Annotated in this window: 33 protein-coding genes (1 of these 33 only partly in view); 11 read left to right on the top strand and 22 right to left on the bottom strand. The window is 70.2% G+C overall.

Annotation, left to right across the window (positions count from 1 at the left end; all coding sequences use genetic code 11):
- From A6A06_RS42465 to A6A06_RS08275, 4 genes are all read right to left on the bottom strand, one after another.
- A partial coding sequence (locus A6A06_RS42465; RefSeq protein WP_206780361.1) for a hypothetical protein occupies positions 1–203 on the bottom strand: 203 nt, incomplete at its 3' end.
- A 221-nt stretch (positions 204–424) separates the two neighbouring features.
- Positions 425–622, bottom strand: coding sequence for a hypothetical protein (locus tag A6A06_RS08285; RefSeq protein WP_073760527.1), 198 nt, complete (start codon positions 620–622; stop codon positions 425–427).
- 330 nt (positions 623–952) lie between these two features.
- On the bottom strand, positions 953–2,167 hold the full coding sequence (locus A6A06_RS08280; RefSeq protein ID WP_073760526.1) for an McrC family protein: 1,215 nt from the start codon (positions 2,165–2,167) through the stop codon (positions 953–955).
- Positions 2,164–4,020 carry a DUF4357 domain-containing protein gene (locus A6A06_RS08275; RefSeq protein WP_073760525.1) on the bottom strand — a complete coding sequence of 619 codons (1,857 nt, stop codon included), beginning with the start codon at positions 4,018–4,020 and terminating at the stop codon, positions 2,164–2,166. The genes A6A06_RS08280 and A6A06_RS08275 overlap by 4 nt, the downstream gene beginning before the upstream one ends.
- A 439-nt stretch (positions 4,021–4,459) precedes the next feature.
- Between A6A06_RS08275 and A6A06_RS08270 the strand changes: the two genes are divergently transcribed.
- From A6A06_RS08270 to A6A06_RS08260, 3 genes are all read left to right on the top strand, one after another.
- On the top strand, positions 4,460–5,131 hold the full coding sequence (locus A6A06_RS08270; RefSeq protein ID WP_073760524.1) for a hypothetical protein: 672 nt from the start codon (positions 4,460–4,462) through the stop codon (positions 5,129–5,131).
- Between the two features lie 140 nt (positions 5,132–5,271).
- Positions 5,272–6,954: a DUF262 domain-containing protein gene (locus A6A06_RS08265; protein ID WP_079193880.1), complete on the top strand. Its 1,683-nt coding sequence runs from the start codon at positions 5,272–5,274 to the stop codon at positions 6,952–6,954.
- A gap of 340 nt (positions 6,955–7,294) precedes the next feature.
- Entirely contained in the window at positions 7,295–9,094 is a 1,800-nt protein-coding gene (locus A6A06_RS08260) for an alpha/beta hydrolase (protein WP_199930756.1), read from the top strand.
- 60 nt (positions 9,095–9,154) lie between these two features.
- Here A6A06_RS08260 and A6A06_RS08255 read toward each other — a convergent pair whose 3' ends face one another.
- From A6A06_RS08255 to A6A06_RS08230, 6 genes are all read right to left on the bottom strand, one after another.
- Entirely contained in the window at positions 9,155–9,826 is a 672-nt protein-coding gene (locus A6A06_RS08255) for a CPBP family intramembrane glutamic endopeptidase (RefSeq protein WP_079193879.1), read from the bottom strand.
- A gap of 438 nt (positions 9,827–10,264) precedes the next feature.
- Positions 10,265–10,876: a DUF6928 family protein gene (locus A6A06_RS41515; protein WP_073760521.1), complete on the bottom strand. Its 612-nt coding sequence runs from the start codon at positions 10,874–10,876 to the stop codon at positions 10,265–10,267.
- A 435-nt stretch (positions 10,877–11,311) separates the two neighbouring features.
- Complete coding sequence (locus A6A06_RS08245; RefSeq protein ID WP_199930755.1) at positions 11,312–14,095, bottom strand: pPIWI_RE module domain-containing protein; 2,784 nt, start codon at positions 14,093–14,095, stop codon at positions 11,312–11,314.
- Positions 14,096–14,127: 32 nt separating this feature from the next.
- Positions 14,128–17,637 carry a hypothetical protein gene (locus A6A06_RS08240; RefSeq protein ID WP_073760519.1) on the bottom strand — a complete coding sequence of 1,170 codons (3,510 nt, stop codon included), beginning with the start codon at positions 17,635–17,637 and terminating at the stop codon, positions 14,128–14,130.
- Positions 17,630–18,835 carry a hypothetical protein gene (locus tag A6A06_RS08235; protein ID WP_199930754.1) on the bottom strand — a complete coding sequence of 402 codons (1,206 nt, stop codon included), beginning with the start codon at positions 18,833–18,835 and terminating at the stop codon, positions 17,630–17,632. The genes A6A06_RS08240 and A6A06_RS08235 overlap by 8 nt, the downstream gene beginning before the upstream one ends.
- Positions 18,772–20,337, bottom strand: coding sequence for a PD-(D/E)XK nuclease family protein (locus A6A06_RS08230; protein WP_073760517.1), 1,566 nt, complete (start codon positions 20,335–20,337; stop codon positions 18,772–18,774). The genes A6A06_RS08235 and A6A06_RS08230 overlap by 64 nt, the downstream gene beginning before the upstream one ends.
- A gap of 49 nt (positions 20,338–20,386) precedes the next feature.
- On the opposite strand from A6A06_RS08230, the gene A6A06_RS08225 reads away from it, so the two are divergent.
- The gene (locus tag A6A06_RS08225) at positions 20,387–21,289 is read left to right on the top strand and encodes a serine/threonine protein kinase (RefSeq protein ID WP_199930753.1); all 903 of its coding nucleotides are present in this window, start codon (positions 20,387–20,389) and stop codon (positions 21,287–21,289) included.
- A gap of 30 nt (positions 21,290–21,319) precedes the next feature.
- Here the strand turns inward: A6A06_RS08225 and A6A06_RS08220 are convergent, their stop codons facing one another.
- Complete coding sequence (locus A6A06_RS08220; protein WP_073760515.1) at positions 21,320–24,070, bottom strand: AfsR/SARP family transcriptional regulator; 2,751 nt, start codon at positions 24,068–24,070, stop codon at positions 21,320–21,322.
- A 757-nt stretch (positions 24,071–24,827) separates the two neighbouring features.
- On the opposite strand from A6A06_RS08220, the gene A6A06_RS08215 reads away from it, so the two are divergent.
- Together A6A06_RS08215 and A6A06_RS08210 are read left to right on the top strand one after the other, a co-directional pair.
- A complete protein-coding gene (locus tag A6A06_RS08215; protein ID WP_073760514.1) occupies positions 24,828–25,571 on the top strand; it encodes a hypothetical protein in 744 nt (247 codons plus the stop codon).
- On the top strand, positions 25,568–25,843 hold the full coding sequence (locus A6A06_RS08210; protein WP_073760513.1) for a helix-turn-helix transcriptional regulator: 276 nt from the start codon (positions 25,568–25,570) through the stop codon (positions 25,841–25,843). The genes A6A06_RS08215 and A6A06_RS08210 overlap by 4 nt, the downstream gene beginning before the upstream one ends.
- A 241-nt stretch (positions 25,844–26,084) precedes the next feature.
- Here the strand turns inward: A6A06_RS08210 and A6A06_RS08205 are convergent, their stop codons facing one another.
- The 3 genes from A6A06_RS08205 to A6A06_RS08195 all read right to left on the bottom strand — a co-directional run bounded on the left by A6A06_RS08205 (position 26,085) and on the right by A6A06_RS08195 (position 29,941).
- On the bottom strand, positions 26,085–28,040 hold the full coding sequence (locus A6A06_RS08205) for an AfsR/SARP family transcriptional regulator (protein WP_073760512.1): 1,956 nt from the start codon (positions 28,038–28,040) through the stop codon (positions 26,085–26,087).
- A gap of 173 nt (positions 28,041–28,213) precedes the next feature.
- Complete coding sequence (locus tag A6A06_RS08200; protein WP_073760511.1) at positions 28,214–29,092, bottom strand: alpha/beta fold hydrolase; 879 nt, start codon at positions 29,090–29,092, stop codon at positions 28,214–28,216.
- A 114-nt stretch (positions 29,093–29,206) separates the two neighbouring features.
- Positions 29,207–29,941 carry an SDR family NAD(P)-dependent oxidoreductase gene (locus A6A06_RS08195; RefSeq protein ID WP_073760510.1) on the bottom strand — a complete coding sequence of 245 codons (735 nt, stop codon included), beginning with the start codon at positions 29,939–29,941 and terminating at the stop codon, positions 29,207–29,209.
- 273 nt (positions 29,942–30,214) lie between these two features.
- On the opposite strand from A6A06_RS08195, the gene A6A06_RS08190 reads away from it, so the two are divergent.
- Entirely contained in the window at positions 30,215–30,847 is a 633-nt protein-coding gene (locus A6A06_RS08190) for a TetR/AcrR family transcriptional regulator (protein WP_073760509.1), read from the top strand.
- 109 nt (positions 30,848–30,956) lie between these two features.
- On the opposite strand, the gene A6A06_RS08185 is transcribed toward A6A06_RS08190, so the two are convergent.
- On the bottom strand, positions 30,957–31,610 hold the full coding sequence (locus tag A6A06_RS08185; protein WP_073760508.1) for a response regulator: 654 nt from the start codon (positions 31,608–31,610) through the stop codon (positions 30,957–30,959).
- On the bottom strand, positions 31,607–33,109 hold the full coding sequence (locus A6A06_RS08180; protein WP_242440642.1) for a sensor histidine kinase: 1,503 nt from the start codon (positions 33,107–33,109) through the stop codon (positions 31,607–31,609). Before A6A06_RS08180 ends, A6A06_RS08185 begins: the two co-directional genes overlap by 4 nt.
- Before the next feature lie 240 nt (positions 33,110–33,349).
- Here A6A06_RS08180 and A6A06_RS08175 point away from each other — a divergent pair, with 240 nt between their 5' ends.
- Together A6A06_RS08175 and A6A06_RS08170 are read left to right on the top strand one after the other, a co-directional pair.
- Complete coding sequence (locus A6A06_RS08175) at positions 33,350–34,306, top strand: CPBP family intramembrane glutamic endopeptidase (protein WP_073760506.1); 957 nt, start codon at positions 33,350–33,352, stop codon at positions 34,304–34,306.
- Between the two features lie 162 nt (positions 34,307–34,468).
- A complete protein-coding gene (locus A6A06_RS08170; RefSeq protein ID WP_073760505.1) occupies positions 34,469–35,488 on the top strand; it encodes a S66 peptidase family protein in 1,020 nt (339 codons plus the stop codon).
- Between the two features lie 74 nt (positions 35,489–35,562).
- Here A6A06_RS08170 and A6A06_RS08165 read toward each other — a convergent pair whose 3' ends face one another.
- Entirely contained in the window at positions 35,563–36,069 is a 507-nt protein-coding gene (locus tag A6A06_RS08165) for an Lrp/AsnC family transcriptional regulator (protein WP_242440632.1), read from the bottom strand.
- 111 nt (positions 36,070–36,180) lie between these two features.
- Here A6A06_RS08165 and A6A06_RS08160 point away from each other — a divergent pair, with 111 nt between their 5' ends.
- Together A6A06_RS08160 and A6A06_RS08155 are read left to right on the top strand one after the other, a co-directional pair.
- A complete protein-coding gene (locus A6A06_RS08160) occupies positions 36,181–37,554 on the top strand; it encodes an APC family permease (RefSeq protein WP_073760504.1) in 1,374 nt (457 codons plus the stop codon).
- A gap of 40 nt (positions 37,555–37,594) precedes the next feature.
- Complete coding sequence (locus tag A6A06_RS08155) at positions 37,595–38,116, top strand: DinB family protein (protein ID WP_079193877.1); 522 nt, start codon at positions 37,595–37,597, stop codon at positions 38,114–38,116.
- Between the two features lie 126 nt (positions 38,117–38,242).
- Here A6A06_RS08155 and A6A06_RS08150 read toward each other — a convergent pair whose 3' ends face one another.
- From A6A06_RS08150 to A6A06_RS08130, 5 genes are all read right to left on the bottom strand, one after another.
- Complete coding sequence (locus tag A6A06_RS08150) at positions 38,243–39,361, bottom strand: zinc-binding dehydrogenase (RefSeq protein WP_073760503.1); 1,119 nt, start codon at positions 39,359–39,361, stop codon at positions 38,243–38,245.
- Positions 39,358–40,170, bottom strand: coding sequence for a phytanoyl-CoA dioxygenase family protein (locus A6A06_RS08145; protein ID WP_073760502.1), 813 nt, complete (start codon positions 40,168–40,170; stop codon positions 39,358–39,360). The genes A6A06_RS08150 and A6A06_RS08145 overlap by 4 nt, the downstream gene beginning before the upstream one ends.
- Before the next feature lie 59 nt (positions 40,171–40,229).
- Positions 40,230–40,970 carry an SDR family NAD(P)-dependent oxidoreductase gene (locus A6A06_RS08140; protein WP_073760501.1) on the bottom strand — a complete coding sequence of 247 codons (741 nt, stop codon included), beginning with the start codon at positions 40,968–40,970 and terminating at the stop codon, positions 40,230–40,232.
- Positions 40,971–41,058: 88 nt separating this feature from the next.
- On the bottom strand, positions 41,059–42,723 hold the full coding sequence (locus A6A06_RS08135) for an amidase (protein WP_073760500.1): 1,665 nt from the start codon (positions 42,721–42,723) through the stop codon (positions 41,059–41,061).
- A gap of 172 nt (positions 42,724–42,895) precedes the next feature.
- Positions 42,896–48,566: the 3' portion of a non-ribosomal peptide synthetase gene (locus tag A6A06_RS08130; protein ID WP_073760499.1), read on the bottom strand. 4,676 nt of this gene lie beyond the right edge of the window; 5,671 of the gene's 10,347 nt are visible here — the last part of the coding sequence; its start codon lies beyond the right edge, outside the window; it ends in the stop codon at positions 42,896–42,898.

Genomic DNA, 48,566 nt, shown 5'->3' with positions numbered 1-48,566 from the left:
CCCCCGCCATATCCCCCCTCATACACCCCCTCGTACACCCCGCCATACGCCCCGTCATACACCCCGCCATACGCCCCCTCACCGTCCGGAAACGCCGACTCCGGGCCGCCGACCACGGGGGGCCGTTCCTCCGTGTCCCACAGCGACGCCAGCTCGGGGCCGAGTTCCGACACGACGGCGGCGTCCCACCCGTCGTCGGCCATCGCCTGGCCCATGGGCCCGCCGTGCGGGTACGGGACGCCGCCGGCAAAGGCGACGGGCTCCTCCGTACTCTGACGCGGCAGCCGGTGACGGCCGGTACCGGGAGGCACGGGGACCCGCGGGTTGTCGTTCACAACAGCTCTCACAGGAATCGGTGGTGGCCGGTGGGAAAAGGGGCCGGCCGACGCGCCGCCCATCGGGGCGGCGGGCGCCGGAGGAGCCGTTACCGGCCGTCGTCCGAGATGCCGTCGAGGGCGGCCAGCAGCTGTTCCAGCAGGTCACCGGTGTATTCCAGCCGGACGCGCTGTCCGGGACGCAGCAGGTGGACGTCGGGCCGGACGTCGGGCGCGCTGCGGGGCACGGTCGAACTCAGCTGCCAGGTGCCGAGCTGCCGCGTGGGGGAAACGATCGTCTCAGTCATACGTCGTCAACGAATGCGCCTCACAGCGGGTGACTGCGGCATACGGGCGAATGAGAATTAAGATAACTAATTCCTCATAACGGTGCTTCAACGACAGAACCGGAAGCAGCCGCACCATCACGAGTCGACCAGAACACCCGCCACAGACCCGACTCATCCCCCCGCCCCACCAGGCCGCCGCACTGACCAGCAACAACACCATAAGGGGAGAGTCTCCAACAAAGAGCCACGACTCCCACCAAACCCGACACAAATACGGACACACAGCGGCCGCACGGCGGGCCGGGCCGCACAGCGGTCGGGTTCCGGCGTCACCGTTACAACATCGCGTCAAGCGCCCGCATGCCGTCGCGAGCCGGCCATCCGCTCGGCAAGGGCCCGGATCTCGGCGAGGAGAACCGCTGAAGGCGCGCCCATACTCACAGCGTGCTGATGCAACATCACACCGGATCGGCGCACATGATGGCCGGCGTGCGGTGCGCTCCCCTTCGCGTACACCAGATGCCCTTCCCGCAATCCGAGGGCTGTGCAGTACGCCAGCATCTGATAAAGATCAGCGTCGGGATATCCCTCCGGAGTGCCGACCTTGTACTTCGCGTCGGCCACGGCTGCGGGCACCCCTGATTCCCCGTACCAGACGAAGTCCGGCCTCATCCGCACGGCGGCTTCCTCGTCGAGATGAACGTTCTTCGCCTGAAGCACACCACGACCGCCGTACGGGGCGAGGGCATTGTTCAATGCGACGCATACGAAGTCCTCGAACACCTTGTTCATGTCGAAGAGAAAGCCGTTCATCCGGATTCCGCCCGGCAGATGCTCGGCCGAAGCGCCGTCCAGCACGATCCGTGCCAGCTGGAGGGCGCGATGGTACCGGGCGTTGAGGCGATTCGGCCGCCATTCGGGGATCGCCTGCCCCCGGACGAGCGGCGCGGCATCCGCCAGTCGTGCCCGCTGATGCATCAGGCGCGCCCTTACCGCACGAGGCACACCCGGCAGCCGCAACAGCCGCTCCACCGCGGCACGCAGAATGCGATTCTCGGCGATGTCCGTGGTGAACTCGTCGTACGCGACTTCGACGGGCAGGGCGGCACCGAAACGGCGCCGTATCTGTTCGGCTTCCTTGATCCGGCCCCGCACCACGAAGGCCGTCTGCTCGGTCGCCCGGTAGCCCTGGAGAAGGCCCCGCCGCAGCGCGCGGTCCGTCTGCCGCTCCACGGCGTGGGCGAGCGCGGGCAGCAGCTCTTCGTGCTCGTCGGCCTCCACCTCACCGTCCAGCCATCCGCGCGGATCGAGGCTGTACCCGAGGAGGAAGAACAGGCGCGCGATCGGCACCTTCGGCGTGACACGCAAGGTGACCGGTTCGTCTCCCGGTACGTCGACCACGACAGCCCCGACCTTGCTCCTTGCCCGCAGCCGCCACAGTCCCGGCTCATAGGGGTCCGGCGCGGCGTCCACGATCTTCGAGGCGGCAAGGGCCCGCCCGGCCCCGTCCGGCAGCGGCACCCGTCGGGCCGGGGCGTGTTCGACAAGGTCGACGGTGGTCACGGGGTATCGGTTCGTTCCTCGGCAGCAGCTGTTCCCGTGGCCTTGCGCGCGGCCACCGCAGCCCGCAGCGTCGCCAATCCGTACCGCCGCTCGACGTCCACTCCTTCTCCATAGTGATGTTCTTCCAGCAAGGGCAGGATCTTCGTCCGCCACGTACGCGCCAGCCCGCCCTCCCGGTACACGCCAGGCTTCATCAGGTACGACGGGCCGATCCGGAAGTCCACGTCGTCGATCCGGGCGTTGAGGGCTTCCAGCAGGTCGGCCGGCTCGGTGTCCTTGCCCTCACCCGTCAGCCAGCGCCGCAGCAGCCCGCTGGTCGGCTCGATCCGCGGCGAGAGTTCCACGAAGGCGAAGCGCCGCCGCATCGCCGCGTCCACGAGCGCGATGGACCGGTCGGCGGTGTTCATCGTGCCGATGACGAACAGATTCCGCGGCAGGGCGAAGTCCTCGTTCGAGTAGGTCAGCCGGACCGACTTGTTGCGGTATTCCAGCAGGAAGTACAACTCGCCGAAGACCTTGGCAAGATTGGCCCGATTGATCTCGTCGATGATCAGGAAGTGCGGGATGTGCCGGTTGCTCTCCCGGCTGGCCAGATCGGCGAGCTCCCGCAGCGGCCCGGCGGTCAGCCGGAAGGCGACCTCACGCGTTTGCGGATCTTCCTGAGGCCGGAAACCTTCGAAGAAATCCTCGTACGCATAGCTGGGATGGAACTGCACCAGCTTGACCCGTTCCGGCCCGCCTCCCAGGAATTCGGCCAGTTCCTGCGCGAGGTAGGTCTTGCCCGTGCCGGGCGGCCCGTAGAAGATCAGCTGACGCTCGTCCCAGAGCAGGTCGCGCACCTCCCGCAGCCATGAGAGGCGGTCGACATTGAGCCGCGTCCGCAATTTCTCGTCCGGCTCGGGAAATTCCAGTTCACGGCGTGCGGTGAGGACCGATGCCTCGATGCCGGATATCCCGGTGCTCTCCTCGGCCGCCCTCGCCAGCTCTTCGTCGCTGACTCCGAGGCCGTCGACGATGCCCTTGACCGCGGTCAGATCGACCACGTCGTCCCGGACGGAGAGTTTCTGCTGGAGTTCTTCGGGCAGTTCCTCGTACGCGTACCCCTCGCTCCCCCACTCCACGGGACGTCGCAGACCGCTTCGCCCGTCTTCCAGCGTGATCTGCTCGGCATCTCCGGTGATCTCACCGACGTACAGCCTGTTGTCGACGAGCGTGCACACGCTGTCGCCCGGCCTCATGCGGGACAGGAAAGCGTGGAAACCCTCGACGAGCTGGGCCTTTTCGCTGTAGGTGACCGCCGCCCCGTAGTCCTCGTCGACGAAGGTCCGCACCTGTTCCTTGCTGGCCCTCGGGGGCACCCCCTGCCGCAGCCGGTCCGCCGCGAGAATCACACGGCCTTCTTCCAGCCACACGCGTACCAGATCGAGACTGGTACCCCCGGAGTCACGGACCAGCCAGACGCGGCTGGGCCCCGGCCACGTCTGCTCCAGGAAGTCGGCAAGCGGCCGGCCGGCGGCGGTCTTCCACGCCAGCCAGCCGTTGGAACTGCGGCCCACAAGAATCTCCGCCGCCGCGGACGGCGAATTGCACTCGACGTCCCGGAGGACCTCCAGCCATCCCGGGCGGGTGGACGTCTTCGCGATGACACCTTCGGTGATCAGTCTCTCCCTCAGCCTGTGGGAGGACGGCATGCGCAGGGGGAACGACGGCACGACATCGGGCCGAGCCGGCGAACCGGCGAGCACCACCATCTTCTGGCTCCCGTTGGTGCCCTTCTCCGTGAGCAACCGCCCGCGCGCCACCGGCCCGCCGTACGGCAGGCTCAGCAGGAATTCCGGGTATGCCTCAGCCATCGGTCTCCTCGGGCGCTGCGTCGGTGTCATGGGTGTTGTGTTGCGAACGTTGTGTTGCGAACGTTGTGTCACGGGTGTTGTGCGGTACGAGGTCATGGTGCTGTGAGGTACGCGCTCGCCACACACTCTGCACGCGGTGACCGAGATGCCCAGCCTCCGAGCGTCAGAGAATCCGCTGCGACGCGAGCGGCATCGAGCACGATGCCGAAGAATCGTACGAGCCCCGCTGCCGCCCTCCGCATACGGCCCCGAGAAGGACCACAGCGCGGCCTTCGGGGAACGCGGTGACGGGCCGGGCCTCGCGGCCCGGTTGTTTTCAGCGGTTGTTTTCAGCCGAAGCGGCCCCGGATTTCCTTTCTGCGCGTACGCCACCGATGATCTACTCCATCGTCGGACGGCACGAGGGGCAGCGGTGGGTACGGGTGAAGAAACGTCGGCGGTGGTGATGGCGACCGCAAAGTCGGAGACGGAAGACCTGTCGACGATGCTGGGGATGACCGTCTCGCAGATCGTCCAGGCGGTGGGCGGTTTCGAAGGTGATACGGCCGCGATGGTGCGGGCTTCCGTGCGCACGGCCGAGCGGGTGTTCGCCACGCTCGACACGTGCGACGACGTGATCGACGAAGCGTCCGCCACCGGCCGGGAGGCAGCCGGCCGGCTACGTGAGCTCCTCGCTTCCGAGTCCGCAGCGGACGTCGCCACCGAGCTGGAGAAGCTGGAAGCGGTCGCCGCACACGTACGGCGCACCGGCGAAAGCCGCCGTCTGATGAACCGTGTGCTCGGCCGGGAGGATCAAGACACCCCCATGGCCGGCGCCGGTCGCCTCACCATGGGCACCCTGCCGGCGCGTCCCTCCTTCTTCGGTGAGAACGACAGTGCCGAGGATCTCTTCGCGATAGCGATGGACCGCGAGCAGCAGAAGCCCCGGCTGAAGCACGTACACGCACAGCGGATCGACCATGTCGCCACGCATCTCGTCGCCGTCGTGACACAGGCCGCCGCAACGGGCTTCGCCGATGAGCGAGCCGCTTCCGAGTCCCTCGATGAAGCGCGTCTCGCATTCGACTTGTGGCAGACCTGCCTCGCCGAACGAGATCAGGACCTGGTGTGACGAACCAATGAAGAACCCGTCGCCGCCATGGTGACCGGCCCCTCCGGATCCCTGTCGTCGAGAACGAGAAACCCCTGAAGGCCCCTCATTTCCGGCCAAGTTGGCTCAGCAGGCGCCTTGCGCGACCGGGAGATCGTACGGTGGCGGCAGATCATCGGGGAGGGATCTTGCGGGCGGACACAGTTGACCTTCGGCGTATCTTCGGCAGGGACATCCGGTACACGGTGCCACTGTTCCAACGCCCCTATGTGTGGAACAGGGACGAGAACTGGTCCGCACTGTGGGAGGACATCCGCCGGACCGTGGAACGGGCCGAACAGGCGGCGCAGAGCGACGAGTCGGTGGCGCCGCACTTTCTCGGTGCGGTGGTGTTCAACGAGACCTCCTACCTGTCGTCGAACCTGGAAACCCGGGAGGTCATCGACGGCCAGCAGCGTCTGACCACACTGCAGCTCCTCCTCCTCGCTGCCCGCCGTTCGGCGACGGCGCTTGAGCACGAAAGGTCAGCGCGGCTGCTGGGCAAGTTCCTGGAGAACGACGAGGACCTCTTCGACAGTGACCAGGACCCCGATCACCGCTACAAGGTCTGGCCCACCAACGCCGACCGTGACGAGTTCCGGTCCGTGATGCTCGGCGAAGGGAACGGCGGGCGCCTCACGCAAGCCGTCGACTACTTCCAGCAGGAGATCGCGGCCTGGACCGCCGACACGGCCGAGCCCGGTCAGCGTCTCGAAGCGCTGGTGCAGACCATGCGGGAGCACCTGCGACTGGTCATCATCGACCTGGAGAAACACGACGACCCGCAGGTCGTCTTCGAAACGCTCAACAGCCGCGGGACGCCGCTGGAGCACGCCGACCTGATCAAGAACCTCCTCTTCCGCAGGGCCGAACACGCCGGCGCGGACGTCGGCCGGCTCTACGAGGAGCTGTGGGCACCTTTCGACCAGGACGAATGGCGGACCGAGCAGACCACGGGCCGCATCACCCGCAGCCGCCTGGACGTCTTCCTGACCCACTGGCTCACGATGCGCACCCGGAGGGACTTCACCACCTCGACCCTGTTCAAGGAGTTCGACCGGTGGCTGAAAACGACGGCCGCCCCGACCGAGGACGTCTTCTCCGAACTCGCCCGGTACGCCGAGATCTACGACAACATCGATCAGCACCCCTCACACGGGGTGGAAGGCCGCTTCCTCTACCGGATGCGCATCCTGCAAACCTCCACTCCGCTCCCCCTGCTGCTCTTCCTCTACGGCCTCGACGACACGGTGCTGCCGCGTGAGCGCCGCCTGCGCGCCATCCGCGCGATCGACAGCTACCTGGTCCGCCGGACGATCCTCAGCCTCGGTAACCGCGACTACAACAACGTCTTCCGGGAGCTCGTCGCCGCCGCCTCACTGAAGCCCGGGCAAGCCGACGAGGCGATCATCACGGCGCTCGCAGCCATGCACGGCCCCCACCGCCACTGGCCGACCGACACGGAGTTCCGCGCGGCGCTGGAGCACGAACCGCTCTATGTCCGTCTCTATCGCAGCCGGCTGCGCATCGTGCTGGAAGCGCTGGAGGACGCATTGCGCACCGACCACACCGAGCAGCTCACCGCCCCTGACGGTGACGAGCACCTGGGGGCGAAACTGACGATCGAACACGTCATGCCCCAGAGCTGGCGGGAACACTGGCCGGCGCCTGCCGACGACCCGAGCGACGGTGCCGACCGTGACGAACTCGTCCACACCCTCGGCAACCTCACCCTGCTCACCCAGGGGACGCGGGCCAGTGCAGCGTCGGGGTCGCCAGCGTCTGTCTCGGTCTGCACAGCCTGACGCTGAGCAAGGCAGCGGCCCCCTCTTCGCGGCTCTGCGCACGGCTGCCCCTTTTGGCCCGTCCGGCTATGGCTCCCCCCGCGCGGGCGCCCTACTGTCAACGGCAGACGGATCCAGGACCGCGGCCGTGAAGATCCGTACGTCGGTCGCCTGCCTCTAAATGAACCCCCGCACGCTCATCCGCACCGCAATTCCCGCTCGGAGCACTGCCGCCGACCAGCGCGGCCGTGCCGTTCCGGCGGGACGGCGAGAGGAAGGGGAGGACAGGTTCCTGCGCTGACCTCAGTGGTGGCACCGGTTGGGGTGCCGTCCTGGTGGGGCCATTCGGACGGAGGTAGCCATGGCGGGAGACATATCAGGATCACCGGACACCCCACCCCCGCACGCGGACACCACGAACACCTCGAACGCCGCGGACACCACGAACACCTCGAACACCTCGAACACCTCGGATATTGCGGACACCGCAGCAGCGGCCGAGGGTTCCGGTCCGTCGCCGAAGCCCCGTAAGCGCCGGAAGCTGTGGTCCGTCACGCTCCCCGGGAGCTGGGGCGCGCTCCTGTTCGCCTGCCTCTCCTTCACCCCGTCGCTGCTCCCCCGCGGCGGCATCCTGCAGGGCTTGATCTGTGGCATCAACGCAGCCCTCGGCTACGCGGCCGGTGTGCTCGCCGCGAGGATGTGGCGCGCCTTCGCCGACCGGGAACCGCGGCCCCCGCAGCGCAGGTCATGGCCCGCCTTCTTCCTCAGCGCCGTCATCCTGTTCGGCCTGTTCTTCGGCTTCGGGCAGTACTGGCAGTACCAGATCCGCCGGCTGATGGGAGTGAAGGACTACGACGTCCCCCTCGCCGTCGCCTCCCCCCTCATCGCCGCACTGGTTTTCTGCCTCCTGCTGCTGACCGCGCGTGGCGTCCGCGGCCTGTACCGCCGGCTCGTGCGCCTGCTCAAGCACTGGATCGGGCCGCGTGCCGCGTCCGCCGTCGGCTGGACCGCAGTTGCCGCCCTCGTCTGGGCGATCGTCACCGGAGTCCTGCTCGACGGCTTGGTCGGCCTCGCCAACCAGACCTTCTCGCTGCGGGACACCACGACCGAGGAAGGGGCGCAGCGGCCCACGACGACCCTGCGTTCGGGCGGGCCGGGCTCGCTCGTACCGTGGGACTCGCTGGGCCTGCAGGGGCGCAACTTCACCGGCACCGGCCCGTCGGCGGCTGCCATCGAGAAGTTCACCGGCCGCCCGGCGCAGGAACCGGTCCGGTCCTACGCCGGGCTGGCGTCATCCGGCAACGCGGAGTCCCGTGCCGCCAAAGCGGTCGCCGACCTGACCCGTCAAGGCGGCTTTGAGCGCAAGAACCTGCTCGTGGTGACGACGACCGGAAGCGGCTGGGTCGACCCGGCCGCGGTGGACACCTTCGAGTACCTCAGCGGCGGTGATTCCGCCACCATCGCGACCCAGTACTCCTACCTCCCCTCGTGGCTCTCCTACCTGGTCGATCAGAGCAAGGCCCGCGAGGCGGGCCGTGCTCTCTTCGACGCCGTGTACGACACGTGGTCGAAACTGCCGTCCGACCGGCGGCCCCGGCTGTTCGTCAGCGGGGAGAGCCTGGGCTCGTTCGGCGGCGAGACCGCTTTCAGCGGCGAGTACGACCTGCGCAACCGCACCGCGGGCACGCTGTTCGCCGGGCCGCCGGCCTTCAATACGCTGTTTCGGGAGTTCAGCGACCGCCGTGACGCCGGCAGCCCCGAGGTGCAGCCCGTCTACAAGGACGGGCGGACCGTGCGGTTCGCCAACAGTCCGGCCGCACAGATCCCGCCGTCGGACCGGCCCTGGAACGGCAGCCGCGTCCTGTACCTCATGCACCCGTCCGACCCGATCGTCTGGTGGAGCCCGCACCTGGTCTACCGCGAACCGGACTGGATCGGCCAGCACCCGGGCAAGGACGTGCTCGAATCCATGGTGTGGCTGCCGTTCGTGACCTTCTGGCAGGTCACCGCGGACCTTCCGTTCTCCACCGACGTCCCCAGCGGCCACGGCCACACCTACACCACCGAGTACGTGGACGCGTGGAACGCCGTGATGCGGCCCCCGGACGTCACCACGCAGGACCTCGGCCGCCTCAAAGACGCCATCACCGCCGAGAAGTGACCACGTACGCACCCTGCAGAAGTGGTACGGGCACGCACGCCTGCCCCCTGACCCGCCCGGTCACCGCAGCAGGAAGCCGGCCAGGTAACCGAACGCGTTGACCGCCCAATGCAGACCCATGGGCGCCAACAGGCTTCCGCTACGGCGGCGCAGCTCGCACAAGAGCACACCCGCCGCCCCGGTGAACAGCACCGCCGCCACCACGGCGACCGCCGCACCGAGCGCGGAACGCCCGAACAGCGGCGTCAGGGCGGGCTTGTCCGTCGCCAACCCCAGCGACGGCAGGACATGCCACAACCCGAACAGCACACTCGACACGGCCGTCGCCCACACCACGCCCCCGGCCCGGCGCACCAGGCCGTACAGCACACCCCGGAAGGCGACCTCCTCCAGCAGCACCGTCCCCACCGGCACCGTCACCAGGACACGCAACGCCACCTGGCCGCCGGTCAGCCCGCCGTACCGCTCATCCGCGAACAGACCCCGCGTGACCGGCAGCAGCGCCACCGCCGCATACCCCACGCCCACCAGCCCGATCAGCACCAACGCCCACCGCGCGCCCCGCTTCAGCGCCGCAGCATCGAGCCCCGCATCCGCCCAGGTGCCCCCGGCCCAAAACAGCACCCCCGCCAGCAACACACTGACCACAACAGCGGTCAGCACCCCGAACGACGGCGCCCACCGGCCGTTGACCAGATTGGCAAGCACCAGCACCACCACAGTGACACCCACAGCCGCACCGGTGCCCAACGACCGCGACGCCCGCGACGCCCGCGTGGCACCGCCAGACGAACCGTTTCCCTTTCGCCCCACGACACGCCCCCTGAGGAGACAGCCAACCGAGCACCACTGACGGGGTATCGGTCGCCTCACTCATCCTGCACCTGGCAACCGCCGCAGTCCACGGCCACCGGGCGAGCCGAGCGGCCGCCCAGAGCCACCTCGGCCAAATCCTCCGAACAGCGAGTCGGCACAAGGGTTCCGGCCAGCGGAGCAACACAACTGACGCCCCATCAGCACGAGCCCGTCACTCCGATGCGACTACCTCGCTCCGCTTGTAAAACGGCAGAAGCCCTGCCTTTCGGCAGGGCTTCTGCGGCGAGCTGCGGCAGTCAGTCGACACAGGAATCCGCATTCACCGTAAGCCACCAATCGGTAGCCGCATGCAGGCTACCGACTGATGCTGAAAGCCGGGATCTCGATGTCTTCGGGGTTGACGCACGAGGGGTCTTCGTACCCTTCGAGGATGAACCCGAAGAGTTCCCGCAGCGCTTCATTCCCGAAGTCTACGGGATGGAAGGGGAGAGCATATTCTGACTCTCCAGCGGAATGCTCCCCATTCCAGAAGGGCAGCTCGAACGGGAGATACTCGCCCAGATTTTCCGTGATTCCGGAGTCCGGGCTCAAACTCACCGAACGCACCAGCTCGCCGCCCGAACATACGGCGAAGGATGCCCAGTCGTCCGCACTGTGCATGAATACACCGTAGGCGGTTCGACCACCTGCACGACGCACGATATCTTCAGTCAGCTGACTGGGGTTCGGCTTTGCGAAGTTGCGAGAACAGATGACTTCGAGGCCTGAATAAGATGCCGCGCATACGGTCCCAGGGTCGGGCCAGGCCGCCAGGGACAGGGGAAGAATCTCCGATTCGCAGGCCGTCGCCCCGAGAACTCCCTCAGCCAGCAGCTTCGATTCACGCTGGTCAATCTTCAGATCGCGCCGGAACACCCCTCGCGAGTCTTCCTCCACGAACGCCACAATGACCGCTTTCGATCCCATCCGTTTTCCTTCTTTTTCTCTGGCGCGCTGAATTAAGCTGCTTTCCGCACAGTCCGCACTGCCACAGGGCGATCTCTACGCCCATTTTACCCCTGGCCCAGGCAGCACTGAACTCCCCAGGAATTCCGAGACGGCCGTACCGCTATACGCCACCTGACGACGGGCACAGTTCCTGTAGATCTCACCCCTGCCCGCGGGTACGGGATCCGAATTACGGATATGCCATCGCGGACCCGGCCCGCACCATGAGCGGTGAGGTGCGAACAGCACCGCTGTCACGCCTTCCGCCTCCTGACCGACCGGAAGGCACGCATGACGTGGTCGTCTCCGCCCTTGCGGGGCCGGCAGTAGCCGGCCCCGCAAGGGGTTTCTGCCGCCGCGTCGTCCCCGTCCCCTATGACAAACAGCAAATGACGTTGGCCTCAACAGCCTCGCTCATGGAGCGGATGACGTGCCCCTCTCCTCCTTCGTTCCGGCCACCGGAAGCACGTATTGACCGGCAAGGCGCGCCAGGTGCAGCGGCAGGGGCCGGGCGAGCGGCGGGTAGTCATCGTGGTAGCGCAGCTGGTGCGTGAGCGTCGCCCACTCCGCCGGGCGGTCGGGCAGGTCCCCTGCACGCCCCGAGTCCGCCAGCGCCTTCTCCGACAGGCAGCCGAGCACGGTGATCTCCAGCTGTCCGGGGTTCCAGGCGGTCTTCCCGGGTGCTGTCCGGCCCTGTGCCGTGGGCGCCAGCTTCATGAGTCCCTTCGGCAGTTTCGCCACCGTGTGCGGGGTCGAGGCCGTACTCGCGAAGACACGGCTTTCCGTCTCCGCCGTCCCCCACACTCCCTCGGCGAAGCCGACCCTGCCCTTGGTGTCGTGGGCGTACCACTCCGCCACTTCCTCCCGCGCGTTGGCGTCCCGTACGAGCACCACCCGCAAGTCGTCGCCGTACAGCGTGTGGCGCTGGGCGGGTTCGGTGCCGAAGCCGAGCATGTCGCGGACCAGTTCGCCGTTGCGCAGGCCGGGCCAGCACTGGCGCAGATTGCCCGCGTCCGCCAGCAGGAGCGTCGGGCGGTCGCGGAGCTGGAAGAGCAGCGCGCGGATCTGCCGCTCGGTCTCCCGCTGCCTGTGCTGCTCCACGCCCGGGCGGGCAGCGGGCCGGTGCCCTCCCCGGGCGGCCGCGCCATCATCAGAGCCTCCCGTCCCAGCCCTCTCCACCGCCACCGGTTCCACTGTCTGGGAGAGCAGCAGCAACAGCTTCGGGTAGGGCACCCATTCGGCGCGCTCGGCATCCCACCCCTCGATGACGCCCGGCCCGTCTCCGGGGCGGACCCGCACCGCGACCAGCCGGCGGGCGGGGCACCGCGTGGGTCCCTTCCTGGTGTGGCGTACAAGCCAGAGCGCCACGTACTGAAGATCGCCGGGAACTCCTGCTCCCACCCGGTGGGCGGGCGGGCTGATCGCGCCGAGCTGCCGGAAGGCGTCCAGCCAGGTCCACCTGGCCCGGTGCTCCAGGCCGCTGTCGGTGTCGTCGGGCAGGTTGACGAACTGGCTCAGCAGGCCCTGCCGCGCCCAGGCGATGCGCAGCGCGTGCTTGGGGTCGGAGTCGGGGACGGCGGCGAAGCGCTCCTTGCCGGCGATCTCCGCGAGCACGACTCCGGCCCCGGCGGGACGCGCGGCCGTCCGGTCCGCCACGAGCCGGCAGCGCCCTTCGACGGCTTCGGCCAGCCGGACGGCCCTGGGGCGTTTGCGCTCCCGGGAGACCGGCAGTGCGTCGGCCAGGGGCCCCGCGGGCCGGGCTCGTACACGGATCTCGATCCCCTCGGCCCGCCACTGCCAGGTGTCGTCGTCGGCCGGGCCCGCTTTCTCCCCGGGAGGGAAGCCGATGAGCTTGGGCAGTTCCGCGAGCAGTGCGGCACGGGTTTCCGGGGACTGCCAGAAGATGTCGATCTCCAGAGGGCGGCCGTTCAGTGCGCGCGTCAGCGCCGCCCGCCGCTGCAGGGCCAGCTGCGCGTCCCGGACGCCCGGACCACGGCCGGCACCCGAACGGGGCAACAGCGAGGGAGTATTGCTCCTGGTTACTCGCGTGAGATCGGGGACGCGGGTCAGCATGGGGCGCAGCCCTTCCTCGACCCAGGCGTCCAGATCCGCCCGCTCCCGTGGCATCAGCCCGGGTCCGACCTTGTGCGGGCCGATCGATGGGTGGTGGACGATGCCGGCGGCCACGTCCCCGGATCCGTTGATCCAGCGTTCCGGGTGGGTGAAGAGCGCAGTCGGCTGCGGGTAGTTGCGCACGATGTCCAGTTCGGGCACGAGCGGTGCGGGGCTGTGACGGCGCCAGGCCAGTTCGTTCAGCCGCCGGTCGTAGCCGAGGGTGTTCACCATCAGCCGGTGGCTCCGGTCCGGTCCTCCCGGCCACGGCAGCGGAGCATCGAGCAGGACGGTCGTGCCGCCGAGCTGGTGGGGGCGTACGTCAAGCCGGGTGGCCCACCGGCGTACCCGGGTGGACACGTGAACGCGGAACCGTGGGGCGAACGGCACCGTGTGGACCGTGATGTCGAGGCAGGCCGAGTAGTACCAGGTCTGCTCGCGGCGCTCGTACCGCTGGGGCGGCCAGGAGACGAGCCGCGCACCGTTGCCCGAGCTCTCGACGCGGAAGTGGAGTGTGGTGCCCCCGGTGCGGAACGTCCGGGCGGCCAGCCGGAAGGCGACCCATTCGGGCAGCAGGCCGTAGAGCCGTGCGGCGGGTTCGGCGGTTCCGCCTGCCGAAGTCACGGTCTCGGCGAGGTCGACCGGTTCGGCCTCCCAATGCGGCAGCTGGATCGCCTCGGCCGGGTCGCCGGAGCGGAGCCTCTCCTCCAGATCGGCGCCTTCGATGTCGTCCTCCTCCCGGTACATGCCCGCCGCCCAGGTGCCGATCACCGGGGCCAGCACCTCCGGCGGGACGGCTTCTCGCGCGTAGAGCCATGGCAGGCGGCCGTCCGTGCCGGCGTTGCGGCCGGTCGCGATGACACCGGGGGCCATCGCCTGGAGCAGGGAGTTGAGCCTGCGTACAGGGAGCCGGTCGGGGCGGCCGGAGCCCTTGTCGGTACGGCCGGAGCCCTTGTCGGCCTCGGCGTGCATCCTGGTCAGTTCGGTGTGCAACTCCTCGCCGAGGCGCAGCACCCTCATCTCCTGCCGCCACGGTCCATGGAGCGGGTCGGGCTCGTAAGCCGCGACACGAATGGTGCGATACACGAAATTGCCTCCTGAAAGCCGGGATTCGGCGCTTACGGGTGGGCCGGGGCGGGAGCAGGGGCGAGCAGACGGGTGAGCATGCGCCGGAGCGGTTCGTACAGGGCGCGGGCGATGAACTGCTCCTCTGCGCTCTTCGTGCCGCCGTCGAAGTACGGGTCCAGGACGGCGAGCACGCTGTGCAGCAGGCTGGACTCGGGGGTGTCGGTTCGCGGTGGTACGGCCCCGAGGTTCGGGGCGAAGGCGGCGTCGACGAAGACCACCCGGGCCGGTACGCCGCCGCGCACCAGCCGTCCGATCACCTGCCACATCAGGACCAGCATGTCCCAGGTGACCTGCTCCCGTACCTCGTCGTCGAGGCGGCTCCACGCCATCGAGCGGGCGAGCACCTGGTACCAGCGCGATCGGGCGAGGCGGCGGACCTCGTCGGCACCTTCCTCGACGGTGGCCTGTCCCCGTACCCAGGTGTCGAAGTCACCGCCGGTGATGGCGCGGACGATCCAGTCGTTGACGGCGTGTACGGCCAGGGACAGGTCTTCGGGGTGCGGATTGGGCCGTGCCAGGAAGTAGACCGTGCCGATGGCCGCCTCGTCGTAGTCGTTGAGGATGTTGTGGCCCCGCTCCACGGCCAGCAGGGGCGCCACGAGAATGTCCGCCTCCAGGTCCTTGAGGTGCTCGACGTCGCCCCGGCGCAGTGACCGGGCGCGGTAGGCGGACGGCGCCTCGTCCTCCGGGTCGATTTCCTCGTCGTCCGAGACCAGGCACAGCACGCTGTCGCGCCAGCGGGAGTTGAGGTTGTGCAGGGTGTCGGCCACTATGCGCGCCTCGGCGTAGCTGCCGACCAGCAGGAGGATCTGGTCGCGTCCCGAGGGAAGGGAGAGGAACTCGCGCTGCAGTGGGCCGCCTTCGGGGGCGTCGTACTCCCCCGCGCCGAGGTGGGTGGCGATGCGGCGCAGCTTCTCGGGGCGGTCGTCCGGGTGGGTTCCCGACAGGCGCAGCTTCTCGTCGCCGTCGTCGATGAACTCGAAGCGCATCAGGCTCTCGTCCGCGATACGTTCGGTCACCGCGGCCGGAGGTTCGATGATCACACCGACCGGGACGCAGACGTGGTAGCGGCTGGACGCGCCCGCCCAGCTGCTGCCGGACATGAGCAGCAGATGGGCGCCGGGCCTGCCGTCGACGGAGGCGAGGTGGGGCATGGCGCGCAGCAGCTCACGTCCGACGCCGCTGCAGCGGAAGAAGGTCAGCTCGCCGCTTCGGACGCCGCCCTCGTCCTCGCCCGGGACCCGGAACTGGAAGCCGAGTACGTTGCCCATCGGGGCCTCGGGCACCATCGGGCCGTAGTCGAGCGGCCTTCGGTACATCGTGTTGTAGCCCAGGCTGAGGGCGGCCTCGACGCGGGGCCACATGGCGTTGATCATGGCGAGCCGGGGTTCCAGGGCGCTGAGCAGCAGCGTGAACTCGAAGCGTTCGGCGAGCTTGTGCCGCCACTGCTCGGGGGTCTGGGGCGGTGGCTTGGGCTTCCGGCGGCGCCCGCGCTTGTTGTGCCGTTCCTCCTCCTCGCGCTGCCACTCTTCGTACGTCTCCTTGTACTCCTGTTTTCGGGCGGCCATGTACTGCGGGTCGATGTGGAAGACCTCGTCCATGACCTCGGCCAGATGGCGCCGGGTGTTCTCCGGGTTGCCGGTGTGGAGCAGTTCGTTGAGGACGGCGGTGAGCCGGCTGAAGTCCTCCTCCGTCCTGCGGCGGCGGTCGCCGAAGGGGTTGTCGCGGAAGGCGTCGAAAAGCTTGCCGAGGGCCTGCCTGGGGGCGTGGTTCCGGTGTTCCGGTCCGCTGCCGTCGGGGAGTTCGTAGCGTTCGTCGAGCAGTCCGAGCTGGAGCGTCCAGGCGCTGAAGTAGCCCGTCCGCACCCAGTCGCGCAGCTCGTATCCGGCGACGAGCATCGCGTACAGCCGGTCGGTGGCCGATCCGGCGGTGTTGAGGGCGGCGGCGAAGGTCTCCACGTCCCGTTCGGAGAGCTGGGTGCGTCCGCTCGCCGCGAGTTCACGGATCTTGTGCCGGCTCAGCTGGTCGATGAGGCCCTTGTCCTCGTCGCTGGCGAGGACGACGGCGGGTGCGAAGGTCTGGTCGAGCTGCATCTGCACGCGGTCCGCCTCGTCGACGATCACGAGGTCGCTGCGGCGGCAGGCGAGTTCGAGGTAGCGGATGCGCTCGCCGTTCTGGGGGCGGGGCGGCGCGGCGTCGATCAGTCCGGCCGGCGTGGCGACCCAGATCAGGGCGCCGACCAGGGCGCGGGCCCCGTGGTGCCGGGGGCAGGCGGACCAGTACGGGCAGGCCGTCGACCTCTTCTGCCATTCGGAGGCTCGTCCGCCGCCCTTGTAGCGCCGGGGGTCCGACGGTGGCCGGAGCCGGGAGCAGGGCGCCTCGCCGAAGGCAAGCGGCTCGGTGGACGAAGTGGCACCCTGCCGCTTGACGTTGAGCACGCAGGAGGTCCCGAGGTAGGCGAAGGCAGGGTCGTCGTGGGCGAGCAGCCGGTGCTCGCCCCGGCCCGCCAGGCGGCGGTGCAGCCGCTGAGCGTGCCGCTCCCGGCCGGAGGAGCCGAGCACGGGCGCGGCGGCGTCGTCGGTGTAGAGGTTGTAGAGCCGGACGAGCTTCAGCACCTCCGCGACGTCGGTGACCACGATGGTGGTGCGCTTGCCGAGCTTGGCGAGATGGACGGCGATGATGTCGCGCAGTGTGCTCTTGCCCGCGCCGACGATGCCGAGCAGGTGCTGGATCCCGTCGACCGTGAACGTGAAGTCCTCGTCCTTGCCGGCCTTGCGGAACGTACCGTTCTGCTTGGTGGACAGGTCGAAGGCCCGCAGCCGCTCCAGCCAGCGCGGCGGCCTTCCCTCGCCGGTGCGGGCGTGCGTGGCGTCCATCTCCGCCGCGGTGCGCTCCAGGCTCTTCCTGGTGAAGGCCAGGGGCTCTCCGCCGCCGACCGGTTCCAGGTCCATGTCGTGGGTGTCGAGGGGGGTGTGGGGGACGGGCGGCAGGTCGACGACGGCCATGGTGCGGCTGACGGGGAAGGCGTGCGGGCCCTGGCCCGCGACCGGCATGCGTTTGCCCGCCAGCGGCGGCGCGGCACGCAGCAGTTGCTCGTAGACGGGGAAGCGGTCGCCGGCGACGGAGAGTTCGCGGCGGATGGCGGGCGACTCGTTATCCGGTACGTCGTATCCGCGCACCCTGGGGTCGAACAGCTGGTAACTCTCCAGTGCCTCTTCCCAAGCACGGCTCCTGCGCAGGGTCCACAGCGAGTACCGGGCGACGCGCAGCGTCTGCGCGGCGTTCGGTGGCAGCGGCGTTCCGTACGCCTCGGCGAACCCGTATCCGCTGAACAGCACCCAGGCGCTGCCCGCGGGGCTGCCCGGCATCAGCTTCTGCTGAAGGTAGAGGCCGAGTTCCACCTGGCAGAGGGATTCCAGGGCGGGCTGAGGGACGGACGGCCCCAGGAACGCCTTGAGTGCGCTGAGCACGTCGGTCAGGGGTGAGGTGATGCTACGCATCGTCCTTCTCCTCTCTCCGGGCCCGCCCCAGGTCGGGCACGAGGTCCACGGGTGTGGTGAGCACCAGCCGGTCCCGCAGGAGCGCGGGAAGGGCTTCGGCGAAGGCCTCCCGGTAGCCGTCCCGCCCGGCGAGCGCGTCAGGGACCACGACGAAGGTGCGGTCCGCGAGGTGGGCGCTGTCGGTGAGATGTGCGGCAAGGAGGGCCGGCTGCAGGCGGTCGTACACCTGGATGTCCACGATTGCGGGGCCGGTGTCCCTCAGCCGGTAGGCGGACAGAGGCCCCGACAGGGCCTCGTGGTCGATCCCGGCGCGGCCCAGTGCGTCCCGGGCGGCCTCTTCGGTCCGGTACGGCAGTACGAGGAACGCCCGCAGCGAACGCCGCAGGATCCACGCCTGGTCCGGATCGCGGATCAGTTCCGGAGGGGCGGCACGCGGGCATTCCTCACCCTCGCACCAGATATCGGCATCGGTGGCGGACGGCCCGGGTACCGGCACGGTCCCGCCCCGGGGCAACGCGGGGAGCCCGCACGAGGGGCAGCGCAGGAAGACGCCGTCGACGAGCAGGGATTCGGGCAGCGGCCCGTAGAGGTCCTTGACCCGGTTCCAGATGGTCTTGCTCCAGCCGAGCCCGAAGCGGTCCCGCTGCTGGACCACCGGGTGGCGGGCCAGGAACCTCCGGCACTGCCGGTAGCGCTCACCCGCTCCGCACCGCGCTTCCAGGTCGCCCAGAAGCGCGCGGGCATGCGCCGCCACGCCCCCGTCCGGACCGTGGGAGGCGACTTCGAGGCACGACCTGGTCGGCATCCGGCCGATCGGGTGCACCAGCGTCGTGCCCGGGGTGACCAGGGAGCCGGGAACCGCGAAGAGCGGATCGCCGGCCGGCTTGGTCCGGCACCACTCCCACAGCTCCGGAAGGCTCCTCGGCGGTGTCTCCCCGACGTCGAGGCAGTGCATCACCGTGCGGTCCAGCGCACGCTGGGCGAGGCCGGGATAGGGCAGGGCGAACGAGCGGAGCCCCTGGACCTCGGCGAGGGCCGCCACCATGCGGGCGAGCTCGCGGAAGAGTTCGCTGCCCACGTCCTCGGGCGTCTCCCCGGTGTCCGGCCGGCCGGCCCGGCGGGCCGCCCCCGCCCTCATGCCGCGGCCTCGGTGGCGGGCGACGCCGAGCACCAGCGGGCCACTTCGCACCGCTCGCATGAGCGTCCGGGTACGGCCGCGTAGTGGTCGTCCCCGTGCCAGTCGGCCACCATCGCCCGCAGAACCCCCTCCGCCGCGGTCCGGTTGGCTGAGGCGAAAGGGTCGATGATCTCCAGGTCGGCACCGCCGGGGCGCAGCACCTCCAGCTCGACCCGGGCACGGGACGGAGCGCCGCCCAGGTCACCGCGGGAGATCAGCACGACCGCCAGGGCAAGTTGGGGGTAGATCTCCAGCAGGGAGCGGTGGGACCGCCGGTCGGTGGCAGAGGTCTTGGTCTCACGCCACACCCATGAGCCGGCGTCCCGGTAGAGCAGGTCGGGTGCGGCGATCACCACGACGTCGGCGGCGGTGTCGTGCCGCACCACCCTGGGTTCGGTCCGCACATCCGTCCCGTCCCCGACGCACCGCAGCGGGCAGACCGCGGCGTGCCGCCGCAACAGGAGGGCGCCGAGCGTGCGTTCGTGGTCGGGCAGATCGAATCCGTCCGGCACCCAGTCCTCGGGGATCTCGACCGTGCACGGTCGTGGCGATCCGTGGGCGTGCCGGTCGGCGAGGTAGGCGTGCAGGGCCCGGCCGCGCTCGGCCGTCACCTCGCGCTCGACGGAGTCCGCAGCGGGCAGGTGCAGCCGGCGCATGTGGTCGCGGGCCGGGCAGGCCCGGTAGTTGCGTCCGTTGGTCACCGACCAGGTGCGCCGGGGCCGGTCCGGCGCCTCGATGCCCAGCAGTCCCGGCGCCGCACGCAGGGCCGGGCAGACCGACAGGTAGGGGCATCCGCAGCAGGCGGAACCGGGGCGGTACTCCCGTCCGTCCAGCACGCGGGCCAGGGCGTCGGGGCCGTGCTCGCGGTACCGGGCGAGCGCCTGCTCCCGACTGCCGGCGAAGAGCTCTCGCGTACGGCCGTCGAGCAGCGCGAACTCCACGATCCGTACGTGCTCGGGCGGCGGCCCGGGGGTGCCCTCGGCCAGCACCAGGGCGACGGCGGCGGTGAACCCGTCGGGCGGCACGTCCCGGTTCAGGCGGTGCACGGGCAGACGGAGTTCACGGTAGGCACCGTCGGCGGAGGCCAGGCAGCGGCCCCACACGGTGAAGCGGTACTCCTGGGCGTTCCGCGGGTCGGGGCCGGACGGCCGGTAGCGGTACGTCCACGGCTCGGGGACCTCGCTCAGGGGGCGTTCCGGGTCGGCGGGGAAGGCCGCTTCGTACGCCTTCACGCCGTGGTCCGACCAGGTCCTCAGACCGTCGTGCGGGGGTGCGGTACGTGTCCGGAGCGGGCTGCCGGAGGGCCGGGAGCGGGCGTCGCAGGCGGCCATGAAAGGGCCGAGCGCGAAATGCTCCAACCGCTCGCGGCGGCGCGGTACGGGGTCGGCGGTGTGGTAGCCGCGGGCCTTGAGGGCGTCGGCGGCGGGGCACCGGAATTCTCCTCCCTTGAACATCCCGGCGGATACCGTGATGACTCCGGAGGTGCGGGTCGCCCCGTCGGGGGGCAGCCATGACTGTGACATTTCCTGCTCCATTTCTGTCCATTTCTGTACGGAGGGAAGAAGGGTGGCCATGAGGGAGATCGAAGAGATCGGCGATGTGAACAAGAGCTACGAAGTGCTGGACATGGTCGGTGACGGGGGTCAGGGTGACCTTTTCCTGGGCCGTGACCGCAGGAGCGGGGAGAGAGTGGCGCTGAAGCTCCAGAAGGCCCGGAATCTCGGCCCAAGAAGCATCTTTTCCGAGGCTGGAGAAGAGCTTCTCGAAGAGGGTTCTCGGATGAGGAAACTGACGGGAGTTCAGGCAATTCCCGAAATAATTGCAACCGGAACGCATCAAGGACGCCGGTGCCTGGTCATGGAATTCATCGAGGGACGCCAACTGCATGACGTCCTGTCGGACGCCCTGCCCGTCAGACGTCCTGAGGTCATCGCGTCCATCATCGGCCAACTGTGCGAAATCCTGCGGGACGTACACGACCAGAAACTGGTGCACTGCGACCTCAAGCCCGAGAACGTCATCGTGCAGCCGGACGGCCGTCTCCGCCTCATTGACATGGGCCTAGCGATCACGGTCGGGGAGGGGACGTCCGACAGCCGGGGTACGCGCGGCTGGGCCTCCCCCGAACAGTCCGACGCGTGCCCTTCGGGTCTGACACAACGGGCGGACATCTTCGGCCTCGGCTGCATGCTGCTGGAAATGACCGTCATGCGGCTGCCCTACGGCGGCCTGGAGGAATTGGCGGAACCGGGTGGCCCGGTGCTGCCTGACGAAAAGCTCGCCGCGCTCCCCCCGGAGTTCGCCTCCCTCGCACTGTCAATGGTCCGACGAGAGGCGAAGGAGCGCCCTGCAGATGTCCGCGAGGTGTTCGACCAGCTCCGCCCGTACCTGCCCCGGCTGGGCTCGCGGCGGCCGCCGAAGCGGCTGCGTCCCGACCCGACCGAGTACTACCGCACGTATCCGCCCCGGCTGTGACGGTGGTCCGGCAATCGCCGGCCGGGCGGGTTATCTCAGCCCTTCCAGTCGCTCCCGGACCTCACGTACGCCTTCGCCGCCCATCAGCTCGCGCAGCACGATGACTCTCTCCAACTCCCTTACCGCATCCTCGGATTCACCGGCGGACACCAGGACGTCCGCGAAGAGCAGCCGCGCCTTGTCCTCGTTGGGCCAGTTGTCTTGTTCGCGGTAGATGTCGCAGGCCTGCCGGTACAGGGTGACGGCCTCGTCCCGCTCGGAGCGGGCCAGGTGCACCTTGGCCAGGGTGAACAGCACGTCGGCCAGGCCACTGCGCTCCGTTGTGCGCTCCACCGCGCGAAGGGCGTCGGCACACCGACGGAGCGCCCGCTCGTGGTCGCCCCGGTCGAGGTGGAGCGCACCGAGAGCGTTCAGGGCGGCAGCCTCCCCCACCGTGTCGAACACCTCCCGGCACAACTCCAGTGCCTGGCACAGTGCTTCCTCCGCCCCCGCCCGGTCGCCCTGCTTGCGCAGGGTGAGCCCGAGCCGGTGCAGCGACCGGGCCAGACTCAGCCGGCCTTCCTCGCTGTGGTCCTCCTCGCTGAGCCGGACGGCCCGGCGCAGGTAGCCCACGGCCGAGTCGTACTTGCCGGACCGCCACTGCGTCCCTGCCAGCATTCGGTGAACCATGGCGCAATCGGCCGGGGCGGCGGCGGATTCCGCCGCGTCGGCGGCGTGCCGGAGGTTCTTCTCGGCGTCGTCGAGGAGGCGACGGTGCCACTGATAGGTGCCCAGGGCCATGGGAAGCAGCCATGCGTACCGTTCGATGCCCTGGTCGATGGCTAATCGGATGCATCGCTGCACAGTGGCGTACTCCGCGTCCAGGAACGCAGTCGCCTGCGCCGGATCCGCGGGGTCCGTGACCGTGACCATGTCCGGCTCGCCGATGGGCAGGGCGCGCTCGTGGTCGAGCACCCGGTCGCAGGCGCGGACGTTGTGCAGTTGATGTTCCATCACCTGCCGTACGGTCGCCCGCTCGATGTCAGTCACCTCCTCGCCCGGTTCCGGCCGTACGCACCGGCGGGCGAAGACCCGCACGAGGTCGTGCAGCACGTAACGGTCGCCCCGGTGTTCCACCAGGTTCGCCGTCACCAGCTCCGCCAAGGCCCGTTCGGTGCGCGCGCCTTCGCCCGCCACCCTCCCGAGGTCCATCACCGCCTCCCAGGAAGCGCTGGGTCCAGGGTGGACGGCGAGCTGCCACAACAGCAGCCGGGCTTCTTCACCGAGCACGCGTACGGAGCAGTTCAGCGCGGCACCGACCGACAGTTCATGCTCTGGCAGGTGCAAGGTCTCCAGCCTCGCCCGCTCCTCCTCCATCTCCCGCGCCAGGGCGCGGATCGTGCGCAGCGGGCGCACACCGCTGTCCAGGAGCCGGGCCACCACGGTGAGGGCCAGCGGCAGTCGGCCGCAGTGGCGGACCAGATCGCTGAAGGCCTGGGCGTGGATCGCCCGGTCCTTGGCCGACACCTTCTCCTGAAGCACCTCCAGCGCGTCCGCTTCTTGCAGCGGTTCCATTTTGCGAAACAGCACCTTTCTCTCGGACTGAAGGCGCAAGAGGTCGTTGCGGCTGGTGATGATCACGGCACAGGTGCCGTCTCCGGGGAGCAGCGGCAGCACCTGCTGGGCGTTGAGCGCGTCGTCGAGGACGATGAGTGCCGAGCGGTGGGCCAGTGCCGACCGCAGCGCATTGCTCTTGCTCTCCGGCCCGGTCACCGTGGTGTAGGGCGGCAGCGCGGCCAGGAAACCGCCCAGGACCTCGTCCGGTTCGGCGGGCCGCACGTCTTCGTGGGCGAACCCGTTCAGTCCGGCGTAGAGCACCCCGTCGGGGAACCGCTCCCGCAGCCGACGGGCGAGGTGGTGGGCCACCGTGCTCTTGCCGACACCCGCCATGCCGCTGATGAGGACCAGCGCCAGGTTGCCGGCGTCCTGTTCCTCGCACACGGCCTCGACGAGGTTGCAGATCAGTTCGTCCTGCCCGACCGGCCTGCGGCTGCTGCCGGGCAACTGCTTGGGTACGGGCGGCAGGAGCGTCCCGCCTGGCCGGCGGGCGACTCCCCTGACCAGGTCGATGGCACTCTGCAAGTTGGCGTCCGGATCACCGTTGCGCTCCGACCACACCTTGATGAGCTGTTCACGTCGGTGCTCCGGCAGGTCGTCGTGGGCGAGCAGGTAGTACCGGAAGACCTGGGACAGTTCCGGTGCGCGCTCGAACCATTTTCCCGTCTCCTCCCGGAGCCATTTCTCCTCCCTGGACCTCCAGGCGGCTTCCATCCGGGCGTACACGGCGGCCATCAGCTCGGCCCGCAACCCCTCCCGGCGCAGTTGGAAGCCGCGCTCGGTCAGCCCGCGCAGGGGTTCGCCGCCGTCCCACTCCTCCAGGGCCGCATCGAGTTGTTCGAACTGCTCCGGAGGGTTCAGCCCTGCGGCTCTCGCCACCCGGTCCCGGAAGCGGAGCAGGTCGACGGCGCCCTCCGGCACGCGAAGCGTGCAGTAACCGGACTTGCCGCCGTGGGGCACGACCTCCTGGCCCAGTTGCTTCCGCAGGTCGGAGACGGCACGGTTCACCCGCCCGTCGACCTTCTCGTCGCTCTCCCAGAGGACTTCGGCGATCTCTTTCCTGGTGCACCGGCAGCCGGGTGATGTCACCAGAAGTGCGAACAGTGCGCCCGCCTTCGAACCTCCGAAGACCTCTCCGCCGCCGTCCCCTTCGGCTCTGACCGGGCCCAGCACGTGCCCCTCCATCGCCCTTCCCTTCTCCGCGCCGAAAGCAGTGGTCCGGCCCCTTCGACGGTGCCCCTTCATCCGTGCGCTGCGGTGTGCCGCTTCACACGCGCTTGCTCCTTCACGCCCCCAGGGCTCAGTTTTCCCTCAGTTTCCGCTCCGCGGCCTCCTCCCGTCCCCGGGCACGATGGCACCAGCCGCTCGCAGAAGCGCGAGACGGCAGCTTGGTCACCCGTCGACCCATCAGGAAGGAATCGCAGCGCCTATGAACAACCGTCAGCGAAACCGTCGGGCGAGCCGTCTGCGCCAGTCGCCCGACTGGCCGCCGAGTCGCCGCCGCCGGGCAGTCGGCCGGACCGTGGGCACCACGCCGGCGACACCGCCCACCGAGGCGCCGGACGCCTCGTCCTCCGAGACCGCCTGAGCTCGACAGCTCGTGGGTGCCCGTCCCGGGCGGGCACCCACCCCTCCCAGCCCCATTCCTCTCGGCCCCACCCCTCCGAACTCCTCCGACCGGCGAGCCCGCGGCCTTTCCGCACCTGTCACACGCTCGCGGTCGAAGGCAGCAATTACCGGTCAACAAGACCAACACCGCATACGTACGCATACGTACGCATCAAATTGGGGCACCTGGGGCTACTTCCCGTTCCATCCATATCTGGGGTGATGTGACCACCCCGCAGTACTCCAGCCCGTCCAGCACCTCGACACCTCCGGCACCTTCGGCACCCTCAGTTCAGAGAGAGGATATTTCACGATGTATCCACCATCCAGCAGTATGTTCGCCTCGGTGAGGCGGCACTTCGACGAACCCCGGATCGGCGACGCGGTCCTTGTGCTCGTTCCTACGGATACCGAGGGGCGGGAGCCGGTCCGGCTGACCGCCGCCGAGACGCACGAGACCTTGTACGGGCCGGGCTCCGACCCGCAGTTCGCCACCGCGGTCTGGAAGGAGGTGATCCGCACCGCGCTGAGCGACGTCACTCCACACGGCACCGGGAAGCTCCTGATGATCTGGCTGGCCCTGCCCAGGCTGACCGGGACGGTCCACCGCGTCAGCACACGCCTGCGTGCCGATCGGTCGGACGTGGAGGCCGAGATGGTCCTGGCCCTGCTGGAGGAGCTGGCAGCCCCGGACGCCGCGAGCCGCCTCTCCGACTCCTCCCTGATCCACGCGGCGCGCACCAGGGCGTGGCGCTTCGCCCGCGACGGCCTGCGGGAGCGCCCCTCCACCCAGGTCGAGCGCATCACCCAGGACCGCGCGCTCACCACGTCCGACGGGGAGGCGGACGCTTCCGCCGAGAAGGGCTTGGACGTACGGGTCGACCGTCCGGACGGCCCGGACGGGCTGCACGCCCCGCTGCGCTTCCGGGTGCGCCCGGAGCATCTGCGCAGGGGAGCCGTCCCCGACACCGACCACAGGGCGGGGGACCGCTCGACGCGTCACGGTCCCTGCAAGAAGCGACGGTCCGGGCGCCGCGTGGGCACCCGGCCGGTCCGCCCTGCGGGGAGGCGAGCATGAGGAACCTGGTAGATGGCCGACTCAGTTTCACCGAGATGTTCGACCTGCCCGTCGCAGTGGACCTGCGGACGGCGGCCCGAGCGCTCGGGATCGCCTCGACGACCGCGTACCGGCTGATCCGCGAGGACGAGTTCCCCTGCCCCGTCCTCCGCGTCGGACGCAGGTACAAGGTTCCGACCAACGAGCTGATGCTCGCCCTGGGGATTGAGGACCGCCCGCTGTACAGCGTGGCCTTGGAACCGGACGCTGACGGCCCTGGGACCGGCTTCTGAGCAGGAAGAAGAGGAGGGGGCCTCGTGTCCCCACCACCGTGCGGCCCCGTGGTATCAGCCACGGGGCCGCACGGCCCTGACCACGCACCACCCGGGCTCCGTACGCGGGAGGGGACCTCTCCGTATGCCCACCGGGGAACGCAGTCAAGGCAGCCGTAGCCCCAGCCCCGGAGATACGCAATGAGTCGAGAACGAGCACTCCACGGAGTATGAGCAGCAGGCCGACATGCATGACACAACGTCAGGAGTGGCGTTGTCGGGTGCAAGCCTCGGCCTCGGTGAGATAGTGCTCCACCGGCCCGAGGGTGAGCATGCCGCTGGCTGCGCCCGCGTGTTCGGTTTGCGCGGTGCGCAGGGCCGTTGCTGCGCGGGTTGCGGTCTCGGGTTGGTTCAGGATGGCTGCGGCGTGCGCGGTGAGGGACCAGAGTGCTTCCTGCATATGGTCGCCGGGCGGTTCGGGTGCTGCGGAGAGGGCGTCGCGCGCTTCCTCGGCCTGGTCCTGTGCCAGCAGGATCAGCGGCGCCGCCCAGGGCAGGTACGGCCCCCAGTCGAGGGTGGGGTCGGTGGGCGCGGGACGGTGGTGCAGCAGTCGGAGGCCGAGCAGGGCGAGCGGGAGCAGGCCGCGGTGGAGCCCCGGCATACCGGCTGCGGCCAGGTCGTTGTCGGCGGCGCGGTAGGCGGCAGCGGCCATTGCGGCGGTCGGGCCGCCGGGTTCGGCGCTGCGGGCAGCGGTGACGCGGGCCCGGAACCATGCGGTGAGGACGGGGACGAGCGGGGATTCGTGGGTGGTGGCGAGCGTCTCCGCTGCCTCGGCGTGCTCGGTGGCCGTCGTGAGGTCACCGAACGCCGATGCGGCCTGCAGGCGTACGAGGTGGCCCAGGATTTCGAACGCCGGCAGCGCCTGATGGCTGGACAGTGTGAGGATTTCGGCGCCGATCGCGTCGCGCTGCGCGGCAAGGCCCGGACGCGTGAAGGACTGCAGGAACACGCCGTTGAGCGCGAAGGCGAGCAGGGCGGGGTCCTTCAGGTCTCGTGCCAAGGCCTCGGCGGCGCGTGCGGCCGTGTGTGCGTTTTCGAGGGCGGTGCCGGTGGCGTCGGCGCTGCGGCTCTCGTTGGCGATGGTGGCGAGGAGCCGGGCGCGCAGGTCGGCGGGACCGTCGGGGCCGACTTGGAGCAGGGTGCGTTCGGCCGCGGCGACGACGGCACGCGACTGGGCGGGGTCGTCGGCGCGGCTCCAGATCGCGGGAACGTCGTAGGCGCTGATGACGCGCGCGGTCAGCGTGACGTCTCCCGTACGTTCGGCGGCAGCGATGGCGGCCAGCCGGTCGCGGCGTGAGACGACGAGCGCGTCGCCGCCGGCCAGTGCGAGGGTGCGGGCCACTTCCACGGTCGTACGTGGGCCCAGCCTGGTCCGCTTGGCGTTCGGACTGCTCGGGGCCTGCTCTCCGGGCGGTTCCAGGTCGGGCGATCTGTTGAGGATGTCGGTCTCCAGGCGCTGCATCTGCGGGCTGGGGTCCAGTCCCAGCTGTTCCACGAGCATCGTGCGAGCCCTGCGCAGGGTGTCCAGGGCCTCGGCCTGGCGCCCGTCGCGGTGGAGCGCCCGTGCCAGCAGACCCCAGGCCGGCTCGCGCCAGGGGTGCTCGGCGACGTGTCCGCCCAGTTCGGCGACCAGGCCGGTGCTTTCCCCGGACGTGAGCAGGGCCTCCGCCCTCAGCTCCACGCTCTGCAGCCGCAGTTCCTCCAGCTGAAGGCGTTGCTGCCGGACCCACGGAGAGTCGGGAAGGTCGGCGTAGGCCGGACCGTCCCACAAGGCGAGCGTCTCGCCGAGGCCCGCCGCCTTGTCGGGAGAGCGGCGGGCTGCGGCCAGGGCGTCCCGGAAGCGGTGGACGTCCACGGCTTCACGCGGCAGCCGCAGCAGGTACCCGGTCCCCTGGGTGACCAGCACCCGTGCCGGTGTGCGCGGTGGCCGGTCCGGTTCGATGGCCCGGCGTAGCGCGGCGACGAAGGTACGCAGTGCGCCCACGGCGCCGGCCGGCGGGTCGGCCCACAGGTCGTCGACCAGGGTGTCGGTGGTGACCATGCGGCCCTGGGCGGCGACGAGGCGCCCCAGAACCTCCCGGTGGCGCGGTCCGCCGAGGTGGATCGGACGGCCGTTGTCGTGCCATGCCTGTACGGCGCCGAGCACAGCGATCCGCATGCTGTTCTTCCCTTCCGGATCACACACTAGGTCGTCGCGTGCTCAGCGGCGAAGCCGGGCGGCGGCTGCCTCGTACCAGGTCGCAGCAGCCGAGCCGTCGCACACGGCGCCGTACGCGAGCGCCGCCGTACGCGAGCGGCGCCGTACGCGAGCGGCGCCGTAGCTCGGCGGTGTCAGCGGGCCAGCAGGTCACGGATGGCCGCCGCGACCTCGTCGGGAGCCTCCTCCGCCATGAAGTGACCCGCCTGGGTGAGACGGTGATCCAGGTCAGGTGCCCAAGCCCGCCACACCTGCGAGGCGTCGTAGCCGAGCTGCGAGCCCCAGTCCTGCTGCATCACGGTGACGGGCATCGCGAACTGCGAGCCGGCGTCGAAGTCCGCCTGGTCCTGGGCCACGTCGATGCCGGCCGAAGCACGGTAGTCGGCGACGATCGAGTCCACCGCACCACTGCTCGCCCGCAGGTACTCGGCGCGCACATCGTCCGGAATCGCCGCCGGGTCCTTGGCCCAGGCGTCGAGGAACGAGCCGAAGAACGCATCCGCGCTGTTGGAGATCATCGTCTCCGGCAGGCCGGCGGGCTGCGCCATGAGGAACAGGTGGTAGCCGACCGCCGCGGAGCGGCCCCGCAGCACGTTCCACATGTCCAGCGTCGGCACGACGTCCAGGATGCCCAGGTGCGTGATGTTCTCCGGGTGGTCCAGGCCCGCCCGGAAGGCGACGAGGGCGCCACGGTCGTGGCCGACCAGGGCGAACTGCTCGTGGCCCAGTTGTGCGGCGACCGAGACGATGTCGGCGGCCATGGTCCGCTTGGAGTAGACGTCCTCGTCGGTGGCCTGCGGTTTGTCGCTCGCACCGTAGCCACGCAGGTCAGGGACGATCACCGTGTGACCGGTGGCCAGCTTCCGGGCGACGTGCCGCCACATCAGGTGGGTCTCGGGAAAGCCGTGCAGCAGTACGACCGGGCTGCCGCTGCCACCCACCGCGACGTTCAGCTGTACGTCATTCGTGCCCGGCAGCCGGGTGTACTCGAAGTCAGGAATCTCAAGTGCCATGGCAGGTACCTGTGCCTCTTGCTCTCGCTCGCTGTTGCTGTCAATCGCTGTCAATCCGGTGACTGACGAGAACCACGGTGCATGACGCGAATGAGCAGCGAATGAGCAGCGGAGCTACGCCGCAGCTTGCGGAGGCAGCGACTCGGGGTGGAATTGCTCGACGCGGTCCCGTTCGGTGTACATGTTCCAGTAGTGCTCGGCGAGGTCGTCGGGGTCGACGACCGGGTGGCTCGGCCCGTCGGCAGCCTCGAAGGCGGCCTGGGCCTTGGCGGTGACCTCGCTGCGGGCGATCAGGGCCGCGACGGTCAGGGCACCGGCGTAGATGCCCTTGTCTGCCAGTTCGGCGTTGAGGGAGTACAGGTAGTTGCGGGTGGCGGCCATGACCGGCCCCAGGCCGCTGAGGTGGGGCATCGGCCGCGCCGCCGAGTAGCCCTGGGCCAGCAGGAAGGCGCCGTCGCCGCGCTCGGTCCACTCCGGCAGCAGGGCCCGGACCACCTCGACCGGGGTGAGCAGCAGCAGCGGGACCAGGCCCTGCAGCGTGGCCGCGTCCAGTTCGGCGGCCGGGGTGAAGCCCTGGTCGCCGCTGATCGGCCCGTATGCCGCCACGTCGATCCGGCCGAAGCGGTCACGGATCGCGCCGACGAGGGCGGGTACCTCGGCGGGCCGGGAGAGATCGGCGGTGAAGGCGACCGCCTCGACGCCTTCACCGGCGAGTTCTTCGGCGAGTGCGTCCAGCGGGGCCTTGCGGCGGGCCACCAGGGCCACACGGAAGCCCTCGCGCCCGAAGCGGCGGGCCACGGACGCCCCCAGGCCGGTGCCGGCACCGAAGACGGCGATCACTTTGGACATGGTCTGCTCCTTGCTACGGTGAATTTCTTGACCGCCCGGTCAACTTATGCCCGAACGATAGCACCTAACTTGACCTTGGGGTCAAGTTAGGTGCTGGACCGGAGGTCGCGGCACCACCACCCGTCCGGTGACCGGACGATGCACCTACGGGTGGGACCATGGACGCCTCAATGCCGGGCTCCAGGCCTCAGGCCCCGGGGGCCAGAAGCCAAACGCCAACGCCAAACGCCAGACACCAACCCCCAAACCCCAGACCCCAGGAGGAACCACCGGATGCGGGCCGACGCGCAAAGGAATGCGGAGAAGCTGCGGGCGGCCGCCGCGGAGCTCTTCCAGGAGCGCGGCCTCGACGTGCCTCTGAAGGAGATCGCGCGCCGGGCCGGCGTGAGCCACGGCACGCTCTACAACCTCTTCGGCTCCCGCGAGGCGCTCATCGACGAGGTGGTGACCGACCTGGCCTCGGGCCGTCTGGGCAAGGTCGCCGAGCACGCACTGTCCTTCGAGGACGCCTGGGACGGATTCGCGTTCTACGTCGAGAAGGTCTGCGAACTGCAGAGCACCGACCCCGCGGTCGCCGACGTCGTCAGCGGCCGCTACCCGCGTGCCGAGCAACTGATGGCCGTCTGCGACCGGACACTGGACGCCACCACACGCATCGTCGAACGCGCCTGCCGGGCCGGAACGCTCCGCCCCGACTTCACCGCCGAGGACCTTCTGCTCGTCTTCGGCACCCACGCGCTGCTGGCTCGCGCCACCACGGACGCGGCGCCCGACGCCTGGCGCCGCCACGTGGCCTTCCTGCTGGACGGGCTCCGCGCGGAAGCGGCCCGAGGTCCGCTTCCCGCCGCCCCGCTGACCCCACCCCAGATGTTCGACCTGATGGGCGGGCTGACCGGCACGCCGTAGGCGCCGCGCCGCCACGCCCCCGCGCCCTTCATGACGAAGGTCCCGTACACGTAGCCGCCCATGCGGCCATTCCTCTGGGTGAGAGCGGGAGCCGGTTAGCTACGGGACCCTACGGGACCATGCCGTGCTGATAGGCCCAGATGACGGCCTGCACGCGGTCCCGGACGCCGATCTTGTTCATGGCACGTCCGAGGTGGGATTTCACCGTGCTGGTTTCGACCACCATCTCGTCGGCGATCTCCGCGTTGGACAGTCCCCGGGCCAGGAGCCGGAGAACCTCGGTCTCGCGGCCGGTGAGCGCGTGGCCGGGCGGGCGCGGTACGTCACTCGCGGGCGTACGGCGGCGGGCGAACTCGGTGATGACCCGCCGGGTGACGGCCTGGTCGAGGAGACCCTGGCCCCCGGCGAGGCGTCGGACGGCATCGACGAGGTCGTCGGGGGCGGCGTCCTTCAGAAGGAAGCCGCCGGCTCCGGCTTCGAGCGCGCCGAACACGTAGTCGTCCAGGTCGAAGGTGGTCACCACGAGCACCGACGGCGGGTGCGGCCCGGCCGAGACGATCGCGCGGGTGGCCTCGATCCCATCGCCGCCGGGCATCCGCACGTCCATGCACACGACGTCCGGTACGAGCCGGTGCGCCATGTCCACCGCGGCGGGACCGTTGGTGGCCTCGCCGACCACCTCGATACCGTCCGCGTGTTCCAGGATGTAACGGAAACCGGCCCGTACCATCAGCTGGTCGTCGGCCAGCAACACCTTGATCACGACTTTCCCTTCGCGCCGCTGCCATCCGCTGTGCCGATCCGCAGCGCAAGCCGGACTCTCCAGCCGCCGGAGCCGGTCGGTCCCGCGTCGAACACCGCGCCGATGAGGTCCGCCCGCTCCCCCATCCCGGCCAGGCCGAATCCGCTGTGCTCCCGCCGCGCCCGGGGGCGCGGCGACACCGCGTCGTTGACCACCGACAGGACCGTCTCGGCGGGCCGGTGATCGACAGTGATCCGGGTGAAAGCACCCGGCGCGTGGTCACGGACGTTGGACAGCGCTTCCTGCGCCACCCGGTAGAACGTGACGTCGGCGACCGGAGGCAACTCCCGGACACCTCCGGCGCGCACGAGTTCGACGGGGGTGCCCAGCTCCCGGACGGTGGTCACGAGGTGGTCCAGCACCGCCAGTCCCGGAACCGGAGCTCTGGCGTCGGCACCGGTCTCACCGATCCCACCAGTTCCACCGATCCCACCAGTCCCACCGGCCCCGCCGATCCCACCGTCGTCCCCGAGCCTGGATCCACGCAGCACCCCGACGACGAGCCGCAGATCGTCCAGCGTCTCCCGGCCCTGGCTCCGGATCCAGGTCGCGGTCTGTCTGGCTGCGGCGGGGTCGTTGTCGATCATCCGCTCCAGCACGGCGGCCTGGATCACCAGGCCGGACAGGTGGTGCGCCGCTATGTCGTGCAGTTCGCGCGCCATCCGGGCACGTTCCCGGCCGACGGCCTCCGCCTGCCGTGACCGCTGATTCTCCGCCGCCTCCCGCTCGCGCAGCCGGGCCAGCGCCGTATAGCGCCGCTGAACCGCGAACTGGGCGCCGACCATGGCCGCGACGCCGTAGACGAGCGCGGCGGCGACGGCTTGCTCACCGACGAGCGGAAGCATCGCGCCCCATCGGTCGGCGAATTCGGGGCCGGCCACCGCGTCGGCGCCGAAGAGGAAGTGGACCGCGACGTATCCGGCGGTCTCGGCGAGCACACCCGCGGCGACCAGGACAGCCGCGGCGCCGGGCGGAAGAAGGCTGCCGACGGTGTAGGCGGCGATGAGCTGGGGCGGGGTACGGATCGCGTCCCAGGGGTCCAGCAGAAGCATCACCAGCAGTTGGAACGCGACCACCGTATACAGGCAGGCGGCCGGACGGCGGCGCCGGAAGCACAGTGCGAGGGCCTGCACGACCAGCAGCGCGGTGATCGCGCCGGCATGCCGGCCGACCATGTCTCCCGGCTGCTCGGGGCCGGTCAGTGACAGCGCGAACAGTCCCCAGGAGCCGCAGGCCGCCAGTACGGCCAGCGCGCAGTCGCGGCGGAACGTGCCGTGCAGACCGAGTGAGGTGAGCACGCGATTGCCCAGCCGAGCCATCCCGAGCAGGCGGCCGGCCCCACCCTGCGGCGCCCCACCCTGCGGCGCCCCACCCCGTGGCGCCCCACCCCGTGGCGCCCCACCAGCTTCGGCACCCTGCTCGCCGACCGGTACGGCGCGGTCGGCGGCCTTCAGCAACATCACGTTGCGCATGCTACGGGGCGAATGACACCCCCTGGCCGGTCAGGGTGCTCGGCTCCCCCGAAGGCCGGGGACTCGTCTCCACCGAAGGTCGGAGGTTGGCCGCCAAAGGTCGAAGCCTCGGCCAAAAGCCGGAGCCCGAACTGTCGACCTGCGCGCGATGCGCCGGACCCCGGCCACCGAGCAGGCTGACGACGTCACAGCGAAGGCAGCACCCCAAGGAACGAGGAACGCCGGATCATGCACGACCAGACGGTTCACCCGGCCGAACCGGAACCCAAACCCGAACCCAAACCCGAACCCGAACCCGAATCCGAGCGGAATGGCCAGGAGCGCCGACGCGCCGCCCTCGGCGGGCTGAGAACGTTCTTCGTACTCCTCGTCATCTTCACCGGCATTCCGCACGCGTTCGCCATCGCCACCGGTCGGCAGATGCCCTGGCTTCTGCTGGGAATGTTCGCGCCGGCCGCCGCCTCGATCGTCACCCGGCTGGTGCGACGGGAGGGCTTCCACGACATCGCCTGGCGGCTGCGGCCGGTCTCCGCGCGACGGGCGATCGTCCTCGGTGCGGTGTACCCCTGTGCCATCTCGGTGATCACGTACGTCATCGGCTGGTCGACGCACCTGGTGAACCTGGTCGAGTCCCCCGCCCTGCTCGGAATCGACCTGCCCGGTCCCCCGGCGGCGCAGGTGACGCTCGCGGTCCTGCTGGTGTGGGTGCTGGGCGGGCTCTACGGACTGCTGTCCGCGCTCGGTGAGGAACTGGGCTGGCGCGGCTATATGCTGACGCGGCTGGTGAAGGCCGAGGTGCCCCGCCCGGTCCTGGTCACCGGCGTCATCTGGGCACTGTGGCACATGCCGATCATCCTCGGCGGTGTGTACCTGGCCGACAGCGGCGGCTCGACACTCGTGATCGCGCTGCTGTTCGCGCTGTCGATCCTGTTGCAGAACCAGATGATCTGTCACCTGCGCCTGTCCTCGGGCAGCGTGTGGCCCTGCGTCGCCTACCACGCCGTATGGAACGCCGTGATTCAGGGCGCACTCGCTCCGGCCACCACCGGCTCCCACGCCTGGTACCTCGTCGGGGAGCAAGGCATCATCCTGCTCACGGTCAACCTCGCCGGTCTCGCCCTGCTGATCGGGTCCCGGCTGGCACCACGCGGGCGGCCTGCCGTGCTCCACGCCGACCACTCCTGAGCGGACGCGGTCGGCGCCCAGTAGAGCTCCTCCATGCTGCCCTCGGTGCACTGCCGCCGGGCGACGATGCTTACTGGCCTCCATCGACGGAGACTGCCTTCTGGTGATCACTCAGCCGGTAAATGTGTCGCGTGTTGTTGCGGGTGTCGGGATACTGCGTCGATGATCTGCGCTGCACCGCTTCGACCGCTTCGGCCTCGGGCCCTGGCGCCGGGAGATCTCGTCGTCATCGCATCACTGTCCGGCCCGCTCGATATCGATCGCGTGCCGGACCTCGAACGGTCGGTGGCCGTGCTGGAGCGGATGGGATTCCGCGTGCGCCGGGCACCGCTGCTGGAAGCGGGGCGACACCATTGGTGGAGCGCCGCCCCGCCGGCGGAGATCGCCGAGGAGTTCAATGCTCTTCTGCGTGATCCCGAGGTGCGCGCGATCATCGCGCATGACGGCGGCCAGACGGTGCTCGGCTACCTCGACCTGATCGACGTCGACGCGATCACCGCCGATCCCAAGCCGATCCTCGGCTACAGCGACATCTCGCTGCTGCATCTGGTGCTCCACGCGCGCACGGGTCTGGTTGGGTTCCATGCCGACTTGGCCACGCCCGGCCTCGGCGGGGCGTGGCAGGCTGCGCCCGCAGCGCGTAGAGCGGAACTGGAGAGGCTCTACACGGCGCTGCTGACCGGTACGGAGGCGATCGGCGCGTTGCCCGTCAGCCCGTCGTGGGAGTGCTGGCGTGCGGGTCGTACCGAGGGCCGGCTGATCGGCGGGGTGCTCAATCGCATCGTGCTGGCGCAGGCGACGCGTTTCGCGCTGCCGCTCGAACGGTTCGACGGCGCCGTGCTGTTCTGGGACGAGATGGGCGGCCAAGCAGCGCATGTGTGGAGCTATCTCCAGGTACTGCGGCATCGCGGCATCCTCGATCGGATCTCCGGCATGGTCGTGGGTGTTCCGCGCGAGATCGGCGGACTCGGGGCCCACGGGTCCCCGACCCTCCCCGAGATAGTCCTCGATGTCCTCGGCGACCGCGACATCCCGGTCCTGGGAAACGTCGAGTTCGGGCATGCCGGCCCGAATCTGCCGATGCCGGTCGGCATCCACGTCGGCCTGGATGCGCAGCAGCGGAAGTTGTCGCTGCTCGAACCGGCGGTACGGCCGCCCATGATGACGGGGCCGGGCGGCTGAGTGCCTTGGGGAACTGAGTGCCGGGCAGGTCGGCAGTACAACGAGCAGGCCGGTAAACCCTCCCGGCCACCGCCCTAGGAAGCCTGTTCGCCCTCAAGGTGAGGGTGGGCGAGGGGCCCGACCATGTCGCGGGTGATCACTCGGTCGCTCACGCTGGTCGAGTACACGATCGTCGTCGTGATGGAGCCGATCTTCGTGATGCTCGCGGTGACTTCCTCCAGGTGGCCCATCGAGCGGGCCGCCACTTTGGCGACGAAGCAGTCACTGCCGGTCACATGGTGGCACTCCAGGATCTCCGGGCGGTCATTGAAGATGCGGACGTAGTCCCGGTAGTTGCCGCCGGGGAAGACGATGTTGACGAAGGCCAGGATCGGGAGTCCTAGTGCGGGCAGGTTGACCCGCGTCCGGTACCCCTCGATGATCCCGCACTGCTCCAGGCGCCTGACCCGCTCGGTGACTGCCGGTGGCGTCAGGGCGACACGTCGCCCCAGCTCACTGAAGGTGATGCGGGCGTTGGCCTGCAATTCACCCAGTATCTGCCAGTCGGTCGCATCCAGGGACGCTTTCAAATCCATAGCCATTGGGCAAAGATACGTGGCTTTGCATACCCACGAGCCCCGGATGCTTACAAGTTCCCCTGTGGTGCGGGCGGGTGACCGCCATAGCGTGAAGAGCGCACTCAAGGAGGACGGATGACGCGCACCACGCAGGCCCTACAGGCCGGCGACGACCGACAGGGACCGGTTCCCCCTGGAAGGCTCAACCTCGCCCAGGGCACCGCTTTGTATGTGGGAGCGGTACTGGGGACAGGGGTCCTCGCGCTCCCCGGCTTGACCGCGAAGGCGGCCGGTCCCGCGTCTCTGGTGGCCTGGTTCGCGCTCGTCTTCCTGTCCGTTCCGCTCGCCGGCACCTTCGCGGCACTGGCTGCCCGGCACCCCGACTCCGGAGGTGTCTCGACGTATGTGCGCCGGGCATTCGGAGGCCGCACCGCCACAGTTGTCGGCTGGTGGTTCTATCTGGGTGCCCCCGTGGGCATCCCTGCGCTGGCCTTCTTCGGCGCGTCCTATCTGGAACGGAGCACCGGCGGCGGCTGGGCGGCGTCGGCCGGCTACGCGGCAGGTCTGCTCATGGTGGGCTTCCTGGCCAACGCCTTCGGCGTACGGGTGTCCGGACGCGTCCAGCTCGTCCTGTCGGGCTCCCTGGCCCTCCTGCTCGTCCTGGGCATCCTGGTGGCACTCCCGTACGCGGACCCGGCGAACCTGCGGCCCTTCGCTCCGCACGGCTGGCCGGCGATCGGGCCGGCCGCGGCACTTCTCGTGTGGTCGTTCACGGGGTGGGAGACCGTCACGCACCTGTCCGCCGAATTCGCCCATCCGCGGCGCGACATCAAGCGGGCGACCGTCGGAGCGCTGCTCACCATCGGTGTTCTGTACCTGGGCCTGGCGACCATCACGGTGCTGGCGCTCGGCAGTGCTTCCGGAACGACGGCGACCTCGCTGGCTTCCCTGCTGGCACTCGGTTTCGGGCCGTTCGGCACGATTCTCGCCGGCGTGATCGCGGTCCTCACCACACTCGGCACCATGAACGCCTACATCGCCGGCACGGCCAAGCTCGGAGCCGCCCTGGCCCGCGACGGTGCACTGCCCCGCGCACTCGGAAGGGGCGCCGAAGCAGGCGGCTTGCCCCGGCGCAGCCTGTCGGTCGTCGCGGCGATCTCGGGAGCCGTCTTCATCGCCGCCGCCATCGCGCAGTCGGACGTACAACCCCTGGTACTGAGCACCACGGCGTGCCTGGGCGCCGTCTACGCCCTCGGTTCGGCCGCGGGCGCCCGCCTGCTGCGCCACAGCACCCGGTGGGGCACGGCCGCCGCCACGGTGTCACTCGCGATCATCGTCATCCTGCTCGTGCTCACCGGGTGGTACATGATCTGGCCGCTGGCCCTCACGGTCGCCGCGCTCCTCTGGTGCGCCCGGAACCGTCCGGAATCAACGGAACGGACGACATCGACACCCACGGGCGAACAGACAGAGCGCCCACATTCTCACAAGCCACGTATCAGTGGATGAAGAGCACCGATGAAACCACGATGGGACTGCAAGGAGCCATATGTCACTGCACGTACCAGTCGCCCTCGATACGGAGGGACGCAGGATTCCCGCTCATCAGCTGGGTGAGAAGGACATGCTGCGGGGCTTCCTCGAATTCGCCCGGACCACCGTGATCGCGAAGGCGGCCGGCCTGGAAGAGAAGGACCTGGGGCGCGCACACGTCGCATCCGGGATATCTCTGGGCGGAATTCTCAAGCACTTGGCGACCGGCGAAAACCACTGGTTCGCCAACGTGTTGGGCGGGCTCGAACTCCCCATGCCGTTCAGCGAGGACGATCCCGATGGCGACTGGCGGCTCGAAGCCGACGAAGGGCCGGACCGTCTGATCGCGGCCTACCGGGCGGCCTGCGACACCAGCGACGAAATCATCGCTTCGTTGGACCTGGACAGCACGGGCGCACAGGTGGGCGGTGATTACTCGTTGCGCTGGGCCCTGTGTCACCAGCTCGCGGAGACGAACCGGCATGCCGGCCACGCCGATCTCCTGCGAGAGATGACCGACGGATCCCGCGGCTGGTAAGCCTTCCCGGTCGTCCGGACCGCCGAACCGCCCCGGCACGTATGCCGCACCGAGTGAGCCCCCACCCGGAACACGGAAAGCCCAGCTCAGACCATGGCTGAGCTGGGACTGTCCGGTGCGGCGGTGTCAGCTGGCGAGAACCGCCTTGATCACCGTTCCTTCGCCGACGGCCGCCAGCGCCGCGGCGTGCTCGTCCAGCGGATACGACGTCACCAGATCGCGCAGGCCGAAGCGCGCGGTGAGTGCCGGGAGCAGCTTCACGTACTCGGCCAGGTGGGCGCCGGTGAAGGCCCAGGAGCCGACCACGTCGAGCTGGCGGTACACGATCTGGTGCGGGTTGAGGAGGGTGTCGCCCGCGTCCGTGTACTGGCCGATGATGAGGTAGGAGCCTCCCCTGCGGGCGAGCCGCAGCCCCTGCGCGACGGCGTTGGGCACTCCGGCGCATTCGATGACCAGGTCGGCCCCGTCCCCGCCGGTCGCCGTCCGCACCTGGTCCAGGAGCTGGTCGGTGTCCTCGGCGTCGGCGATGTTCAGGTGGACGTCGCCGATGCCCGCCGCCGCGGCGGCCTCCAGCCGGCCCGCGGGCCCACCGACGATGATCACCTTCGACGCGCCCGCGAGTCGGCTCAGCGCAGCCGCCGCGAGCCCGACCGGGCCGCTGCCCTGTACGACGACGACCTCACCGAGGCGGACCGGGCGCCGCTCGTACAGCGCGTGGACGACGGTGGGACCGGCGCAGGCCAGCGACATCGCGGCCAGCGGGTCGGTGCCGTCGTCGAGACGCACGACGGTGGTGCCCGCGCGCAGCGCGATCTGCTGGGCCCAGGCCCCGTTCAGGGCCGGCCCGTCGTCCAGTGAGCGGTTGACCCCGTAGGTGCGGCGGTTCCGGCACAGGGTGGGTTCGCGGTGCTGCGCGCAGGGGACGCACCGGCCGCAGGCAATGGACGAGGCCCACATCACGGTGTCCCCCGGCCGTAGTGCGGCGCCGGTCGAGTCGTGGGTGACGCCCTCGGCCAGCTCCCGCACCGTGCCCAGGCCCTCGTGGCCGAGGACCAGGGGCGTGGGGATGTCCAGGTGTCCTTCCCGGAGGTGCAGGTCCGTGCCGCAGATCCCGCCGTAGGCGCAGTCCACGGTCATGCCGCCCTCGGGAGGCGACGGGATGCCGAACTCGCGCACCGTCAGCGGTTTGCCGAACTCTTCCAGCACGACCGCCCGGCTCCGCGCGGCATCACGCGTCCCGCTCACGCCGCCACCGCCCCGAACTCGCCGAGGAAGGAGGAATCGAGGCTGCGCAGCGGCCGGGTGTCGCGGCACACGACGTACTCGGGGCGCGGCTCGCCCTCCCGCGTGGGGGCGTTCGCGCAGTCGTTGTAGGTGGCGATGAGGAGCCGGCGCGGGAACGGCGACATGTTCGGCGCGGAGCCGTGCACGATCTCCGGGGAGAAGAGGATCACGGAGCCGGCCGGGCCCTTCGGGCTCACCATGCCGCTGCGCTCGGTGAGTTCCGCCAGTTGCTGCGCGGTGAGCGAGATGTCGTCGGGGTCGAGGTGCTGTTCCGATTTGGCGGAGGTGTCGCGGTCGTCGCGCACGAGCCCGGCGCGGTGCGAGCCGGGGAGGTAGATGACGGGTCCGTTGAACTCGTCCACGTCGTCGAGGAACAGGCCGACGTTGATCAGGCGCGGGGCCGGCAGCCCGTCGGCGATCCGCCAGGCGGCGTAGTCCTGGTGCCAGGACCACTTCTCGCCGCCGAAGGCGGGCTTGGTGTTGATCTTGAACTGGTAGATGTAGACGTCGTCCGTCAGCAGTTGCCTGGCCGGTTCCAGGACGCGCGGGTCCCGCATGAGCGCGGCGAACTCCGGTTGCCGGTGGTGCGAGGCGTAGACGGCCCGGACCTCGTCGCTCTCCTCCTCACGTATGAGCTGGGGGCCGGGGACGGCGCAGTCCCGCTGAAGTGCCTCGCGCAGGCAGTCTGTTTCCCGCTGGTCCAGCAGAGACTCGAAGAACAGGAAGCCGTTCTCACGGTATTCGTCGATCTGCTTCTGCGTCAGTTGCATTCTTGTCGCTACCTCACATACTCGTTTCACGGAACCGGACGCCATCGTGCTCATCGGCCTCAGCCCATGAAATGACCGCCGTCCACGATCAGTTGCTGCCCGGTGATGTAGGAACTTCCGGAGGCGACCAGGAACTCCAGCGCGTCCGCGATGTCCGCGGTCGTGCCGATGCGGTTCCGTGGAATGCTGCGCACGATCGCCTCCCGTTTCTCCGGTACGTCCAGGCCGTACCGCTCGGTTACCTCGGGGGTGTCGGTGAAGCCGGGAATCAGGGCGTTGACGCGGACCGTCGGGGCGAGTTCCAGCGCCAGGCACTTGGTCAGATGCAGCAGGCCGGCCTTGCTGGCGCAGTAGTTGGCGCCGTCGCGGCGGGGGCGGATCGCCGTCGTCGAACCGATGTTGACGATCGTGCCGCGTCCGGCGGCCACCATCGCGGGGGCCAGGGCACGGCACATCCGGAAGGGACCGGACAGGTTCGTGGCCAGCACCTCGTCCCAGTCCTCGTCGGTGAGTTCGGCGAAGGGCCGGTCCCGGTTGCGGCCCGCGTTGTTGACCAGCACCTCGGGAGCGCCGTACTCGTCCAGGATGCGGCGGCAGCCCTCGCGTACCGACGTCGCGTCCGCCACGTCGAGGCACAGCGCCTCGATACGGCCCTCGCCCGCGGCCTCTGCCTGCCGCGCCGCCTCCTTGTCGCTCCGGTAGGGGGCGATCACCCGGTATCCGAGCGCGGTGAGCCGCAGGCTCAGGGCCAGCCCGATGCCCCGGGTGCCGCCGCTCACGACCGCTGTGGGGGAAGTCATGGAGATCACCGCCAGTACTGGAGAGAGCCGTCGTCGTGCCGCCGCGCCTTCATGGCGCGGCCCTGGTGCCCCGTGCCCCGCGTACGGTTCACAGTCCGACGCTCGCCGGTGTGAAGGCCGGGGCGCGCCGGACCGGGTGGGCGGACTCGAAGGAGTGCGCGAAGCGGATCAGGGCGGGTTCGCTCCACGCCGGGCCGGCGAAGGTGACGCCCACCGGCAACCCGTGGACGAACCCGGCCGGCACGCTGATCGCCGGGTAGCCGGCGAAGCCCACGGCGAGGGCGCTGCCCATGATCGGGGGGTCACCGTTGATCATGTCGATCTTCCAGGACGGCGCGCCGGTCGGCATCAGCAGCGCGTCCACCCGGTGCTTTTGCAGCGCCGCGTCGACGCCCTCGTCCCCGGCCACCCGGCGCACCGTGGTGACCGCCTGCTTGTACGCGGCGTCCGACGGCTTCCCCGGGTAGGCGGCCAGCATTTCCAGCACGCTCTGCCCGAAGTACGCCAACTCGGTGTCCGCGTGGTCCTTGTTGTACGCGATCAGCTCGGCCAGGCTGCGCGGATGCGTCCCCGGCGTCCGGGCCAGGTACTGCTCGAAATCGTGCTTCATCTCGGTCAGCTGGAGCGTGAGCGCCGCCGGGAAATCCCCCGTCAGCTGTTGGGCGGTGGGGATGTCGGCGTGGTCGACGACCGTCGCACCCGCTTCCTTGAGCACCTCGATGGCCTGTGCCAGCACGCTGTCGGCGTGCGGGCTGTAGCCGGCGAAGACCTCCCTGACGACGCCTATCCGAGCGCCGCGCAGACCACCCGGCTTGAGGCAGGGGGTGTAGTCCCGGCGGAAGTGGCCTTCGCTCGCCGCGGTGGCCGCATCGGTGGGATCGACCCCTGTGAGCACGCCGAGCAGCAGCGCCGCGTCGGCCACGGTGCGGCACAGCGGTCCGATGGTGTCGATGCTGCGGGAACCGGGGAACATGCCGGTGCGGCTGGTGAGCCCGGTCGTGGGCCGGATGCCGACCACACCGTTGGCTCCCGCGGGCCCCAGGAGCGAGCCGATCGTCTCGGTCCCGATGGCTCCGGCGCACAGACCGGCCGCGGTGGCCACCGCGGGACCCGCGCTGGAGCCGTTCGGCGAACGGTCGAGCTTGTACGGGTTGCGGGTCTGGCCGCCACGCTGGCTGTAGCCGCTCGAACCGCTGACCGGCGAGGTCAGGTTGCCCTTGCCCAGCAGCACGGCGCCGGCCGCACGCAGCCGGGCGACGACCGTGGCGTCCTGTGCGGGACGGACGCCCAGCAGTGCCCGCAAGCCGCTGCTGGTGTGCATCTTGTCCGCGGTGTCGATGTTGTCCTTGATCAGCAGCGGGATGCCGTGCAGCGGTCCGCGGAGCTTGCCCGCGCGGCGTTCCGCGTCCAGCGTGGCGGCGAGTTCGAGGGCGTCCGGGTTGGTCTCCAGGACAGCGTGCAGGGCCGGGCCCCGGTGGTTCAGTTCGGCGATCCGGTCCAGGTAGAACCGCGTCAGCGCCACCGAGGTGAGCTTCCCGCCGGCCAGCCGGTCCCGCAGCTCGGTGAGGCTCGCCTCGTGCAGACCGCCGACCGCGGCGGACGAGCGGACGCCGGACGAGCGGACGGCGGGCGCGTCGGCGGCCCGTGCCCGGGGCGCGGAGAGCCCCAGCAGGGCGGGGGCCGCAGCCGCGCCGAGGCCGAGGATACTGCGGCGATGCAGGCCGGCTGTGTCGGAAAGGGGTGTCCCGTCCATGGTCTCGCTCTCGGGATCGGATATCGGCGGGTCGCCAGGACCGTATGGGGGCGCGGTTTTCTTTCGTTATCGGTCGTCCGGTGACGCACGGCTCCCCCGCTGCGGGCGGGGGGAACGGAGCGGTGGTCCGGCCGGCGCCCCGCGCGGGCGCCGGCCGGACAGGGGACCGTGGCTACCGGCCCCGCGCGGCGTCCAGGGCCCGCAGCTGCTCGGAGAGCAGCGCGCCGACCGTGGACAGTGCCCCGCCTTCCAGCAGGCTTTCGTGCGTGGCGGGGACGAGGTGGCTGACGACCTCGCCGTCCGTGAGGGGCTGCCACGCCGCGGGCATCGCGTCGTGGTCCGGGCGTCCGACGGTCGTGGTGAACAGCAGCAGGTCGCCCTTGTACACCCGCGGCTCGTACCGGCTGGTGTTCCCGACCGCGGCGATCATCGCGTCCAGCAGCCGGGAGAGCTGCTCCTCGGTCATGTCACCGGGCAGGCCGGGCCGGAGCGAGTCGATGACCTCCGTACGCTTGCGGGCCGGGTCCTTGGCCCCGCCGCCGTCCCCGCACAGATCCGTGTGGAAGCGGGCGAGGGTCTGGGCGTCGGTGAGCGGTACGGGTTCGACGTCTCCGCCGGGGTAGGCGTCGAGAACGGCCACCAGCTCCACCTCTTCGCCCCGCTCCTGGAGATGGGTGGCGAGCGCCTGGGCGATGTTGCCGCCCAGCGAGTACCCCAGCAGCCGGTAAGGGCCGGCGGGCTGCACCTGCTGGATGCGGGTGGCGTACTCCTCGATCATCTGCGCGAAGTCGCGCGGCAGTTCGCCCGTACCGTCCAGCCCCGGGCTCTGCAGACCGTAGAGCGGGCAGTCCGGGCCCAACTCCTTGAGCAGGCCGGTGTAGCACCAGCTCAGGGGCACGGTGGGAGGCGCGCAGAACAGCGGCGTACGGTCGCCGGTGGTCCGCAGCGGCAGCAGTACGTCCAGCCCGTTCCCCGGGGCGGCGGCACTGCCGGGCCCGCTGCCGTCGCGCCCGGTGTCCAGCCGCCCGGCGATGGCGGCGACGTCGGGCGCCGCGAACAGGTCGCGGACGCGGAAGTCCACGCCGTACATGGCGCGCACCCGCCCGACGAACCGCGCGGCGAGCAGCGAGTGCCCGCCCAGGTCGAAGAAGTTGTCGTCGATGCCGACCCGCTCCACTCCGAGGACCTCCGCGAAGAGCGCGCACAGCGCCTCCTCCCGCGCGGTCCGCGGACCACGGCCGCCCTCGGCGCCGGTGACCCGCGGCGCGGGCAGCGCCGACCGGTCCAGCTTGGCGTTGGGTGTCAGCGGCAGGGCGTCGAGGACGACGAAGGCGGACGGCAGCATGTACTCCGGAAGCACTCCGGCGACCCACTCCCGCAGCTCGGCGATGTCCAGACCGCCCGCACCGGCGCCCGGGGCTCCCGCAGGAGCCGTCCCCGCGCGGGCCGGCACGACGTAGGCGGTGATCCGCTTGTCTCCGGGGCGGCCCTCCAGCACGATGACCGCGGCCCGGCCGACGGCCGGGTGTTCGAGCAGGACGTTCTCGATCTCGCCCAGCTCGATGCGGAAACCCCGCACCTTCACCTGGCCGTCGACGCGGCCGACGAACTCCAGCTGGCCGTCGTGCCTGCGCCGCACGAGGTCGCCGGTGCGGTACATCCGCTCCCCGGTGCCGCTGTACGGATCGGCGACGAACCGGCCGGCGGTCAGGCCTGGCCGGCCCAGGTAGCCGCGGGCCAGTCCCCGGCCGGCGATGTACAGCTCACCGGTCACGCCCACCGGGACGGGCCGCAGCAGGTCGTCCAGGACGTGCAGCCGGGTGTTGAAGACCGGTCGGCCGATGGGTGTGCGGCCCGGCCCCTGATGCGGCCCGCAGAACGCGTAGCAGCTGTCCACGGTCGCCTCGGTCGGCCCGTACGCGTTGACCATCCGCCGCCCCCGCGACCAGTACGCGATGACGTCGGGCGGGCATGCCTCCGCGCCGACCATGAGCGAGGCGAGCCGTGGCAGCTCCCGGCGCGGCATGCCCGTCAGCAACGCCGGGGGCACATGGGCGTGGGTGATGCCCCGGCCGGCCAGGAAGTCCGCGAGCTCCTCCCCGGTCGGCTGTTCGGCCGGCATGACCAGGCAGGCGCCGGCCAGCAGGCCCATGGACAGCTCGGCCACGGAGACGTCGAAACTCGGCGACACCAGTTGGGAGATCCGGCTCCCCGGCCCGGCGCCCAGCCGTTCGGTCTGGTGCGCCGACAGGTTGGCCAGTCCCCGGTGGGCGACGACGACGCCCTTGGGCCGGCCGGTGGAGCCGGAGGTGTAGATCACGTACGCGGGGTGGTCCGGAAGCAGCCCGGTGGTGCGGTCGGCGTCCGACGGGTCGTGGTCGTCGCCGGGCGCGAGGGCCGCCACCGGGAGCACCGGCACGCCGGTCCGGGGCAGTCCGCCGGCCGCTCCGTCACCGGTCAGGATCAGGGCGGGCCGGGTGTCGGTCAGCATGTGCGCGATGCGGTCGGCGGGGTAGTCCGGGTCGACGGGCAGGTAGGCGGCGCCCGTCTTGAGGACCGCGAGGATCGCGACGACCAGGTCGACGGAGCGCGGCAGCACGAGCGCCACGATCCGCTCCGGCCCGACACCACGCCCGATCAGGTGATGCGCCAGCCGGTTCGCCCGCGCGTTCAGCTCCGCGTACGACAGCGTGACGTCCGCGAACTCCAGCGCCGGCGCCCCGGGGTCCCGGGCCACCTGGGCCTGGAACAGTTCCGGGAAGGTCGCCGCCGGAACGTCGTACGCGGTGTCGTTCCAGCCGGTGAGCAGCCGCTCGCGCTCCTCGGCGCCGAGCATGTCCAGCTCCCCGATGGGCCGGGCCGCGTCCGCCACGGCCGCACGCAGCAGCCGCTCCAGCCGTTCGGCGAACGCCCGCGCGGTCTCCGGCTCGAAAAGGTCCGTCGCGAACTCCACGACGCCGCGCAGCCCGTCGGGCTTCCCGTCGTCCCCCGCCCGCTCGGCGAAGTTGAACGCCAGGTCGACCTTGGCCACGCCCATGCCGTCGGGCAGGTGCTCGATCGTCAGTCCGGGCATCTCCAGCGCGGCGCCGGCTGTCTCCTCCAGGCCCACCGCCACCTGGAACAGGGGGTGACGGGCCAGGGTGCGGAGCGGGTTGACGATCTCCACGAGCCGTTCGAAGGGCACGTCCTGGTGGGCGTAGGCCGCCAGGTCCGCCTCCCGTACCCGTTCCAGCAGTTCGGCGAAGGTCGGATCGCCGGAGGTGTGGGTGCGCAGCACGAGCGTGTTGACGAAGAACCCGACGAGGTCGTCGAGTGCTTCATCGGCCCGGCCCGCGGTGGCGGTGCCGAGGGGGATGTCGGTGCCGGCACCGTGGCGGGTGAGCAGGGTCGCCACCGCGGCCTGGAGCACCATGAAGACGCTCGCCCGGTGCTCGCGCGCCAGTCGTGCGATGTCCTGGTGCAGCGCGGTGTCCCACGCGAACTCCACCGTGCCGCCCTGGTGGCCGGCGATGGCGGGCCGGGGCCGGTCGGTGGGCAGTTCGAGCTGGTCGGGCAGCCCGGCCAGGGTGTCCTTCCAGTACGCGATCTGCCCGGCCAGCACCGACCCCGGATCGTTCTCGTCACCTAGGACATCACGCTGCCACAGCGTGTAGTCCGCGTACTGCACCGGCAACGGCGCCCACGCAGGCGCCCGGCCGACGCAACGCGCCCCGTACGCCGTCGACAGGTCGCGGGCCAGCGGGCCCACCGAAGCCCCGTCACCGGCGATGTGGTGGATCAGCAGCAGCAGCGTGTGCTCCTCCGGGCCGGTCTCGAACAGCCATGCCCGGAGCGGGATCTCGCGCGTCATGTCGAAGGCGTATCGGACCGCCTCGGTGATGGCCGACGCCAGCTCGTCCGGGGCGGGGCGGACACACTCGATGGTGGGCGCCCCGGCCGCGCCGTGCCGGATGACCTGGTACGGGATGCCTTCCTCATGCGGGAAGACGGTGCGCAGGCTCTCGTGCCGTCCGGTCAGGTCGGCGAGCGCCGCACGCAGCGCCGGTACGTCGAGCGTGCCGGTGAGCCGCAGCAGCAGGGGCACGTTGTAGGTGGGGCTGGGGCCCTCCAGCTGGTGCAGGAACCACAGGCGGCGCTGGGCGAACGACAGCGGTATCCGCTCCGGCCGGTCCATCGGGGCTGGCCCGGAGTTGCCCTGCGGGGTGTCGGCCTGCCGGACGGCCACCCCCGCGACCGTGGGGGCCTCGAACAGGTCCCGGACGGTCAGCTCGATGTCGAAGGTGGTGCGGATGCGGCTGATCAGCCGCATGGCGAGCAGGGAGTGTCCGCCGAGGTCGAAGAAGTTGTCGTCGATGCCGACGCGTTCGACGCCGAGGACCTCCGCGAAGATGTCGCACAGCACTTCCTCCTGTGCGGTCCGCGGCCCCCTGCCGTCCGGCGCCGCGGCGGCCTCCGGGGCCGGGAGCGCGGCGTGGTCCAGCTTGCCGTTCGGGGTGAGCGGCAGCGTGTCCAGCACGACGAACGCGGACGGCAGCATGTATCCGGGCAGCACCTCCTCGGCGTGCGCCCGCAGCTGGGCGGTGTCCACCGTCCGGTGCCCGTCCGCGGGGGTGACGTAGGCGGTGATCCGCTTGTCGCCCGGCCGGTCCTCGCGGACGATGACGGCGCTCGGGCCGACCGAGGGGTGGGCGGCGACCACGGCCTCGATCTCCCCGAGTTCGATGCGGTAGCCGCGGACCTTGACCTGGTTGTCGACGCGGCTGACGAACTCCAGCTGCCCGTCGGCGCGCCATTTGACGAGGTCGCCGGTGCGGTACATCCGGGCGCCGGAGGGCGCGAACGGGTTGGCCACGAACCGGCCGGCGGTCTGGCCGGGGCGGTTCAGGTAGCCGCGGGCGAGGAGTTCGCCGGCTATGTAGAGCTCGCCGGTCACCCCGGCGGGCACCGGCCGCAGCCGGGCGTCCAGGACGTACATCTGCGAGTTCCAGACCGGCCGGCCGATGGTGACGACGCCGGAGGGGGCTTCGGCGCCGGGTGCGATCCGGAATTCCGTACAGCCGACGGTGGTTTCGGTCGGACCGTATTCGTTGACGACCGTGACACCGGGATGCCTCTGCCGCCACTCGTCCAGGACCTCGCCGAGGAGCGACTCGCCGCCCAGGACCAGCTGGCCGGTGGGGGAGAACCGCTCGGGCAGGGCCAGCAGCAGCCCCAGGTGGGAGGGGGTCGCCTTGACGAACGTGGGCCGCTCGGGCAGTTCGTCGGCCGACTCCTCGGTCAGCTCGATGAGCTGGACGCAGCCGCCTGCCGTCAGCGGCCCGAAGAGGCCGGTCACGGTCAGGTCGAAGGACACCGGCGAGTGCACCAGCGCCCGGCCGCCGACCGCCCCGTAAGCGCTGCGGGCCCACGCCAGATAGATGTTCAGCGAGCGGTGTTCGACGACCACGCCCTTGGGGCGGCCCGTCGAGCCCGAGGTGTAGATCACGAACGCGGGGTTCGTCACGCCCGCCGGGACCGGGCGGTCCGCGTCCACCGGGTCGCGTTCCGGCAGTCCGGCCGACGTCCCGGCCGTCCCCGGCACGTCCAGTACGGGTATCTCCGTACGCGGCAGCGTCCGCGCGGTCTCCGCGTCGCTCAGGACGAGCACGGGCCGGGCGTCGCCGAGCATGTACGTGATGCGGTCGGCGGGGTAGTCCGGGTCGACGGGCAGGTAGGCGGCGCCCGTCTTGAGGACCGCGAGGATCGCGACGACCAGGTCGACGGAGCGCGGCAGCGCGAGCGCCACGATCCGCTCCGGCCCGACACCACGCCCGATCAGGTGATGCGCCAGCCGGTTCGCCCGC

Origin of the sequence: Streptomyces sp. CB02923, from assembly GCF_001905005.1 — a bacterium.
Classification (GTDB): Bacteria; Actinomycetota; Actinomycetes; order Streptomycetales; family Streptomycetaceae; genus Streptomyces.
Note: the sequence above shows the minus strand (reverse complement) of the source record. Positions and strands in the feature narration are given on the sequence as shown.

Bases quoted from the DNA above. Each gene is read 5' to 3' on its own strand.
- A6A06_RS08285 (WP_073760527.1), bottom strand. From the start codon at position 622: ATGACTGAGACGATCGTTTCCCCCACGCGGCAGCTCGGCACCTGGCAG.
- A6A06_RS08275 (WP_073760525.1), bottom strand. From the start codon at position 4,020: ATGGCTGAGGCATACCCGGAATTCCTGCTGAGCCTGCCGTACGGCGGG.
- A6A06_RS08260 (WP_199930756.1), top strand. From the start codon at position 7,295: ATGGCGGGAGACATATCAGGATCACCGGACACCCCACCCCCGCACGCG.
- A6A06_RS41515 (WP_073760521.1), bottom strand. From the start codon at position 10,876: ATGGGATCGAAAGCGGTCATTGTGGCGTTCGTGGAGGAAGACTCGCGA.
- A6A06_RS08240 (WP_073760519.1), bottom strand. From the start codon at position 17,637: ATGCGTAGCATCACCTCACCCCTGACCGACGTGCTCAGCGCACTCAAG.
- A6A06_RS08235 (WP_199930754.1), bottom strand. From the start codon at position 18,835: ATGCGAGCGGTGCGAAGTGGCCCGCTGGTGCTCGGCGTCGCCCGCCAC.
- A6A06_RS08230 (WP_073760517.1), bottom strand. From the start codon at position 20,337: ATGTCACAGTCATGGCTGCCCCCCGACGGGGCGACCCGCACCTCCGGA.
- A6A06_RS08225 (WP_199930753.1), top strand. From the start codon at position 20,387: ATGAGGGAGATCGAAGAGATCGGCGATGTGAACAAGAGCTACGAAGTG.
- A6A06_RS08220 (WP_073760515.1), bottom strand. From the start codon at position 24,070: ATGGAGGGGCACGTGCTGGGCCCGGTCAGAGCCGAAGGGGACGGCGGC.
- A6A06_RS08215 (WP_073760514.1), top strand. From the start codon at position 24,828: ATGTTCGCCTCGGTGAGGCGGCACTTCGACGAACCCCGGATCGGCGAC.
- A6A06_RS08210 (WP_073760513.1), top strand. From the start codon at position 25,568: ATGAGGAACCTGGTAGATGGCCGACTCAGTTTCACCGAGATGTTCGAC.
- A6A06_RS08205 (WP_073760512.1), bottom strand. From the start codon at position 28,040: ATGCGGATCGCTGTGCTCGGCGCCGTACAGGCATGGCACGACAACGGC.
- A6A06_RS08200 (WP_073760511.1), bottom strand. From the start codon at position 29,092: ATGGCACTTGAGATTCCTGACTTCGAGTACACCCGGCTGCCGGGCACG.
- A6A06_RS08195 (WP_073760510.1), bottom strand. From the start codon at position 29,941: ATGTCCAAAGTGATCGCCGTCTTCGGTGCCGGCACCGGCCTGGGGGCG.
- A6A06_RS08190 (WP_073760509.1), top strand. From the start codon at position 30,215: ATGCGGGCCGACGCGCAAAGGAATGCGGAGAAGCTGCGGGCGGCCGCC.
- A6A06_RS08180 (WP_242440642.1), bottom strand. From the start codon at position 33,109: ATGTTGCTGAAGGCCGCCGACCGCGCCGTACCGGTCGGCGAGCAGGGT.
- A6A06_RS08175 (WP_073760506.1), top strand. From the start codon at position 33,350: ATGCACGACCAGACGGTTCACCCGGCCGAACCGGAACCCAAACCCGAA.
- A6A06_RS08170 (WP_073760505.1), top strand. From the start codon at position 34,469: ATGATCTGCGCTGCACCGCTTCGACCGCTTCGGCCTCGGGCCCTGGCG.
- A6A06_RS08165 (WP_242440632.1), bottom strand. From the start codon at position 36,069: ATGGCTATGGATTTGAAAGCGTCCCTGGATGCGACCGACTGGCAGATA.
- A6A06_RS08160 (WP_073760504.1), top strand. From the start codon at position 36,181: ATGACGCGCACCACGCAGGCCCTACAGGCCGGCGACGACCGACAGGGA.
- A6A06_RS08155 (WP_079193877.1), top strand. From the start codon at position 37,595: ATGTCACTGCACGTACCAGTCGCCCTCGATACGGAGGGACGCAGGATT.
- A6A06_RS08145 (WP_073760502.1), bottom strand. From the start codon at position 40,170: ATGCAACTGACGCAGAAGCAGATCGACGAATACCGTGAGAACGGCTTC.
- A6A06_RS08140 (WP_073760501.1), bottom strand. From the start codon at position 40,970: ATGACTTCCCCCACAGCGGTCGTGAGCGGCGGCACCCGGGGCATCGGG.
- A6A06_RS08135 (WP_073760500.1), bottom strand. From the start codon at position 42,723: ATGGACGGGACACCCCTTTCCGACACAGCCGGCCTGCATCGCCGCAGT.